Origin of the sequence: Gordonia heveisoli (assembly GCF_030315745.1) — a bacterium.
Classification (GTDB): domain Bacteria; phylum Actinomycetota; class Actinomycetes; order Mycobacteriales; family Mycobacteriaceae; genus Gordonia.
In genome coordinates this window covers 1-57671 of record NZ_JASXSH010000007.1, presented here as the reverse complement: position 1 = coordinate 57671, position 57671 = coordinate 1, and the positions used below count along the sequence as shown (strand labels likewise).

Below are 57671 nucleotides of genomic sequence, written 5' to 3'. Positions count from 1 at the left end.
CCGGTGAACTGGCGGCAGATGATGTCCGAAGGTCCGCATCTGGACAAGTTCGTCGGCGACGACCAGACCGTGGAGGCCGTGTTGGAAGCCTTCGAAGACGAGCGCAGCGCCACCTGACCCGGTGGCCGCAGCAATGATGCGGCCACCTCGACGAGGTCAACCGCCGCAGCACCCGCCGGTGGATTCCCGCACGTCCCTGGTGATCTCGTTACGCGCGGACAGTTCGGAGTAGGGCGGGTAGTCGACGCCGACCAGCGACAGGCCGCGTGCCTGTGCGACCGGCACCTTCGCGCTTCGTTCCGATTCACCCAGCAGCGCCGCACACCACTCGACGTCGCGTCGGCCGTCGCCGACGGTTGCCACCGCACCGACGAGTGAACGCACCATCGACCAGCAGAAGGCGTCGGCGGTGACCTGACCGACGAGCACACCGTCGTCGGGGTCGCGGGTCCAGGAGAAGCGCTGGAGGTCGCGAATCGTCGTCGCACCCTCACGTCGACGGCAGAAGGCGGCGAAGTCGTGCAGGCCGATCAGCACCGCCGACGCCGCGTTCATGGCGTCGACGTCCAGCGGTCGACGCCAGTCGGCCGTGGTGCGCGCCTGCGTCGGTTCGGCACCGAACCGGGCATCGGTCAGCCGGTAGCGATAGTGACGGCGCAGCGCCGAGAACCGCGCGTCGAAGTCGTCCGGGACGATCTCGACGGACTTCACCCGAACATCGTCGGGGCACATCTTCGACAGCCGGCCGACCAGCGTGGACGGATCGCCGCCGATCGACCGGGTCGCCAGTGCCATTCTCGGGACGACCGCGTGCGCGACCTGCCCGGTCGCGTGTACACCGGAGTCGGTGCGGCCGGCGACCGTCAACCGCACCGGCACCCGAAGGACCGTCGACAGCCTGGTCTCCAGTTCTTCGCACACCGTCCGCTGCCCGACCTGGCGGGCCCACCCCGCGAAGTCGGTGCCGTCGTAGCCGATGTCGAAGCGCAGACGACAGAACCCGCCGACACCGTCATCGGTGTCGGCGGGTTCGGTCATGAATCCGGGAATCAGTCGTCCGACTTCTTCTCGTCGGCCTCGGCGGCCGGGGCCTCGGTGGCTTCGGCGTCGGTGGCCTCGGCGTCGGTGGCCTCGGCGTCGGTGACCTCAGCCTCGACGACCTCGGTCTCCTCGGCGGCCGGAGCCTCGGCAGCGGCCTTCTGCGAGGCGGCAACGCGGGTGGCGCGGGTGGCCTCCGACGATGCGGTGCTCTCGCGCACCAGCTCGATCACTGCCATGGGGGCGTTGTCACCCTTGCGCGGCAGCGTCTTGATGATGCGGGTGTAGCCGCCGTTGCGATCGGCGAACGACGGGCCGATCTCCTCGAACAGGTCGTGCACGACGTCCTTGTCGCGGATCACCTTGAGCACCTCACGACGGTTGGCCAGCTTGCCGGCCTTGGCGTGGGTGATCAGCTTCTCGGCGTAGGGGCGCAGCCGCTTCGCCTTGGCTTCGGTGGTGGTGATGCGGCCATGCTCGAAGAGCGAGGTGGCGAGGTTCGCCAGCATCGCCTTCTGGTGGCTGGCCGACCCGCCGAGGCGGGCACCCTTGGTGGGCTTGGGCATTGTCTTCTCCTAGAAGAAACTCCCGATCACTCGATACGGAAGTCAGGGTTGGGCGACAGCCTTACAGCTGTTCGGTCTCTGCGAAATCCTCACCGGAATCGGCGTCGAAGGCAGCTTCTTCGGACCAGGTGCCGGTGGCCGGGTCGTAACCGGCGACCTGCGACGGGTCGAAGCTGGCCGGGCTGTCCTTGAGCGACAGTCCGAGCGCGTGCAGCTTGACCTTGACCTCGTCGATCGACTTCTGGCCGAAGTTGCGGATGTCGAGCAGATCCGACTCGGTCCGGGCAACCAACTCGCCGACGGTGTGCACACCCTCGCGCTTGAGGCAGTTGTAGGAACGAACGGTCAGCTCCAGATCCTCGATCGGCAGGCTGAACGACGCGATGTGGTCGGCCTCGGCCGGCGACGGTCCGATCTCGATGCCCTCGGCCTCGACGTTGAGCTCCCGGGCGAGCCCGAACAGCTCGACCAGGGTCTTGCCCGCCGACGCCAGTGCGTCACGCGCGCTGATCGAGTTCTTGGTCTCGACGTCGAGCACGAGCCGATCGAAGTCGGTGCGCTGCTCGACACGGGTGGCCTCGACCTTGTAGGTCACCTTGAGCACCGGCGAGTAGATCGAGTCGACCGGAATCCGGCCGATCTCGGCACCCGACGCCTTGTTCTGCACGGCCGGCACGTAGCCGCGGCCCCGCTCGACGACGAGCTCGATCTCGAGCTTGCCCTTGTCGTTGAGGGTCGCGATGTGCAGGTCGGGGTTGTGCACGGTGACACCGGCCGGGGGCACGATGTCGGCGCCGGTGACGGTGCCCGGACCCTGCTTGCGCACGTACATGGTGACCGGCTCGTCCTCTTCGGAGCTGACCACGAGGCCCTTGAGGTTCAGGATGATGTCGGTGACATCTTCCTTCACGCCGGGGACGGTGGTGAACTCGTGCAGGACACCGTCGATCCGGATGCTGGTGATGGCAGCGCCCGGGATCGAGCTGAGCAGGGTACGACGCAGCGAGTTGCCCAGGGTGTAGCCGAAGCCGGGTTCGAGCGGTTCGATGACGAACTTCGACCGGTTCTCGGCGATGATCTCCTCGGCAAGAGTGGGTCGCTGTGAGATGAGCATTTCGTGTTTCTCCTTGTGAAGCCCGCTATTTGACTTCGTGGAAGGTGACCGAACAGCTGGTTGCTGTCAGGCGTTTCTGCAGTGATCGCCTCACCCGGCCGAATCGGCCGGCACAGGGACCGGCCGATTCGGCGGGCAAGCGATACGGACTACTTCGAGTAGAACTCGACGATGAGCTGCTCGGTGAGCGGAACCTCGATCTGGGCACGCTCGGGCACCTGGTGCACGAGGATGCGCAGCGTCGACGGAACCACCTGCAGCCAACCCGGAACCGGACGATCGCCGACGAGCTCCTTGGCGATCTGGAACGGGACGGTCTGCAGCGACTTCGGCCGGACGTCGATGATGTCGTACTGGCTGACGCGGTAGCTGGGGACGTCCACGCGAACACCGTTGACGGTGAAGTGGCCGTGGGTGACCAGCTGACGGGCCTGACGACGGGTGCGGGCGATGCCCGACCGGTACACGACGTTGTCGAGACGGGTCTCGAGCAGCTTCAGCAGCTCGTCGCCGGTCTTGCCGCTGCGACGGTTCGCCTCTTCGTAGTAACGACGGAACTGCTTCTCCAGCACGCCGTAGGTGAAGCGAGCCTTCTGCTTCTCCTGCAGCTGCAGCAGGTATTCGCTCTCCTTGATCCGCGAACGGCCGTGCTGGCCGGGCGGGTAGGGGCGACGCTCGAACGCCTGGTCTCCGCCGATGAGATCGACGCGCAGACGACGGGACTTCTTGGTTGCGGGGCCGGTATAACGAGCCATTGTTCTAGTTCCTTACCTTCCCGCTAGACCCGGCGCCGCTTGGGCGGACGGCAGCCGTTGTGCGGCTGAGGGGTGACGTCGGAGATGGTGCCGACCTCCAGGCCGGCTGCCTGCAGGGAGCGGATCGCGGTCTCACGACCCGAACCCGGTCCCTTGACGAACACGTCGACCTTCTTGACGCCGTGCTCCTGGGCCTTGCGTGCAGCGTTCTCGGCCGCGAGCTGAGCCGCGAACGGGGTGCTCTTACGCGAGCCCTTGAAACCGACGTGGCCCGAGGACGCCCAGCTGATGATGTTTCCGCTGGGGTCGCTGATGGACACGATGGTGTTGTTGAACGTCGACTTGATGTGTGCGTGGCCGTGCGGGACGTTCTTCTTATCGCGACGGCGTGCGCCCTTCTTCGGGCCTGCGCTACGTGACTTCGGAGGCATTACTTCTTCTTCCCGGCGATGGTCTTCTTCGGGCCCTTACGAGTACGGGCATTGGTCTTGGTGCGCTGTCCGCGAACGGGCAGGCCACGACGATGGCGCAGACCCTGGTAGCAGCCGATCTCGATCTTGCGACGAATATCGGCCTGCACCTCGCGGCGGAGGTCACCCTCAACCTTCACCGAGGCCTCGATGTATTCACGCAGCTTTGCGACGTCTGCGTCGGTCAGATCCTTCGCGCGCAGGTCTGCGGACAGACCGGTACCCGCCAGGATTTCCTTGGAGGTGGTACGCCCAACTCCGTAGATGTAGGTCAGTGCGATCTCCAGCCGCTTCTCGCGGGGGAGATCCACACCAGCAACACGTGCCATGTGGCATTTCCTTCACTTTTCAGAGGTCTGCTCCCTGTCCGTCCCGGTCGCCACGCCATGCTGCGTGGGTCTTCGGGCTCCGGCCTCTGAACCGGAGGTGGGCGGCGACTCGTCTGTCTCCGCTGGTGCTGGGAGGGCTTCACAAATGTTCAGCTCTGTTTTCTATTCAGTTGTTCAATCACCAAGCGACCTGAGTCGGTGGATGATCAGCCCTGGCGCTGCTTGTGGCGCAGGTTCTCGCAGATCACCATGACCCGTCCGTTGCGGCGGATCACCTTGCACTTCTCGCAGATCGGCTTGACGCTCGGCTGAACCTTCACGTCAAATCTCTCCTGTTGTCGCCCACGCGCACGACGGCACGCCGCACCCGTGGGAGGCGGTTTGTTCCCCGGACGGATGCCCGGGGAAGCCCCGAACCTGCAGGTCCGGGAAGTTCACTCACTTGTAGCGGTACACGATCCGCCCACGACCGAGGTCGTAGGGCGAGAGTTCCACGACGACCCGGTCCTCGGGCAGGATGCGGATGTAGTGCTGCCGCATCTTGCCACTGATGTGGGCGAGAACCTTGTGTCCGTTCTCCAGCTCAATGCGAAACATCGCATTGGGCAGAGGTTCGACCACTCGACCCTCGACCTCGATGGCCCCGTCCTTCTTCGCCATGTCCTCCGCGATCCTGGCTGTCGGTCCGCGATCGGTTGATCGCGCCCGGCGGCCCGGTTGAATACGTGTTGCCCGGTACGAACCGGGCGCTGCCGTTACTGTGATGGTCACCGGTGTCGAACCGGGCCACCGGTGCCCGTCGGCCGACACCCACGTGAAGACACGCCGACGCCGACACGCAACGCGCACCGACGATCAATGTTACGCGAACTGGGAGAACAGTGCCAATCGCCTGCTGATGGGTCGACGCGGGCATTTCACCGCACCACTGTCGGGGCCACCGGCTGGCACACTGATCGCATGCGCGCCTTCCTGATCCGCACCGCATGCACCGGCTTCTCACTATGGATTGCGGCACTCATCGTGCCCGGCATCGACTTCGTCGGTGGCGACAACAACTGGGAGAAGCTGGGCATCGTGATCGTCGTCGCGGTGATCTTCGGACTGGTCAACGCGATCATCAAACCGATCGTGCAGCTGATCTCGATCCCGTTCTACATCCTCACCCTGGGCCTGATCCACATCGTCATCAACGCCTTCATGTTGGAGATCACCGCCTGGATCACCCGCAACACCACACACTGGGGGTTGGAGGTCGACGAATTCTGGTGGTCGGCGATCTTCGGCGCCATCGTGGTGTCCGTGGTCGGCTGGGGTCTCGCTCTGCTGATGAAGGAACCCATCGACTGAGTATCCGGTCAGGCACCGCAGCCAGTCAGACAAGCCGCCGAAGGAGACAGACCGGATGACCCGCGAGAACCTCACCACCCATCGTTCCCGACGTCACCGCCCGGCGGCGGTGCTCGTCGGACTGCTGGGGGCCGCGCTGCTCCTCGCGGGTTGTGGCGATGACGACGACCACGAGTCACCGGCCACGCCACGCACCGTCACCGTCGTCGGTTCCGGTCAGGTCAGCGGCACCCCCGACACCCTGCGCGCGACCATCGGTGTCGAGGCCTCCGGCCCCGATGTCAGCACCGCGCTCAACGAGGCGAGCACCAAGGTCCGCGCGGTCACCGACGCCGTCGTCGCGGCCGGGGTCGCACGGGCCGACATACAGACCCAGCAGGTGACCCTGTCGCCGCAATACACCTCCCCCGCGCCCGGCTCGTCGTCGGCGATCAGTGGCTATCAGGCCTCCAACACGATTCGTATCGTCATCCGCGACCTCAGCAAGGCGTCGAACATCCTGCGTGTGGCCGTCGACGCCGGCGGCGACAACACCCGGCTGAGCGGCGTGAGTTTCGCCATCGACGACAACTCGAAGCTGTTGGCCCAGGCCCGTACCGCCGCCTTCGGGGACGCCCGGTCACGCGCCGAGCAGTACGCCGAACTGGCCGACGACTCCCTCGGCAACGTGCTGTCGATCTCCGAATCCACCAGCGGCGACGAACAGCCCGCGCCGGCCTTCGACCGGGTCGCCGCCGCTCCGGTCCCCGTCGAGCCCGGTCAGCAGGAGGTGACCTTCACCGTGAAGGTCACCTACGCCCTGAACTGACCGCCCTGAACTGACCGCCCCGACCGAAAGTAGGGGACGAACGTTCCTCCCCTAGGTTTGCAAACCTCCCCGGGTTGCAACGCGGGGACGAACTGAAACCCGGGGACGAACCCGGCCCCGGCCCGTTTCGGTGGGGCGGATCAGGCTCCGATGACGGCGGCGAACTGCTCGACCGGCGTTGTCGAGCCGAGGACCTGGACGGCGACATGGTCGGCGCCGGCGGCCAGGTGGGCGTCGAGCGCGGCCCGGACGGTCGTCGCGTCACCATGGGCGACAAGCGCGTCGATGAGCGCGTCGCTGCCGCCGTTCTCGATGTCGGCGTCGGTGTAGCCCAGACGCTTGAGGTTGTTGGTGTAGTTGCGCAGGTGCAGATACGGCTGGTCGACAGGGGGCCGGCCGACGGCTCGCGCCGCCTCCGGATCGGTGTCGAGGACGACCTTGTGTTCCGGGGCCAGCAACACCCCGTCGCCGAGTACCTGACGCGCCACCGCAGTGTGCGCGGGCGGCGTCAGGTACGGATGCGCGCCCAGAGCCCGCTCGGCCGACAACGCCAGCATCCGCGGTCCCAGAGCCGCGAGGATCCGACGCTGCGCGGGCACGCCCTTCTCGTCGAGGACGTCGAGGTAGCCCGACACCCCGTCGTACGGCCTGGTGTACTCGGCGGTCGCCTCCGGATGTCCGGCACCGATGCCGAGATAGAACCGCCCCGGGAAGTCGGCTTCGAGCGCGAGGAAGTCGTCGGCGATGGCAGCCGCGTCGGTGTTCCAGATGTTCACGATGCCGGTCGCGACGGTGATGTCCTTGGTCGCCGCCAGCACCTTGCGGATCGGGCCGAGGTGCTTCGGCGAGCCACCCAGCCAAATGGCCCCGTAGCCCAGTTCCTCGACCTGCGCGACCTCCTCCGGCGAGAACTGGCCCCACCATCCCCAGACACCATGTGAACCGAATCGCTCGATGTGTTCGGCACGGTCGGCGGTATCGCTGGCACCGGCGGTCATGATCGTCTCCTTCGGAAGGGCTTGTGCGGTCTATCAGGTCAGCAGTCAATCAGGTCAGCAGTCGATCAGGTCAGCAGTCAATCAGATCGGCGGTCGGTCAGGTCGGCACTAGCCGACGGTCGGACCCCGGCCACCCCGTCGACGGTACCGATGCCGGAAACAGGGCCATCGACCACGACGGGCACAACAGCGGAATGCGCCACCGAATTCCGCCCGGACCCACGGTGATCGCAACCATCGTGAGCCGAACGTGCACCACGGTCTGCCCCAACCCGCGAGGCGCACAACAATACTTCGCCCTGCGCCAAACCATTGGACCGGGTCAGCTTTGTTGACACCGTGAGCTGATTGCCCGCCGGTCCCCGATCGACTCGCGTCGCACCGGCGCCGACCGCGAATGTCCGTCTCCCGAATATCTTTGCCACCGAAAGGCTTTCCATGAGTGTGCAACGCCAGCTCCATCTCAACGCCTTCATCTATCCGGCCGGCCACCATGAGGCAGCCTGGCGCCATCCGCGCACCCAACCGCACCGCATCTTCGACGCCGACTACTTCCAACAGATCGGGCGGGCCGCTGAAGCCGCGAAGTTCGACGCGGTGTTCTTCGCCGACGGTCCGGCACTGCGCACCGAAGCCGCCTACAACGCCGCGGGCCGGCTCGAGCCGATCACCCTGTTGACCGCCATCGCCCAGACCACCGAACGGATCGGTCTCATCGCGACCGCCTCCACCACCTATTACGAGCCGTACAACCTGGCCCGCCTGTTCTCCAGCCTCGACTTCCTGTCCAACGGGCGCGCGGGCTGGAACATCGTCACCACCGCCACCGACGCCGCCGCCGAGAACTTCGGGCTGAGTGCACATCCCGACCCGGCGGTGCGGTATCAGCGGGCGACCGAATTCGTCGAAGCCGCCACCCGCCTGTGGGATTCGTGGGAACACGACGCGATCCGTCTCGACCGCGAGGCGGGCATCTACGCCGACACCGATCGGATCCACCGGGCCGACTTCGTCGGCGAACACCTGTCGGTGCGCGGGGCCTTCACCGCGCCACGCTCGCCGCAGGGCCACCCGGTACTGGTCCAGGCCGGCGCCTCCGACGACGGGCGCGCCTTCGCATCCCGCTATGCCGAGGCCATCTTCACCGCACATCAGTCGATCGAGAACGCCCAAACCTTCTACGCCGACATCAAGTCCCGTGCACAAGCCCTGGGCCGCAACCCCGACCACGTCGTCATCCTCCCCGGCCTGAGCCCATTCATCGGCGGCACGGAGGCCGAGGCAAAGAACCTCGAACGCGAATTCAACGAACTGACGGTGCCCGACTACGGCATCCAACAGCTGTCCTCGCTGGCCGGGATCGACCTCTCCGCCGCTGAGCTCGACGCCCCGATCGACCCGGCGACCTTCGGTGACGCCGGCGACGTGGTCAACAACAAGCGCAGTCGCCGCCAGGTCGTCGCCGGAATCGTCGCACGCGACCGCCCGACCCTGCGTCAATTGCTGCACAGCCTGGCCGGGGCGCGCGGCCATCGTGTGTTCGCAGGCACGCCCGAGCAGATCGCCGACACCATCACCGAATGGTTCAGCCACGGCGCCGCCGACGGTTTCAACGTGATGCCGCCCTACTACCCGGGCGGACTCACCGACTTCACCGAGACCGTCGTCCCGATCCTGCAGCGGCGCGGCCTGTTCCGCACCGAGTACACCGGCACCACCCTGCGCGACCACTTCGGGCTGCCGCAGCCGGCCAACCAGTTCGCCACCCGCCGCGCATCCGCCCAGTACGCGAGTTGATCACCGTGGGCGGCGTCGCGTAACCGCCCCACCCCAGCGCTCCTCAACCCCACTGCTCCTCGACCCCCGACCGGCTGGCATCGTGGAGGAATGCGTGCCGTCGTCCAGCGAGTCACTGCCGGTCACGTCGTCGTCGACGACGAGGTCATCGCCCGACTCGACGTGTCCCACAGCCGGTTCGGACTCGTCGTCCTCGTCGGGGTGACCCACACCGACACCCCCGACGACGCGGCCAAGCTGGCCGACAAGATCTGGCGACTGCGGATCTTCGACGGCACCGACAGCGCGGATAACGGCAGCGCGGATAAAGGCAGCACGGATAACGGCAGCCGGGCCGAGCGCGCGGCCGCCGACATCGACGCGCCGATCCTGGTGATCAGCCAGTTCACGCTGTACGCCAACACCGCGAAAGGTCGTCGGCCGTCCTGGAACGCCGCGGCTCCCGGATCGATCGCCGAACCGCTGGTCGACGCCGTCGTCGGCGCCCTGCGCTCGGCCGGGGCGACGGTCGAGACCGGCCGCTTCGGTGCGGACATGAAAGTCCACCTGGTCAACGACGGACCGGTGACCATCCTGCTGGAGAGCTGACCGGGCCGAGTAACGCCGGTTAGTGGCCGCTACAGTTGGGCTGTGGGCCGCATCACCACACGACGACGCGTCGTCCGCATCCAGCGCGGTGCGGACCGTCATCGGCGCGCCGACGTCCTCGCCGTCGAGGAACCACTGGAGATCAGGGTCGGCGGGCAACGCCTGGCGGTCACCATGCGCACCCCCGGCAACGACTTCGAGCTCGTCGCCGGATTCCTTGTCGCCGAAGGCATCATCTCCGCCCGCGACCAGTTACTCGCCTCCCGCTACTGTGCGGGTGCAACCACCACCAGCGACACCCTCATCGCCGGGGCCAACACCTACAACGTCGTCGACACCACCCTCGCCGCCGGGGTGCCGGCGCCCGAGCCCAGGCGCAACTACACCATGACCAGCGCCTGCGGCGTGTGCGGCAAGGCCAGCATCGACGACGTCGTGGTCGCCTCGGACTTCGACATCGCCGACGATTCGGTACAGATCGATTCGGCGACGCTGCTGAGGCTGCCGGACGCGTTGCGGACCGGACAGGCCGTCTTCGACAAGACCGGCGGGTTGCATGCCGCGGCCCTCTTCGACGCCGACGGCGACATGCTGGTCCTGCGTGAGGATGTCGGCCGACACAATGCTGTCGACAAGGTCATCGGATGGGCACTGCTCAACGGCCGACTACCGCTTCGCGGACATATTCTGCAGGTGTCCGGGCGGGCCAGTTTCGAACTGGTGCAGAAGGCCACGATGGCAGGCGTTCCGCTGCTGTCCGCGGTCTCGGCACCGTCGTCACTCGCCGTCGAACTGGCCGAGGACCGTGGGATGACCCTCGCCGGCTTCGTTCGCGGGGATTCGATGGTGGTCTACACCCGCGATGACCGGATCGCCGACGACGATCCCGCCTGAATCAGGCCGGGCGAGCGGTCAGAATGCGCGGACCGTCGGCGGTGACCGCCACGGTGTGTTCCCAGTGCGCCGATCGCGAACCGTCGTCGGTGACGACGGTCCAGCCGTCGTCGAGTTCGGTCGTCTGGGTGGTGCCGAGGGTGAGCATCGGTTCGATCGCCAGCGTCGAACCGACCACGAGCAGCGGGCCGTGCCCAGGAGCGCCCTCATTCGAGAGGAACGGTTCCATATGCATCTCCCGACCGATGCCGTGGCCGCCGTAGCCGTCCACGATCCCGAACGGACGGCCGAACTCCTTCTCCGCGGCCCGTGTCCCGAGTTCGATCGCGTGCGAGATGTCGGTCAGTCGCGCACCGTCGATCATCGCGGCGATCCCCGCCTCCATGGACAACCGGGTCGCCTCGGACAACTCGGTGTCGGCCTGACTCAACGTCCCGACACCGAAGGTCCACGCCGAATCGCCGTGCCATCCGTCCAGGATCGCGCCGCAGTCGATGGATACCAGGTCACCTTCGGTGAGGACCACATCGGCGGACGGGATGCCATGCACCACAACGTCGTTGACCGAGCTACAGATCGACCCCGGAAACCCGTGATAGCCCTTGAACGACGGCACCGCACCGGCGGCGCGGATCACCGACTCGGCGACCTCGTCGAGGTCGGCGGTGCTGGCACCCACCACCGCCGCCTCGCGACAGGCGATGAGTGCCGCGCCGACCACCGCTCCCGCCGCGGCCATGGCATCGAGCTCTCCGGCGCTACGGAACGGAACCTTCTTACGACGACGGAACCCCATACCGGACAACAGCTTTGATCTCTGTGATCAGGCCACGCCGGCGCCGAGGGCGCTCAGCACGCGCTGATGTACGTCCTGGATGTCGCCGACCGCGCCGATCGTCTTGACCTGATCGCCGTAGTACTCCAGCAGCGGGGCGGTCTCGTTGGCGTACACCGACATCCGGTTGCGGATGACCTCTTCGGTGTCGTCGGCGCGACCACGGGCGAGCATCCGCTCGACCACGACGTCGGCGTCGACCTCGAAGGACAGCACGGCGTCGAGCGAACCGCCCAGCGCGGCCAGGATCTCGGCGAGAGCGTCGGCCTGCTCGGTCGACCGCGGGAAGCCGTCGAGGATGAATCCCTTCGCGGCATCCGGCTCGCCGACGCGGGCACGGACCATGTCGACGGTGATCTCGGACGGCACCAGGTTGCCGGCATCGAGATACTTCTTGGCCTCGATGCCGATTGCGGTTCCCTGAGAGATGTTCGCACGGAACAGGTCACCGGTGGAGATGTGGGGGATGCCGAGCGCTTCGCTCAGCAGTTCCGCCTGCGTACCCTTGCCTGCGCCGGGAGGACCGAGAATCACGAGTCTCACTTCAGGAACCCTTCGTACTTACGCTGCATCAGCTGACTGTTGACTTGCTTCATCGTGTCCAGACCCACGCCGACCATGATCAGCACGGCCGTACCCCCGAATGGCAGGTTCTGGGCTCCCCCACTGTTCCCGATGTCCAGGAACAAGTTCGGTAGTACGGCGATGATACCGAGATAGATCGAGCCGGGAAGCGTGATGCGGCTCAGTACATAACCGAGGTAGTCGGCGGTCGGTGCGCCCGGGCGGATGCCCGGGATGAACCCGCCGTACTTCTTCATGTCGTCGGCGCGCTCCTCCGGGTTGAAGGTCACCGCGACGTAGAAGTAGGTGAAGAAGATGATCATCAGGAAGTAGACCGCGATATACACCGGATTACTCGGGTCGGTCAGATACTTCGTGGCATAGGTCTGCCAGGTCGCCAGCTCTTCGCCCGGACCGGGTTTGGTGAGTTCGACGATCAGCTGCGGCAGATACAGCAGCGACGACGCGAAGATCACCGGGATGACGCCGGCCTGGTTGACCTTGAGCGGCAGATAGGTCGACGATCCGCCGTACATCTTGCGCCCGACCATGCGCTTGGCATACTGCACCGGGATTCGGCGCTGGCCCTGCTCGATGAACACGACACCGGCGATGATGATCAGTGCGGCGATGAGGACCAGGACGAACACCAGGGTGCCGCGACTGGTCAGGATGGTGCGGCCCTCGGCCGGGATACGCGCGGCGATACCGGCGAAGATGAGCAGCGACATGCCGTTACCGATGCCGCGTTCGGTGATCAACTCACCGAACCACATCACCAGGCAGGCACCCGCGGTCATGACGAGCACGATGATGATCTGACCCAGGATGTTGTCACTGGAGATGACGTCGCCGCTGGTCGAACATGTGCTCGGAAGTAGTTTGCCCCCGCTGGCGAGTGCCACGATGCCGGTCGACTGCAGCAACGCGAGCGCCACGGTCAGGTAGCGCGTGTACTGCGTCATCTTGGCCTGCCCGGACTGGCCTTCCTTGCGCAACTGCTCGAAGCGCGGGATGACCACGGTCAACAGCTGCACGATGATGCTCGCCGTGATGTAGGGCATGATGCCGATCGCGAACACCGACAGCTGCAGCAGTGCGCCGCCGGAGAACAGGTTGATCAGCGAATAGACGGTGTTGCTGTCGCCGCGCGAGATCTCGTCAAGACACGTCCGCACGGCCTTGTAGTCGACGCCGGGAGACGGGACCGTGGCACCAAGGCGGTAGAGGACGATGATGCCGATGACGAAGAGGATCTTCTTCCTCAGATCGGGCGTCCGGAAGGCCGCGATGAGGGGGGAAAGCACTAACTCCTCCTAGGAACGACCACGCGAGGTGCCGTCCGAGTTGTTTCGAACCCGGTCCCCCGTGTGTCGGCAATCGACGTTGATCGGATGCGACAGGACAACGCTTGAAACTCTAACAGTGCCCGACTAACCCACCACTCGGGTGGCAGCTCGACCGGCTGCCACCCGAGGGTGGGAAAGGTATGTCAGAGCTCGGTGACGCTGCCACCGGCAGCGGCGATCTTCTCCTTGGCCGACGCGGTGAACTTGTTGGCGGTGACGTTGACCGCCACCGACAGCTCACCGTCGCCGAGCACCTTGACCAGCTCGTTCTTGCGAACGGCGCCGGCGGCGACGAGCTCGTCGACGCCGATGGTGCCGCCCTGCGGGAACAGCTTGGCGATGTCACCGACGTTGACGACCTGGTACTCGACCCGGTTGCGGTTGGTGAAGCCCTTGAGCTTCGGCAGCCGCATGTGGATCGGCATCTGGCCGCCCTCGAAGCGTGCGGGGACGTTCTTGCGCGCCTTGGTGCCCTTGGTGCCGCGGCCTGCGGTCTTACCCTTGGAGCCCTCACCGCGACCCACGCGGGTCTTCTCGGTCTTCGCGCCCGGAGCGGGGCGAAGGTGATGGAGCTTGATGGTCATTACTTAACCTCTTCGACTGTCACGAGGTGCCGCACCACATTGATGAGGCCGCGGTTGACCGCGTTGTCCTCGCGGGTGACCGACTTGCGAATACCCTTCAGGCCGAGGGTCCGCAGGCTGTCACGCTGGTTCTGCTTGGTACCGACGGTGCCCTTGACCTGGGTGATCTTCAGTTCTGCCATGGTCGTTACGCTCCTTGACCCGCGCGCGCCCGCAGCATACCGGCGGGAGCGACATCCTCGATCGGCAGACCACGACGTGCGGCGACCTCTTCGGGACGCTGCAGCATCTTCAGCGCGGCCACCGTGGCGTGCACCACGTTGATCGCGTTGTCGCTGCCGAGGCTCTTGGCGAGGACGTCGTGGACGCCCGCGCATTCCAGCACGGCACGCACCGCGCCACCGGCGATGACACCGGTACCGGGGCTGGCCGGACGCAGCATCACGACGCCTGCCGCAGCCTCACCCTGAACCGGGTGGGTCACGGTGCCGCCGATCAGCGGGACGCGGAAGAAGTTCTTGCGAGCCTCTTCGACACCCTTCTGAATGGCCGCCGGAACTTCCTTGGCCTTGCCGTATCCGACGCCGACCATGCCCTGGCCGTCACCGACGACCACGAGGGCGGTGAAGGAGAACCGACGTCCACCCTTGACCACCTTCGACACGCGGTTGATGGTGACCACGCGCTCGAGCTGGTTGCGATCCTGGTCGCGGTCGCGGCCGCCACGATCGCGACGGTCGCCGCGTCCTCCGCGACGGTCGCCGCTGTTGTTGGCGTTGCTGTTGTCGTTACCGGCGGGTCCGTTTCCGCCGTCACGCTGACGTCCGGGCATCAGAGGTTCCCTCCGGTCATATGGGTGTAAATCGTGTTGGTGCTCATCAGAAGGCCAGGCCTCCCTCGCGGGCGGCATCGGCCAGCGCGGCGATACGGCCGTGGTAGTCCTTGCCACCACGGTCGAACACGACGGCCTCGACACCGGCTGCCTTGGCGCGGGCGGCGATCAGCTCGCCGACCTTGCGCGCCTGCGCGGACTTGTCGCCACCTGCGGCGCGCACGTCGGCCTCGATCGTCGACGCGGCGGCCAGCGTCTTGCCGGCCAGGTCGTCGATCAGCTGCACGTGGATGTGCCGGCTGCTGCGCTTGACGGCCAGACGGGGACGCTCGGGCGTGCCGCTGACCTTCTTGCGCAGACGGAAGTGACGGTTACCGGTCGCGGTGCGGCGACGCGTGGAGACGTCCTTGCCGACCGGCTTGCGCACGTTCTTGGTTGCTGTATCACTCATGGCTTACTTACCCGTCTTTCCGACCTTGCGACGGATCTGCTCACCCTCGTAGCGAATGCCCTTGCCCTTGTAGGGGTCCGGACGACGCAGGCGGCGGATGTTCGCCGAGATCTGGCCGACTTGCTGCTTGTCGATACCCGAGACCGAGAACTTGGTCGGGGACTCCACGGCGAAGGTGATGCCTTCGGGAGCCTCGATCGGCACGGGATGGCTGTAGCCGAGGGCGAACTCGAGGTCCTTACCCTTGGCCTGCACGCGGTAGCCGACACCGTAGATTTCCATCTTGGTGGTGTAGCCCTGCGTGACACCGATGACCAGGTTGTTGATAAGCGAGCGGCTCAGGCCGTGCAGTGCACGGCTACGACGCTCGTCGTTGGGCCGGGTCACGACCAAGGAGTTGTCCTCCGTGGCAACCGTGATCGGCTCCGACACGGTGAGCGAGAGCTCACCCTTGGGGCCCTTGACCCGCACGTCCTGGCCATCGACGGAGACGTCGACACCAGCGGGGATCTCGATGGGGTTCTTACCGATACGCGACATTGTCTACCCCTTCCTCACCAGACGTAGGCGAGGACTTCGCCGCCCACGCCCTGGTTGGCTGCCTGACGATCGGTGAGCAGACCGGACGACGTGGAGATGATGGCCACGCCGAGGCCGCCCAGGACCTTGGGCAGGTTGGTGGACTTCGCGTACACCCGCAGACCCGGCTTGGAGACGCGTCGCAGACCAGCGATGCTGCGCTCCCGGCTCGGGCCGTACTTCAGGGAGACGACGAGATTCTTGCCGACCTCGGCGTCTTCGACGCGGAAGTCGGTGATGTAACCCTCGCGCTTGAGGATCTCGGCGATGTTCACCTTGATCTTCGACGACGGCAGGGTCACCTCGTCGTGGTACGCCGAGTTGGCGTTACGCAGACGTGTCAAGAAGTCTGCGATCGGATCAGTCATGGTCATGGTTGACCGTCAACCTTTCTCGTAGCGGTTCCCATACAGCGCAAACGTGAGGAAAATTCACCTCTGACCTGCGGTGGGCCTTCCACGAAGTGGATGGTTTTCATAAGGTTCTCGCCGCCGATGCCCTTGGTTTTTCACCGGCACCGACGACTATTCAGTTATGGATGCGACGGCTCCGGCCATGGCCAAGGAGCACAGGCAACCGCTCTAGTGTAGAGAATTCGCTGGCCAGACCCAAATCCGTGCGGTCGGCGGGCAACCGCGCCCGGCGGCCAGGCCTGAGCTTCTCTTCCGTCGCGATCGCGCTGGAGTCAGGTCAGCTTCACATCGAAGCGCGAGGTCGGCACCACGTCGAGGTCGCGGTCGGCACCGAATCGCGCGACGCTGGCCAGCATCCGACTGATCCGAGACTCCAATTCGAGCGGATCACCGCCGCTGCCGTAGAAGGCGTGCACATCGCCGATGGCGGCCATCGGGAACAGTTCCTCGACGATCGCGTCCACTGTCGGGGTGTCGGGGGTGAGCGCACGCTCGACGATGTTCTGGTGGTAGCCGAAGGTCGCCTGGGTCTCGATGGCCACCCGCGTGTGATCCTCTAACCAGATGCGTAGCCATTCGGTGCGCGGGAGATCGGCCGGCCTGCGCAAGAAGGCCAGGTTGGCGAGTGCGTCGACCCGGGTCCCGTCGGCGGGAAGCGCCGGGTCGAGCGGCGCGCGGGTCGTGACCTCCCAGGCGGCCACGCGTTCGGCGCGGGCGGCCAGCACTGCCACCGCGGCGTCGGGCCGGGACGTCCAGACGCTGACCACCGCTTCGATCGGTGGATCGAGTTCGCTGATCCGCAGCCCGCCCGCGACGGTGGCGTCGGAGATGTTGAGCTGCACGCGGCGCGCACCCGCGTCACGCAGCGCGACGACGACGGCCGGATCGGACAATGATGCGGTGGCGCCCCAGGTGGCGACCATGATCTTCGAGTCCATGATCCACCGAACCTAATCCACGTGTCTCGCGCGCGTCGCTCATCGTGCGATGAGGGTGAAACGTTGGCGACGGCGGAACCGCGCCCGCCCGTCGGTCGTTGGTGTGACGAGGTTGATGCGCCGGTCGTCGGGCCCGCATACGCTCACCATGCAGAGGCAGTGACCGAATCGAGGACAGGACCGCGCAACCATGGGTGTGATCTCCAAACTCAAGGGCGAACTCGTCGACATCATCGAATGGTTCGATGATTCCCGCACAACCCTGGCCTGGCGGTTCCCGCGCTATCAGAACGAGATCAAGAACGGCGCCCAGCTCATCGTCCGCGAGGGTCAGCGTGCGGTCTTCGTCTATCGCGGGCAGATCGCCGATCAGTTCGGCCCCGGCAACTATCAGCTGACCACCGAGGCGCTGCCGATCATGTCGACGCTGCAGGGCTGGAAGCACGGCTTCAACAGCCCGTTCCGCAGCGAGGTCTACTTCATCAACACCCGACCGGTCACCGAACTGCGCTGGGGCACACCCAATCCGATCACGATCCGCGACCCTGATTTCAAACTCGTGCACGTGCGCGCCAACGGCATGTGCGTGGTCCGTGTCGCCGATCCGGAGATCTTCCTGCGTCAGATCATCGGCACCGACAGCACCGTGCAGGTCGACGAGATCGCCGAACTGTTGCGCCGCATCATCTCCCAGGCCTTCGCCGACATGGTCATCGAGACCAAGGTCGGTGTGCTGGATCTGCAGGGACGGGTCGGCGAACTGTCGGCCCGGCTGCGCGACTTCGTCGCCGACCGGGTCGACGACGAGTACGGCCTGGCCATCGACGACATCCTGCTCAACGTGTCGCTACCCGACGAGATCACCGCCGCCATCACCCGCGGCGTCGCGCGCGGTGTCGAGGAGCAGGGGTTCCTCAACCAGGTCGACGATATGCAGCGCTACCAACAGGGCAAGCTCGGCGAGGCGATGGTCGCCGGCGCCGCCAACCCCGGCGGCAGCAGCGTCGGGGACTTCCTCGGTGCGGGTATGGGGATGGCATTCGGCCAGCAGATGGGCGGCATGGTCGCGGGCGCACCGCAATCGGCGCAACCGCAGCAGCAGGCCCCGGCGCCGGCCGCGGCTCCCCCGCCGCTGCCGGGCGCGGTGACCTACCACGTCGACCAGAACGGTCAGGCGGGCGGACCGTTCACCGTCGCGCAGTTGCAGTCCTTCGTCGCCGCGGGCACCCTGACCCCGGCGACATTGGTCTGGTCCGCGGGTATGGCCGAATGGTCTGCCGCCGGGCAGGTGCCCGCCCTGACCGGCCTGTTCAGCTCGCCGCCGCCGCTGCCGCCCCGGCCCGGCGCCTGACCGACGTGAGCCGGCCGTCGCGATGAACACACCACACCTCCCGCCGCCCCTTCCAGATCCGGCACGGCCGGGTCCGGCACAGCCTGGTCCGCCGCCGCCTGGTCCGCCACCGCTGGGGCCGCAATCCCAGGATCAGTCGCCCCCGGGTTCGGCCCGCCCGCCGCATGTGGTGCCGCCCCGTGCCGCGGTGCCGTCACCACCGGATCCAGCCGATCCCGACCAGCGCCCCGGGCAGTATCACGTCACCGAGAAGACCCGCACCTTTCCGTGCGCGAACTGCGGAGACGGCCTGGAGTTCGACCCGGTGTCGGGAGCCCTGCGGTGCCCCAGCTGCAACAGTTCCCGGCCCATCGAACGCGATCCCCGCCGACAGGTCGGCGAGCACGACCTGCGCGATCCCCGCGTCGCCGCACTCGCCACCCCGCGCGGACTGCTGTCCCGCGACGATCCCGCGGCAGCCGACGAACACGAGGTCATCTGTCAGAATTGCGGCGGGCGCACGGTGTTCACCGGCACGCTCACCGCGACCCGCTGCCCGTACTGCGCGAGTTCCATCCAGCGCGACGATGTCCACCAGGCACCCGAGACCATCCCGGTGGACGGGGTGGTGCCCTTCGGGGTGGGCGACGATCAGGCCCGGGCCAATATCGAGGCCTGGATCAACTCGCGCTGGTTCGCGCCGTCGGAGTTCAAGAAGTATCGCCAGTTCGGCTCCTTCTCCAGCGTGTACTTCTCCTTCTTCGCCTACAGCGCGACCGCATACACCGACTATCACGGGCAGCGTGGCGACAACTACACCGTCACCGTCGGTTCCGGCGACAACCAGCACACCGAAACCCGCATTCGCTGGCGTTCGGCCAGCGGGCGCGTCGTCGACGACTTCCGCGATGTCCCCGCATTGGTGAACACCGGCGTCGACCCCGAACGCGTCGAACAGCTCAAGCCGTGGCCGATCGACCGGGCGCAGCCGTTCACCGGTGAATATCTCGCCGGACACCTCGCGCGCACCTACGACGTCGGACCCGAGGACGGTTTCGGCATCGCGCGTCGCGAGGAGATCGACCCGACGATCGAACACACGATCCGGCGTGACATCGGCGGCGATCACCAGCGGATCGCGTCCTCGACGTCGAGCTTCGACCCGCTGCGGTTCCGCTACCTGTTGATGCCCATCTGGTTGTTGACTGTCGTCTACGGCGGCAAGCCGTTCCAGGTGTACATCAACGGGGTCACCGGTGAGGTGCAGGGCGACCGCCCCTACAGCGCGGTCAAGATCGCCGCGGCCGTCATCACCGTCCTCACTCTCATCGCCCTCGTCGTCGTCGCGTATCGGATGTCGCAATGAAGATCCTGATCCTGCCCCTGCTCGTCGTCCTCCTGGCGCTGGTGATCGCTGTCGTCGTGTTCGGGGTGAAGCTGTTGCGGTCCTCACGTCAGCAGGCCCGGCAGGCGCGCGAGTTCGCTCCCGGGCAGGCGGCCGACGCCCCGTACGGATGGGGCCTCGGCCACACCCCCGAGGAACGGTTGTTCCGCCGTATCCGGGACACGACGGCCGCGCTGTCCGCAGCACCCGCCGCCGACGCCTATTTCATCGACGCGCGCGTACGCATCGAACTCGCCGCGCATGAGGTCTGCGGCCGGCTGCCGGGATTGTCGGCGCTGGGTCCGAATCGGCCCGCTGATCTGCTGACCCCGGTGCAAGCCTGGGCCGGGGAGCTGGACGCCGTTGTCGGGCAATTGCTGACCGGCACACCGGTTTCCGCGATCGACGTCGGCGGCCTGATCGCGCGTACACCCCTACGCACCCCGACTCCCCTGGTCTCACCACCCCTGCGCACACCGCCGAACACAGCTCTCGACCACGGCCCGGCGACGCCCGCCCCGGCAGCGCCCCGCACCGACCTCGAGGCCGAAACCGAGTAACCCGGGGCCGAGGCCGACGCTCCGCACCCGAGCCGCCGGTGGCGAGTGCGTCTGCCGGGCACCGAAATCCCCGGCGCACCCCGGCCCGCGGTGCGAAGCTGTAGGCATGGACACCACCCGCCTGCCCGACCTGGTCGACGCCCTGATCAACGACGCCCGTACCGCACACAGTGGACGAGCCGCACGCACGCTGCACGGCAGTTCCGCCCGGCATCTGCGCCAGACGGTGATCGCGCTGACCGACGGCACATCCCTGTCCGAGCACGACAGCCCACCCGAGGCGACGCTGCAGGTGCTCCGCGGTCACGTCACGATCACCGCAGGCTCCGATACCTGGGAGGGGGTCGCCGGCGATCTGGTCACCATCCCCGACGCCCGGCACGGGCTCACCGCGTTGTCGGATTCGGCCGTCCTGCTCACCGTTCTCGCCCACTGACGCGAACCCACCCGGCCCGATCCCTCCCCGCACGAAATCGCCGACGCGCGTCCGCACACCACCGCACCCACCAGCCCAGCATCCCGACGAACACCAGCATCCAGACCGCGAACGCGGCCCACGACTCCCACATGCCAACCGTTTCCAGCCACCGCGTGCCGCGGATGTGTCCCAGCTGACGACTGGCTTCGCCGTACATGCCGATCGGGAAGACCATCGACCACAGCGGCGTCCGGAATCGCCGGTTGTCCGCGTCGGCCGCATGCCAGATCATCAGGGCGACGAGCAGCGGCAGCAACCAGGTGGCGAACGACCACATCGCCATGCACACGCTGCCCACCACGTCGGGGTCGAGTAACCGCTGCTGGTCGCCGAGGCCGAGTACTTCCGCACCGGCCAGCACCGAGATCGCGCTCGAGCCCATGAAGACCCAGTAGGGCGCCACCTCGTCGGTGCGACGCAGCGGCACGGTCAGCAGCCGCGCCGCCACCAGCGCGCCGACGATGACCAGCTGCAACAGGCCGACGCACCAGCACAGTGCGGCCAGGACCGCCGCCGCATGCAGCTCCGCGGATTGCGCGACCGCCGCCGAGGACACCGCCACCGACTGGGTGGCGACCACCCAGAGGAACCAGGTGCCGTCGACGCGCGCCAGTCCCGACACTCGCGACGCCGACTCGGTCCCGTCGCCGACAGCCATCATCGCGATGACGATGACCCCATAGCCGAGCACCACCCACGACACCACCGCGATGACCGCGAAAATTGTCGCCGCCCACTCCACTTCCAGTGCCGCGCAGTGCGCCCCGAGCACTCCGGCGGCCGCGGTGAGAGCGAGGGCGGTGAACCCGGCGGCCCGCAGCTCGGTCAGCACGGCGCGACGTCCGATCATCCACCACAGGTTCCCGATCGCCAGCACGGCGAAGCCGAAGAGCGCCAGCCAAAACAGGATCAGCGATAGCCGGCTCGCACCGGTGTCGTCGAGCGCCGTCGAGACGATCCCGGTCGCCATCACGAAGGTGAACTGGACCGGGCGGGCATGAGGTATCCACCGGACGGAGCGATTCTCGACGACCACCGCCATCGCGTCATCGTAGGCCGCTGCGGCCGATCTCGAGCGAGGTACGCCTCGCCGGATCACCGCGCCGCACCCCGGGTCACCATGAGTCGTTGGGCCCGCGTTGGCCGATTGGCCACACGAATGCGCATACGTACTCGTATGGTGATCCCATGGCCCGCTCCGCTGAGGTTCAGGGTAGTGCTGCCACCGCCCTGCTGAATATCGGCCGGTTCTTCTCCCGATGGGATGAGAGCGAGGACGGCCGTGCGGTTTTCCGCGCCGGAGGCCGCGCCGGCGATGTGTTCTATCGCGACCGTTGGAGCCACGACAAGATCGTCCGCTCCACGCATGGCGTGAACTGCACCGGATCCTGTTCGTGGAAGGTCTATGTCAAAGACGGGATTATCACCTGGGAGACCCAGGAGACCGACTATCCCTCGGTCGGTCCGGACCGTCCCGAATATGAGCCGCGCGGATGCCCACGCGGCGCGGCGTTTTCGTGGTACACCTACTCCCCGACCCGGGTCCGCCACCCCTACGCCCGCGGAGTCCTGGTCGAGATGTACCGGGAAGCCAAAGCACGCCTGGGTGATCCGGTTCTCGCCTGGGCCGACGTCGTAGACGACCCGATCCGTCGCCGCGCCTATCAGCAGGCGCGCGGCAAGGGCGGCTTGATCCGGGTGAGCTGGGACGAGGCGATCGAGATGGCCGCCGCCGCCCACGTACACACGATCAAGACCCACGGCCCCGATCGTTGTGCAGGGTTCTCCCCGATCCCGGCGATGTCGATGGTGTCCCATTGTGTAGGTACACGCTTCATCCAGCTCATCGGCGGCGTCATGACGTCGTTCTACGACTGGTACGCCGACCTCCCGGTGGCCAGTCCGCAGATCTTCGGCGACCAGACCGATGTCCCGGAATCCGGCGACTGGTGGGATGCCGGCTACCTGATGATGTGGGGATCCAATGTCCCGGTGACCCGCACGCCGGACGCACACTGGATGGCCGAGGTGCGCTACCGCGGAACCAAGGTCGTCACGGTCAGCCCCGACTACGCCGACAACACCAAATTCGCCGACGAGTGGATGCCCGCGCAGGCGGGCACCGATGCCGCTCTCGCCATGGCGATGGGTCACGTGATCCTGTCCGAGTTCCACGTGCACCGCCGCACACCGTTTTTCGACGACTATGTGCGCACCTACTCCGACCTGCCCTTCCTCATCCGGCTCGACGAGCACACTGTGGACGGCGAAACCGGCTTCGTACCGGGCAAATTCCTGACCGCCGAAGATCTGGGCGCAGACCAGGCCGATCCCGCCGATCCCGACGCCGATCAGGCCGCGTGGAAGACGGTCCTCCTCGACGAATCGACCGGGGAGCCGGTGATCCCGAACGGCTCCATCGGATTTCGCTATGCGGACTCCGGTGAGGGCCGCTGGAATCTCGATCTCCACGGCGTCCGGCCGGCACTGACCCTGCTCGATGAGACGATCCCGGGCCGCCCCGATCCGCAGCTGCTGTTCCTGCCCAACTTCGACGCCCCGGACGGTAGCGGCACGGTCCTTCGACGCGGAGTACCGACCCGTCGCATCGGCGGGCATCTGGTGACCACGGTATTCGACCTGATGTCAGCGCAATACGGCGTCGCCCGCGACGGACTGCCCGGCGACTGGCCGACCGGATATGACGATCCCACCGCGCCGGGCACCCCAGCCTGGCAGGCCGAGATCACCGGGGTGCCCGCCGAGCAGGCCATCCGCATCGCCCGCGAATTCGCCACCAACGCCGAGGAGTCCGGCGGCCGCTCGATGATCATCATGGGTGCCGGTATCTGCCAGTGGTTCCACGGTGACACCACCTACCGGGCCATCCTGTCGCTGCTGCTGCTCACCGGGTCGATGGGCCGCAACGGCGGCGGGTGGGCCCACTATGTGGGACAGGAGAAATGCCGTCCGATCACCGGTTGGATATCGCTGGCCAACGCCCTCGACTGGTCGCGGCCGCCACGCACCACCCCGGGTACGTCCTACTGGTACATGCATACCGACCAGTGGCGTAACGACGGCTACTCGACGAGTTCGCTGTCGTCACCGCTGTCGCGCGGCAACCTCGACCATCGGCACACCGCCGACGCCATCGCCCAGTCCGCGCGGCTGGGATGGATGCCGTTCTATCCGCAGTTCTCGGCCAACCCGCTCGACGTCGCCGACGCGGCCGCCTCCGCCGTCGACGACGGCCGGGCCGCCGACGTCGCCGGCTACATCGCCGATCAACTCACCTCCGGGGGCTTGACCCCGGCCATCTCCGATATCGACGCACCGGAGAACTGGCCGCGCACGCTGGTGTTGTGGCGTTCGAATCTGCTCGGGTCCTCCGCCAAGGGCAACGAGTACTTTCTGCGCCACCTGCTGGGCACCCATCACAATGTGCTCGGCAGCGAGAATCCGCAGACGCCCCATCCCCGGGATGTGGTGTGGCACGACGAAGCTCCCGAGGGAAAGCTGGACCTGCTGCTGTCCGCCGATTTCCGGATGACGTCGACGACGCTGTTGTCCGACATCGTGCTGCCCGCCGCGACCTGGTACGAGAAACACGATCTGTCCTCCACGGATATGCACCCCTTCGTCCATGCGTTCTCCCCCGCCATCGATCCACCGTGGGAGGCCAAAACCGATTTCGCACTGTTTCATCTACTCGCACAGGAGTTCTCCCGCCAGGCGAAGACCCATCTGGGAACGCGGAAGGATCTTGTCAGCGTCCCGATGCAGCACGACACCCCGGGTGAGACCGCACAGCCGCATGGCCGGGTGAACGACTGGGCCGACGGCCATCCGGGAGTTCCCGGACAGAACATGCCGACCTTCACCCTGGTCGAACGCGACTACACCGCCATCGCCGACAAATTGGCCTCGGTCGGACCGCTGGCCGACCGACTCGGCTTCACCGTGAAGAATGTCACCTACGATCTGACCGACCAGATCACCAAGCTGGCCGAGAGCAACGGCGTGATGATGAGTGCCCCGGATCGGGGGGCCGGTGTGGTCGACGGCCGGCCTGCGATCGACACCGATGCCAAACTGGCCGAGGCGATCCTGACGTTCTCCGGCACCACCAACGGTGAGCTCGCGGTGCAGGGTTTCCAGAAGCTGCAGCAGCGGGTCGGATTCGAACTCGAAGACCTGGCTGCGGGTTCGGAGGAGAAGCGGATCCGGTTCGCCGATACGCAGAAGCAGCCGGTCCCGGTGATCACCTCTCCGGAATGGTCGGGATCGGAGACCGGGGGGCGCCGCTACGCCCCATTCACGGTGAATATCGAGCGGCTCAAACCATTTCACACCCTGACCGGCCGGATGCATTTCTATCTCGATCACGACTGGATGATCGACATCGGCGAATCCCTGCCGATCTACCGCCCGCCACTGGACATGAATCGTCTCTTCGGTGAACCGCGGCTCGGCCCCGACGGCGCCCAGCAGATCACCCTCAGATACCTGACGCCGCATTCGAAGTGGTCGATCCACTCGGAGTATCAGGACAACCTGTTCATGCTGTCGCTGTCACGGGGCGGTCCGACCGCCTGGCTCAGTCCGGAGGACGCGTCCGCCATCGATGTCGCCGACAACGACTGGATCGAATGCGTCAACGCCAATGGCGTGGTGGTGTGCCGGGCCATCGTCAGTCACCGCATGCCGGCCGGGGTGGTCTATGTCCATCACGCTTCCGAACGCACCATCGACGTTCCCAAGTCGGAGGCGACCGGGCGCCGCGGCGGCATTCACAATTCAGCTACCCGACTCTTGGTCAAACCGTCACATCTGATCGGCGGCTACGCCCAATTGTCCTACGCCTTCAACTATCTCGGCCCCACCGGCAATCAGCGCGACAACGTCGCGACGATCCGCAAGCGCAGCCAGGAGGTGACCTACTGATGCGGGTGATGGCACAGGTCGGCATGGTGATGAACCTCGACAAATGCATCGGTTGCCACACCTGTTCGGTGACCTGTAAGCAGGCCTGGACCAACCGGGCGGGCACCGAATACGTGTGGTTCAACAATGTGGAGACCCGACCGGGACAGGGCTATCCCCGTCGCTACGAGGATCAGGAACGGTGGCGCGGCGGCTGGCATCTCAACAAACGCGGCAAGCTCCGGCTGCGTACCGGTGGTCGGCTGCAGAAGCTGTTGACGATCTTCCACAGCCCGGTGCAACCCACCATCGACGACTACTACGAACCGTGGACCTACGACTATCAGACCCTCGTCGACGCCCCACTCGGCGACGACTTCCCCGTCGCCCGGCCCAAGTCGCTGCTCACCGGTGAGGACACCAAGGTCAGCTGGTCGGCCAACTGGGACGACAATCTGGGTGGCGCACCACAATACGGCGATCTCGACCCGATCGTGGCGAAGGTGCGGGCGGAGGCGGCCGAGAAGATCAAGTTCAGCTTCGAACAGACCTTCATGTTCTATCTGCCCCGGATCTGCGAACACTGCCTGAATCCATCCTGTATGGCCTCCTGTCCATCTGGTGCGATCTACAAGCGCAGCGAGGACGGCATCGTCCTCGTCGACCAAGACCGCTGCCGGGGCTGGCGTCAGTGCATCACCGGATGTCCGTACAAGAAGATCTATTTCAACCACAAGTCGGGTAAGGCCGAGAAGTGCACCCTCTGTTATCCGCGCATCGAGGTCGGACAGCCCACAGTCTGTTCGGAGACCTGCGTGGGCCGGCTGCGGTACCTCGGCATCTTCCTCTACGACGCCGATGCGGTCACCGACGCGGCGTCGACCCCCGACGAGAAGCAGCTGTACCAAGCACAATTGGACCTCCTGCTCGACCCGAACGATCCGCAGGTGATCGCCGCCGCTCGCGCCGACGGCATCCCCGACGACTGGCTGGATGCGGCGCGCCGGTCACCGATCTACGCACTGGCCAAGCAGTTCCGGGTAGCTCTCCCGCTACATCCCGAATATCGGACGATGCCGATGGTCTGGTACGTCCCGCCGCTGTCGCCGATCGTCGACCTGCTCAGCGAACAGGGTCACGACGCGGAGAATCACAGAAACCTGTTCGGAGCCATCGAGGCGCTGCGCATCCCGATCGAGTATCTGGCCGAACTGTTCACCGCCGGTGACACCGAGATCGTCGACGGGGTGCTGCGCAAGCTGGCCGCCATGCGTTCCTACATGCGCGACATCACGCTGGGGCGTGAACCGGATCCCGCAATCCCGGCATCGGTCGGGATGAGCGAGGAACAGATCTATCAGATGTACCGACTCATGGCGATCGCGAAATATGAAGAGCGCTACGTTATCCCGACCGCCCATCTGGAGCAGGCACACAACCTCGAGGAGACGGCCTGCTCCCTTGACTTCGACGGCGGGCCGGGCATGTTCGACTCGGCCGGTTTCGGCGAGGCGAGCGGCCGCCCGGCGCCGGTGTCGGTGGAGACCTTCCACGCGTTGCGGCAGCGGCAGACCTCGGATATCGCGGCCGGACCGGACAGCCTGGCCGGCCGCACCAATCTGCTCAACTGGGACGGCAACGGCGTACCCGCCGGCATGTTCCCCGACCGCGACGGACGACGATGAGGATGCGGAGCGGATTCGGGCGAAAGACCGGAACCCGCAACGATTTCCGGGTGACCTCGATGGCCGCGTCGTGGTGTCTGAGCTACCCCGCCGACGAGGTACTCGCTCGTCTACCGCTGATCCGAGACGCATTGGCCGAGCAATCCGGCCACCGAGCGGCACAACTGCTCGCGCCAGTGGTCGACGGCCTCCTCGGCACCGACCCGGAGCGACTGCGTCACGAATACGTCGACGTCTTCGACCTGTCCCGCAAACACACGCTGTACCTGACCTACTGGTCAGACGGCGACACCCGCCGGCGCGGCGCCGCCCTCGGCGAGTTCAAGACGCTCTACCGCGACAGCGGCTTCCTGGTCGACCTGCACGGCGAACTACCCGACCATCTACCCATCGTGCTGGAGTACTGCGCGGCCGTCCCCGATCAGGGTCGCGCACTGCTGGAAAAGCACCGTCCGGCACTCGAACTGATCCGGCTTTCCCTTCTCGAACGAGGAAGTCGATACGCCGGTGTGCTTGCCGCCGTCTGTGCGATGCTCCCCGGCGAGTCACCCGCCGACGCCGCATCGGCGATGGCGATGCGGACCACCATCCCCACCGAAGCCGTCGGACTCGAACCCTTCGATCCGCGACTACTGCCCTTACATCCGACCGGTGAGCGGAGGTGAGCTGACATGGACGTCTTCGCCTGGGGTGTGCTGCCGTATGTGACGTTGGGCCTGCTGATCGGCGGCACCGTCTGGCGCTACCGATACGACAAATTCGGCTGGACCACCCGATCCTCGGAACTCTACGAATCACGGTTGCTGCGGATAGCGTCGCCGCTGTTCCACTACGGCATCCTGGTCGTCGTCGTCGGTCATGCGATCGGCCTGGTGATCCCCCAGTCGTGGACCGACGCGGTCGGCGTCTCCGAGACCCTGTATCACTGGGGCGCAGGCGTATTCGGCATGATCGCAGCCATCGCCACCATCATCGGGGTCGCGCTGCTCATCTACCGGCGGCGCACCACCGGCCCGGTTTTCATGGCCACCACGGCAAACGACAAGATGATGTATCTGGTACTGGTCTGCGCACTGATCGCGGGCACCTTCATCACCTTGGTCGGGATGGCCGATCCGCACGGACCCGGCGTCAACTACCGAGAGACCGTCGGACCATGGTTCCGCTCGATCTTCCTGCTGCGCCCGGATATCGACGCGATGAACGACGCCCCGCTGCGCTTCCACGTCCACGTTCTGATCGGCATGCTGCTGTTCTGCCTGGTGCCCTTCACCCGGCTCGTCCACATCTTCACCGCGCCCGTGCACTATCTGTTCCGGCCCTACATCGTCTACCGCAGCCGCGACGCGCAACCCGCGCCGGGCAACCGGTCGACGCGTCGTGGATGGGCTCCCGTCGGAGTGAAGGATCGCGATCGATGACCACCACCGCGCCCACCGCCACGGTCCGCCCCGGGCAGGCACTCAACCTCTTCCTGGCCACGCTGGCCTTCTGCATCAGCTTCTGGGCGTGGAACATCATCGCGCCGTTGGGTGTGCGCTACACCGATCTCCTCGACCTCTCCTCGACGCAGAAGTCGGTACTCGTCGCCGTCCCGATCATCGTCGGATCGCTGGGCCGCATCATCACCGGCGCCCTCACCGACAGGTTCGGCGGCCGCCTGATGTTCCCGATCCTGCTGGTGCTCTCCGCCCCCTTCGTCGTGCTGGTCGCCGTCGCGGGCAACCTCGGGTCGTATCCGATGATGATCGTCGTCGGATTCTTCCTGGGTATCGCAGGCACCACCTTCGCCGTCGGCATTCCCTTCGTCAACGCCTGGTACGACAAATCCCGCCGCGGTTTCGCGACCGGCGTCTTCGGCGCCGGGATGGGCGGCACCGCCCTGTCGGCGTTCTTCACCCCGCGCTTCGTCAACTGGTTCGGCTACACCGCGACGCATGTCATCATCGCGGTCGCACTGATCGTCGTCGCGGTCGTGGTCTGGCTGTTCATGCGCGACGCGCCGGGCTGGGAGCCCAATCACGACCCGGTGGTCCCGAAACTGGTCGGTGCGGCCAAACTGCCCATCACCTGGCAGATGGGTTTCCTCTACGCGGCGACGTTCGGCGGTTTCGTGGCCTTCTCCACCTACCTACCGACCTATCTGAAGGACGTCTACGACTTCGGGCTGCAGGATGCCGGTACCCGCACGGCGGGATTCGCACTGGCCGCAGTCGTCGCCCGCCCGGTCGGCGGGATGTTGTCGGACCGATTCGGCGCCCGCATCATCACCGCGATCTCCTGTGCAGGCGCGGCCGTACTCGCGGTGTGGATGATCACCCAGCCCGGCCTGGAAATCCCCGCAGGCGTCGATTTCGTACTGATGGCAGTGTGCATGGGCCTCGGTGCCGGCGCCGTGTTCAGCTGGGTGGCCCAAGAGGCACCGGCCGAACGGGTGGGTTCGGTGACCGGCATCGTCGGCGCCGCGGGCGGCCTCGGCGGATTCTTCCCACCCCTGGTCATGGGCGCCACCTACGACGCCGACGCACACAGCTACACGATCGGCCTGGTGCTGCTGACCATCACCGCGGTCTGCGCGTTTCTGTTCACCCTGTTCGGCATCAAACGGCGCAAACCGGTACCGACCCCCTGAGCCGACACAGCGCCGCGGGTCCCGCATTTTTACCGGGATCAGTTTTGTCGGGGGTCCGTGGTCTCATGGACGCACCTTCGAACAAAGGAGCGAACCATGTCGGATCACGCAGCTGCGATGCTCGGCCTGCCCCGCTGGCACCCGAACCCGTACGTGCGCGCCTCCATCGAGGCCATCCGCCGTCATGGCCGGCAGATCACCGCGGTCGAGGTCACCTGTGACTGCCCGAACCCACCCTCCTGCGACCACCCGGACTGCTCCTTCTCCTATACCTCCGGCCTCACCCTGCACGACCTACCCGAACTGTCGGTGTATGGACTCGACGCCGTAACCGGCACCACGATGCTCGACGAGGTCGGCGCGCTGCTGCATCGCCAGGACTGGCGCACGCTGGTGACGGCCCAGGTCGAGATTCGTCTCCGTGGCATCGACGCCCCGGTCCGTCTGATCGAGCAGGTGGACAAGGATGAGCTACTCATGGCCAACCTCCTCTTTCCCGACGCCCCCGCCCTGCAGGTCGTCTGGACCGACGAGGACGGCCACTACCCGTGGGAGGACGCCTACACCTTGCTGCCGATGCATCAGCCCTTGCGAGGCGTCGCCGACCTCGACGCCCATGTCGTGCCGACACCCCGCGTCATCAGCGGTATATCGCCCAAACGACGTATCAGCAGCCACTGAGCTGCGCCTCAGATGAACCTAAGTCAGGTCCGATAGCCTCGCCCCAGTTGCGCTCACCCGTGGTGACCGGCTGCCGTGTATACCTACCCGTATACGCACCACATTCGTGCACTGCGTGCATCAGGAGGTTGTTGTGAGCTCATCCGACGGTCCGGTTCAGGTCAATCGCCGGTCGTTCCTCCTCGCGTTGGGGGCCGTCCCGCTCGCCGTCGCGCTGACCTCCTGCGACACCGCCGAGACACAACCGAAGCTGCTGGCCGGCCCGGACCTGTCCGGAGTCGATGCCGCCGTGCGCCCCCAGGACGACCTGTACCGGCACATCAACGGCACCTGGCTGCGCGACTACCGGCTGCCGCGTGACAAGACCTACTACGGCACCTTCTCCGAGGTGTCCGACCGTGTCCAGGAACAGCTGCGTGCGGTGATCGACGGCATCCGCACACCGGCGCCCGGTTCAGAGGGGCAACAGATCCGCGACCTTTACGACGCCCGCGTCGACGAGGCCACCCTCGACAAGCTGGGCATCGAACCGTTGCAGCCGATGTTCGACCGGATCGACGCCGCCACCACCAAAGCCGAACTGGCCAAGGTGATGGCGGGTCTGCCGATCGGCGGGATCATCGGTCTGGGCGTCGGGGTCGATCGCCACGACTCGAACGCGCACGTCCCGGTCATCGGCCAATCCGGCCTCGGCATGGGTGACCCCCAGTACTACCTCGAACCCGAATTTGCCTCCTATCTGTCGGCCTACGAGACCTTCCTCCGCAAGCTGGCGGCCGGGGCGTCGCTGGCCGATCCGAACGGCGCCGCCGACCGCACACTGCGGCTGGAGAAGCGTCTCGCACCTGCGTTCTGGGACAACGTCACCTCCCGTGACTCCGACGCCACCTACAACCCGATGACCTGGGCACAACTCAAGGCACTGGCCCCGACCTTCGACTGGGAGCCGTGGCTGGCCGGCAGCACCGACCGACCACGCGAACTGTTCGCCGACGTCGTGGTCGGCGAGCCGTCGTACATCACCGCGGCAGGCAAGGTGTGGACGACCACCGACATGCGCACGCTGCGCGACTGGCTCAAGCTCAGCGTCCTCGGCGAGTACGCCCGCTATCTGCACAAACCCCTGCGCGACACCAACTTCGCCTTCGTCCAGGCCACCAGCGGCCTGCAACAGCGCCCCGAGGTGTGGAAATCCGCGGTCGGCCTGGTGGACAACCAACTCGGCGAACAACTGGGCAAACTGTATGTGGCCCAATACTTCCCACCGGAGGCCAAAGAACAGGTCAAGCAGATGGTGGACAATCTGTTGTCCGCGTACCGGGTGAATTTCGAACGGTCATCATGGATGTCGGCCCCGACCCGGAGCGCCGCCGTCGCGAAACTGGACAAGATCACCGCCAACATCGGCTACCCGGACCACTGGGTCGACTACTCCGACCTCAAGATCACCCGCGGCCGACTCGTCGAATCCCTGTTGGCGATCAACGATTTCGAGGTCAAGCGAGCCTTCGGCAGACTCGGCCGACCGGTGGACAAGACCGAGTGGGGGATGTCTCCGCAGACGGTCAACGCCTACTACGACCGCACCTCGAACTCGATCAACTTCCCGGCCGCCTTCATGCAGCCCCCGTTCTTCGATGTCAACGCCACCGCCGCGGTGAACTACGGCGCGATCGGCGCGGTCATCGGACATGAGATCGGGCACGGCTTCGACGATCAGGGGTCGAAGTTCGATGGCGACGGCAACCGCACCGACTGGTGGACGAAAGACGACCAGGCCGCCTTCGAGGAGAAGACCCAACAACTCGTCGACCAGTACAACGTGCTCATCCCGCAGGGACTGCCCGCGTCCAGCCACGTCGACGGCCAACTCACCGTCGGCGAGAATCTGGCCGACCTGCGTGGCCTGCTGATCGCGCTGGCCGCCTACCGCACCGCCGAGGCCCACGCCGGCCGCCGTGAACCCGACTACACCCCGGTGTTCCAGTCCTGGGCGCGCAACTGGCGAGAGAAGCAGACCCCGCAGACCCTCGAACAGCAGATCGCCGGCGACTCCCACTCCCCCGGCGAGTTCCGCGCCAACCAAGTTGTCCGCAACGTGCCCGAGTACTACCTCGCCTTCGGGGTCCGGCCGTCGGACAAGATGTTCCTCGCCGAAGATCAGCGCGTCAGCCTATAGCAAACGGCCCCACCCTCGAATCGAGGATGGGGCCGTCGAAAGCTGGTGATTTCGTAGTACGAACCTGCGTTTTCCGCGGGTCCGTACTACAAAATCGCGCTTGTGGAAGTCAGCTCACCAGCTGGACTTCTGCACGCCCGGCAGCTCGCCGGCGTGTGCCATCTCGCGCAGGCACACACGGCACAGGCCGAACTTGCGGAACACCGAATGCGGACGACCGCACTTGTTGCACCGGGTGTAGGCCCGCACGGCGAACTTGGGCTTCTTGTTGGCCTTGTTGACCAGAGCCTTCTTTGCCATGTCAGTTGTCCTTCACGGAGTTGTCTTTGAACGGGAAGCCCAGGTGGCGCAGCAGCGCGCGGCCTTCTTCGTCCGTGGTGGCCGAGGTGACGACAGTGATGTCCATACCGCGCGGCCGGTCGATGTTGTCGATGTTGATCTCGTGGAACATCGACTGCTCGTTCAGACCGAAGGTGTAGTTGCCGTTGCCGTCGAACTGACGATCCGACAGACCGCGGAAGTCACGGATACGCGGCAGGGCGATCGACACCAGGCGGTCCAGGAACTCCCACATGCGGTCGCCGCGCAGCGTGGCGCGCGCACCGATCGGCATGCCCTCACGCAGCTTGAACTGCGCGATGGACTTGCGGGCCCGACGGATCTCGGGACGCTGACCGGTGATCAGCGCGAGGTCCTCGACGGCACCGTTGATCAGCTTGGCGTCGCGAGCGGCGTCGCCGACGCCCATGTTCACGACAACCTTGACGACGCCCGGGATCTGCATCACGTTGGCGTAATCGAACTCGGTGTTCAGGGCGTCCTTGATCTCCTCGCGGTAGCGAGTCTTCAGGCGCGGAACGACCTTGGTTTCGGTAGAGGTCATGTCAGATGTCCTTCCCGCTCTTACGCGAGACGCGGACCTTCTTGCCGGTCTCTTCGTCGACGCGGTAGCCGACGCGGGTCGGGTTGCCGTCGGAATCCACAACCATCACGTTCGAGACGTGGATGGGGGCTTCCTGGGTCACGATGCCGCCGGAGGAGGCACCGCGCTCGTTGGCCGACGCGGCGGTGTGCTTCTTGATTCGGTTGACGCCCTCGACGAGGACTCGCTGCTCCTGCGGGAAGGCCTGGATGACCTTGCCCTTGGCGCCCTTGTCCTTGCCCGAGATGACGATCACGGTGTCACCCTTGTGGATCTTCATGTCAGATCACCTCCGGTGCCAGCGACACGATCTTCATGAACTTCTTCTCGCGCAGCTCACGGCCGACCGGGCCGAAGATGCGGGTACCGCGGGGGTCGCTCTCACCCTTGAGGATGACGGCGGCGTTCTCGTCGAAACGGATGTAGCTGCCATCGGGGCGGCGGCGCTCCTTGGTGGTGCGCACGATGACGGCCTTGACGACCTCACCCTTCTTGACGTTGCCACCGGGGATGGCGTCCTTGACAGTGGCGACGATGACGTCACCAATGCCGGCGTAGCGCCGCGAGGAACCGCCGAGCACGCGGATGCACAAGATCTCCTTGGCACCGGTGTTGTCGGCGACTCGCAGGCGAGATTCCTGCTGAATCACTCGTTAGTCTCCTTGACCTGGCTCTGCAATGTACGGCGGATTTCCGACCCGACGCACACGGTCTGTCACCATCGAACACGCGCCTGCCTGGTCTTTTCCGTCGAAACGGGTCATCCCAGTGGGTTCGCGAGCCGATTCGCGACGCACTCGGCGCCGCAGGCAACCCCACAAGTGTAGGGGAATCCGCAGGTCGGAACCAAATCCATGCTGCGAGCCCACCCACTGCGACGACACCTACACTCGAACATCCATGGGTGGCGGCGCCACTGCATCCACGAGTGGCGGCGCCACTGCATCCACGAGTGGCGGCGCCACTGCATCCACGAGTGGCGGCGCCACTGCATCCACGAGTGGCGGCGCCACTGCATCCATGGGTGGCGGCGCCACTGCATCCATGGGTGGCGGCGCCACTTCGCCCTCGGCGAGGCGGTACCGTCACGCACACCGGCGCAATGACAACATGCCGGCGACGAGAGCGCCGCAGAGGCCAAGGGGTGGGTAGACGATGATCAGTCGACGATTCGGGCAGCGCCGCCCGACCGGGTCCGCACTGTCGGCGATCGCAACCATCGTCGCGACACTGATCGGCTCCGCACTCGTCGGCGCGGCGGTTGCCGCGCCTGCCACCGCATCCCCGTCCCCAGCATCCGAGATCACCGCGACCTATCACAAGGGTCCGCAGGAACTGACGCTGATCGTCTACTCGGCATCGATGGGGCGCTCCATCCCGATCACCGTCCTCACGCCGCGCGAACAACGTCGTCCCAGCCCGGTTCTCTACCTACTGAACGGCGCCGGCGGTGGCGAGGATTCGGCGACGTGGGATGCCCGCACCAACTATCGCAGCTATTTCGCGAATCAGAATGTGTACGTCGTGACCCCGATCGGGGGCGCGTTCTCCTATTACACCGACTGGCAACGCGACGATCCGGTCCTCGGCCGGAACAAATGGCAGACCTTCCTGACCCGCGAGTTGCCGCCCCTGATCGATGCGAAGTTCCCGACGACACGGGTCAACGCCATCGCCGGGATCTCGATGGCGGGCACCTCGGTGCTGAACCTGGCGATCGCCGCACCGCACCTCTATCGTTCGGTGGCCGCGTTCAGCGGCTGCGCACGCAGCAGTGACCCACTCGGCCAGCGCTACATCCAGCTCGTCGTCGGCGAGCGGGGTGGCGGCGACGTCGTCAACATGTGGGGACCGCTCGACGGCCCCGGCTGGCGCACCAACGACCCCTACCTGCACGCCGCCCGCTTGCGCGGCACGAAGGTCTACATGACCAGCGGGAACGGCCTTCCCGGCACTCACGAGCAACTCGACGACCGCAACGTCGAAGGCGATCCGCTCACCCTCGCCAATCAGGCAGTGGTGGGTGGCGGGATCGAGGCCGCCGTCGACGTGTGCACCCGCCAGATGGTCACGCGTATGCGTGAACTGGGCGTCGCGGTGCAGGTGAATTTCCGGCCCAGCGGCACACACTCGTGGGGCTACTGGCAGGACGATCTACACAACACCTGGCCACGGGTCGCCCGTGACCTTCGCTGACCCGACGAGCATCACCCGAGTGTCGGGGCTACCAGCGGTCGAGGCTGGTGTACCCGTCCTGCAGCGCTCGCGCGAACAGGTGCGTCTTGGTCGGGGCACCGCGGCCGACCGCGGAGTACTTCACGCGAATGCGGGCCAGGTGGGTACTGACCGTCGACGCCGAGATGAACAGTGCGGCAGCAGCTTCTTCCTTGGATTCCGCGGCCAGCCAGGCGAGTAACACCTCGATCTCGCGCGAGGACAGCTCCGGTCGTTGCGGCGCAGGCACATCCGGTTCCGCGAGACGGTAGTCCGCGATACGGGTGACGACGCCCTCGTGCGCATCGACTTCCTCCGCGAGACCAGTCGAGGTCCCGGTCCGGTGCATTCCCGCTGCTCGCGTCAGCGGAATGGATCCTGGTCGTCGGCTCACCTTCACAAGCATTCCTTTGCTCGCAGCGCGTCGCGGCGGCCGGCGGCCACCACGGTAGAACGTTGGTCGCACGTCCCCCGACGATCCCGCTTCCAGGCATTGAAGGCTAGGCAACCTCCGCCGGGAGCAGTAGACCCAGAACTGGGGACACATCCGTCCGCGTACGGATACTCGCTGTCGCGAGAATGCCCTCGACCAGCACAAATCCGCCACACCAGCCAGTTCTCACACTGATGAAAGCGCGGGTGTGAGACATATCTCGTGACCCGGTCGGTGCCGTACGACGCGTGTCGATCAACCATGACCACCCCGTCCGCCGCGATTGCCCGCACCACGGCCCGGCACCGGCAACCAGCCGTCCTCCACCGCCCGTTTGAACAGGTCGAGTTTTGTCCGGGTGGGCCGGCCCGCCGCCGCATACTTCTGCCGGATTCGTTTGAGGTACTCGTTGACCGTCTCCGCCGACACCCCGAGCGCCTCCCCGACACGGGCCGACGTCTCGCCGGACGCATAGAGGGCGAGGACCTTCTGCAACTGCGGAGACAGATCCACCGTGTAGAGGTCCGGATCGCCGTCGATCGCGGCGGCCCATTCGGTGGTCAGGACGGCACGCCCCTGCGATGCCGCCCGGATCGAGTCGATGATGACGGCCTCGTCGGCGGATTTGAGCACGATGCCGAGTACTCCGGCACGCGCAGCCGAGCGCAGTAGTGAGGGATCCTCACCCGAGGTGTACACCACCGTCGCGATGCCGTGCTCCGTCAACGTGGTGACGTTCTCGCGCGGCGTGGTGCCGTCGTCGAGGCGCAGATCGAGCAGGACAACATCGAGCCGACCACCGGCCAGCACCTCGGCCACCGTCGGCGCCGCACACACGAGGTCGATGTCGGCGACCGGCTCGAGCACCCGCTCGATACCCCAGATCGGTGAGCGATGGTCGTCGACCATCCCGACCCGCACCGAAACGCCCTCATTGCCGCCCATGGTGCACGAACCCCCTTGTCGTACTCATGCTTGTCGTACTCACGCGTGTCGTACTCATGCCTCGTCGTAACTCATGCCATTTCGCACTCAGCTTCTTCACAGCCGACGCTTTCCAGACTCTCAGTTACGGTAACCGACCCACCCGACAACTCTTGCCCCGCGAACGGTCGTTCGCGCAGCATCGGCGCACATTTGGCCACGGGTGTCCCCCGAACCGACGACACCGATCGATCCACACGCCGGCGACGACCGTGCCGACGCCCCCTTCCGGCCCACTACATTCCGTGCAAAACTGAAACAGGTTCTATTCCGGCGGTCGCTCGCCCGCATCCGCACCCGGCCCACCGCCCTACCCAAGAGGAGATCCCGTGAGCAATCCGTCGGCGCATCAGATTCTCGGCACCGAGGTCACGATGCCGGTGGAAATCCGCACGGCCCGCTGCTTCGTGGCAGGCTTCACGGCGGACCTGACCGCGGTCACCCGGGCCATCGATGCCGAGGCGGCCACCCCGGGCACCCTTCGCCCGTTGCGAATCCGCCCCGGCCGGACGATGTGCATGCTCGTCTTCGTCGATTACGTCGACGGCGATCTCGGACCGTACAACGAGTTCGGCATCTGTTTCCTGGTAGAGGATCCGACGCAGCCCCCGGCCTCGGCGCTGTCCGCATTCGGCAAACTCGCGCGCGGCGACGCCCGCGCACTAGTGCACCGGCTACCCGTCGACGGCGATTTCACGCTGGCCGCCGGACGTGGGATCTGGGGTTTCCCGAAGACACTGGCCGACTTCGACGTCGACCATGACGCCACCACCAAACACGGCCGCCTCAGCGTCGACGGTGCACTCGCGGTCGACCTGCGTGTGCGGCGCGGCCTCCCGGTTCCGAGTTCGGCGTCGGAAACCGTCCTCAACGCCTACTCGCAACTCGACGGCGTGCTGCGGATGACGCCGTGGCGATTGACGTCGACCACCGGTACCCGCACCCGCATCGGAGGTGCCGATCTGACGCTCGGCGACGGCGCCATCGCCGACGAGCTGCGCGCCCTGAAGCTCGGACGTCACGCGATGATGAGCAGTTCCGTCGATCACCTCACCATGTGCTTCGACGACGCCGTGGTCATCGACTGAACGCGACGCATCGACGAACGGGCACATCGCCGGTGCCGGCCGGACACGAGCGTCCGTCGAACGTGTGAACACCGACCGATCGGTAACGTCTCGCCGCCCCACGGAGAAATACTGGGAAAGCGCTCGGCCGAGGTCGGCGTACCCGGGGCACGACGACACCGATCTGCGCGACGTGCGGCGCAGACCATCTTCGGAGGCGGAATGCGGGCAAGGCTGGCCAGTGCAATCATCGTCGGATTGACAGCACTGGTGACGCTGGTGATCGCGGCCGGTCCGGCCACCGCCGTCCCCACCGACGAGACTCCCGTCGCCTCCCGCATCGTCTCCTCCACGACCCATGACCCGCAGTACGAAACCCTGTCGGTGTACTCGGCGTCGATGCGGAAGATCGTCAAGGTCGATGTCCTCCGGCCGCGTGATCCGTCGGCTACCGCACCCGTGCTGTATCTGCTCAACGGCGCGGGCGGCGGTTTCGGAACCGGCAACTGGGCCTCGCAGACCGACTATCGCCAGTTGTTCGCCGACCAGAACGTCTATGTGGTGACCCCGATCGGAGGCGCCTACTCGTACTACGCCGACTGGCTGCGTCCCGACCCCGTCCTGGGCGTAAACAAGTGGCAGACCTTCATGACACGCGAGCTGCCCCCGCTGATCGACGCGCATTACCCGGTCACCGGCGTCAACGGTCTGGCGGGCATCTCGATGGCCGGGACGTCGGTGTTCAATCTGGCCATCGCGGCTCCGCGGCTCTACCGGTCGGTGGCCGCGTTCAGCGGTTGTGCCCGCACCAGCGATCCGATCGGGCAGCTCTATATCCGCGCAGTTGTCGAGGGCCGCGGCGGCGGCGACACCACCAACATGTGGGGGCCGCCCACCGATCCTCGGTGGCGGGCCAACGACCCGTACCTGAACGCCGCCAGACTGCGGGGTATCAAGCTGTACATGACGTCGGGCAGTGGGCTGCCCGGGGCGCGCGACCGGATCGACGACCCCCGCATCGACGGCAAACCGCTGGTGCTGCTCGATCAGCTGGTCGTCGGCGGGGTCATCGAGGCTGGGGTCGACCAGTGCACCCGCCAGATGATCGATCGCCTGCATCAGCTGCACATCCCGGTAACCGCGACCATGCGGCCGGAGGGCACACACTCGTGGGTCTACTGGCAGGAGGACCTGCACCGGACATGGCCGTCGATGGCGCGTGATCTGGCCGGCTGATCCAGCCTGCCGATGGCTCCGGGGCAAGTCATCTTTCGCCGCAACCGGGGCGCCCTAGACTGGTCGGCAGAGGCGAGAACGGATGGTGGCCAGTGAGCAATCTCGATCCGGCACCGGATGAGATCGAATGTCGGTCGAGCACCGACCGGGTGATGGTCGACCGGCTGACACCGCGGGCGGTACCCCTCGGCGGACCGCGCGCGATGACGGTCCAGCGCACATTGCCCCAGCGTCGCCGGTCCCTGATCGGCGCCTGGTGTTTCGCCGACCATTACGGGCCCGACGATGTGTCGGCGACCGGCGGAATGGATGTGCCCCCGCACCCACACACCGGACTGGCGACGGTGAGCTGGCTGTTCGCCGGGGAGATCGAACATCGCGACACGATGGGCACCCACGCGCTGGTCCGGCCGGGTGAGCTGAACCTGATGACCGCCGGTCACGGTGTCGCGCACACCGAGGTGTCCACCGCGGACACCACCGTCCTGCACGGAGTGCAGCTGTGGGTCGCCCTACCGGCCGCAGCCGCGGATGTCGCGCCGGCCTTCGACCATTACCGGCCCGAGCCGGTACGGGTCGGACCGGTCACCGCACGGGTGTTTCTCGGCGAGCTGTTCGACTCGCGGTCGCCGGTACGCACCCACACACCACTGCTGGGGGCCGAACTACTCATCGAGGCCGGCGCCACGGCCGAGCTGACCGTTGATCCCACCTACGAACACGGTGTTCTCGTCGACGCCGGCACCATCGCCGTGACCGGCTCGGACACCGTGCTCGATCCCGCCGACCTGGGCTACCTCGGTACCGGCACCGACCGCATCACGCTGGTCAACACCGCGCCGACGCAGGCCCGGGTGGTGCTCCTCGGCGGTGAACCGTTGGGCGAGGAGATCATCATGTGGTGGAACTTCCTCGGACGCAGCCATGACGAAATCGCACAGTCACGCGCGGACTGGATGGCCCACAGCGACCGTTTCGGCCAGGTGCACGGCTATCAGGGTCCGGTCCAACATCTACCGGCTCCGGCGTTGCCCACAGTCCACCTACGGCCGCGGCGCAACGATCCCAGCTGATCCGCCTGCCTCCCGTTCGGTTACCTGCCGTTCGACAGCTCAGTGCGGCGCGCCCACCTCCGCGGACTGCCGGGACAGCAGCCGCGCGAAGGTGGCGATACCGGCTGATTCCGACGCCGTTCGCTGGTCGTCGGGCACGGCGCGAACGTTCGGGGAGGTGGCGGCGACAGGACCGGCCGGCGACGTCATCGGGACAAGCGCGACGAGTTCGGCCGCGGCCCGATCGATTCGATCGAGCAGGCCGCCCTCGACGGCCCGTGCGCCGTCCCCGTGCGCCCCATCCCCTTGCGCCCAATCCTCTTGAGCCGCATACACACCGGTCGGGACGACGACCGCGCGCAGGAACGCGAAGAGCGGACGCAGCGCATGGTCGAGGACCATCGAATGTCGCGGGCTTCCTCCGGTCGCCGCGATGATCACGGGTGTGCCGTCCATGGCCGCGCGGTCGAGCAGGTCGACGAAGGATTTGAACAGTCCGCTGTAGGAGCCGTTGAAGACCGGCGTCGCGACGATCAGCATGTCGGCCGCCTCGACATCGGCGACGGCCGGTGCCGCCGACCCGGTCGCGAATCCGGCGTTCATCGACCTCGCGATGTCCACCGCATGTTCGCGTAGGTCCACGACACTCAGCTCGACGTCCACCCGCCGCCTGCCGAGTTCGGCGACCACCGCGTCGACGGTCCGGTCCACCAGCATCCGCGTCGAGGACGGCTGGCCGAGTCCGGCGTTGACCGCCACGACCCGGAGTGCCCGCCCGGTCATGCGCCGACCGCCGCATCGGCATCGGCGTTGCGTGCGACCAGCGACTCGTGGGTCGGGGCATCGGGCACCGATGCGCCGCGACCGTCGGCGAACCCGGCGCGCAGATCGGGGAGTACCTCGCCCAGCAGGTCGAGCTGTTCGAGGACCGTCTTCAACGGCAGCCCGGCGTGGTCGACGAGGAACAGCTGACGCTGGTAGTCGCCGAAGCTGTCCCGGAAGCTGAGCGTCTTGTCGACGAACTCGGCCGGGCTCCCGACCGTGAGCGGGGTTTGGCTGCTGAATTCCTCCAGGGAGGGGCCGTGGCCGTACACCGGGGCGTTGTCGAAATACGGACGGAACTCCGATACCGCGTCCTGCGAGTTCTTCCGGATGAAGAACTGTCCGCCGAGTCCGACGATCGCCTGATCGGCGCTGCCGTGGCCGTAGTGTTCGAAGCGCTCACGGTAGAAGGCGATCAGCCGCTGGAAGTGTTCGGTCGGCCAGAAGATGTGGTTGGCGAAGAAGCCGTCGCCGTAGTACGCGGCTTGTTCGGCGATCTCCGGGCTACGGATCGACCCGTGCCATACGAAGGGGGCCACGCCGTCGAGTGGGCGCGGGGTGGAGGTGAAGGAGTTCAGCGGAGTGCGGAACTTGCCCTCCCAGTCGACGACCTCCTCGGTCCACAGCCGGTGCAGCAGGTGATAGTTCTCGATGGCCAGCGGGATCCCGTCGCGGATGTCCTTGCCGAACCACGGATACACCGGGCCGGTGTTGCCGCGGCCGAGCATGAGGTCGACGCGACCGTCGGCGAGGTGCTGCAGCATGGCGAAGTCCTCGGCGATCTTGACCGGATCGTTGGTGGTGATGAGGGTTGTCGCGGTGCTCAGCTGTAGTCGCTCGGTCTGCGCCGCGATGTAGGCCAGCGTGGTGGTCGGCGACGACGAGAAGAACGGCGGATTGTGGTGCTCACCGAGCGCGAAGACGTCCAATCCGATGTCCTCGGCCTTCTTCGCGATCTCGACGATCGCCTTGATGCGTTCCCCTTCAGTCGGAGTGATTCCGGTCGTAGGGTCGGTGGTGAGGTCGCTGACGCTGAAGATTCCGAACTGCATGTGAGCCGCCTCCTCGGGAGCTGAGTTCTGATACACCATGCATAACCGGACCACAGTCCGTTTCATTCCCGTGGTGGATCAACCCGAGATCCACTGAGTTAGTGTTGGCTTACCCAACTAGAGGAGTTCGCATGATGCTTCGCAAGCTCGCAGCCGTCGCCGTGGCAGGCGCCGCCGTGTTCGTGGTCGCAGGCTGCTCGGATACCGAGGAAGCCACCGACCGCGCGACCAGCGTCGCCAAATCCGTCGCGAGCGAGGTCTCGGCCGCCGCCACATCCGTCACCAGCAAGGTCGCCGGTGCGATCGACCGCCTGGACGTCCCGCAGGCACAGACGATTCTCACCACCGCCACCAATCCGTCGACCCCGGTGTCCGACCTCGACGCCGTCGTGGACGCCGACGCTGCCACCAAGGCGAAGCTCGCCGGTTTCAACAAGAGCGCCGCCGAGCACGGCTACACCTTCACCGTCACCGACGTGAAGGCGACGGGCGTGAACACGGCGAACGTCGACATCTCGGTGAAGAGTCCGCACATCCCCATGCCCGACGGCGCACCGATGACGCTGACCTACACGAAGGTCGACGGCACCTGGAAGCTGACCACGGAGTCCGCGAACAGTCTGATCGCCCAGGGCCGCTGACCCACGATCCCGACCCGCGACGGTCGTCGGCACCCGCCGACGACCGTCGTTCTCGCCACAACGACTTCGGCGGCCCGACCGTGAAGGTCGGACCGCCGAAGGTGATGTATCAGTCGTCGAACAGTGTCAGCTGACCGCCCGCAGACCGCCGCGCACCGCACCCTGTGCCGGCAGATCACGACCAAGCCACGAGACGATCTCCCCCAGCACGTTGCTGCGGTCGGCGTCGGACTCGATCGCGACGAGCGCGGGCACTGAGCACATGAGCGCGCCGTACAGCGCGGCGACACCGGACAAGCCGTTGGTACGCATGACATCGTCGTATGCATCGATGGTCGTCGACAGCGTGCCATAGGTGACCACGTCGTCGCCGAGCCGGACCGCCGTCAGCCGCGGCGTGACCGCCGCCTTGCGGTGAATGTCGTCAATGAGCTGAGCGTGCATACCGAACCCCCGGTCCTTGCCTTCATCTGCGTACGTCATAGCCGCCTCCCAGTCCGCATGACCTCGGCTAATGGCTCCAGTCTGCACCAAATCGGCGCTGCAGGAAACCATCGACATTAACTCCGTGAGAAAAACCACAGAAATCAAGCGGTATTGCGCCTTGACTACAGGCTATCCCGCGTGACTATTGGGATCAATGTGACCAGAGTTGTTGATGTGGAAGCGTTATCTCGGCGACGCCGTAACTCCACTCACGCAAGTGTCCATCGTGGAGCACTCACCCGGGTGACCGTTATTCGGCCTCGGGCGCGGGCTGCCCCGACGCACGCGCCGCCTGATCCGCCTCCATGGCGTCGATCAGACTCTTGGGCCGCAGGTCGGTCCAATTCGCCTCCACATACTCCAGACAGGCCGCCCGGCTGTCCTCACCGAAGACCTTCGTCCACCCCGCCGGGATGTCGGCGAAGGTCGGCCACAGCGAATGCTGATTCTCATCATTGACCAGCACAAAAAAGCGGCCGTCCTCATCATCAAACGGATTCGTCATTCGATGTCCTCATCTCTCACGGATAGCGTTGCCACTATGTTAGGGCACCCTCAATTGTGCCGGTAATCCGCCCATCACAGTCGCACCCTTCGGGGTGCGACGGACCGGTCACGGGCGGCTGTCGGCCTCCATCGCCTCGATCAGACTCGTCGGCCGCAGGTCGGTCCAATTCGCCTCCACATACTCCAGACAGGCCGCCCGGCTGTCCTCACCGAAGACCTTCGTCCACCCCGCCGGGATGTCGGCGAAGGTCGGCCACAGCGAATGCTGATTCTCATCATTGACCAGCACAAAAAAGCGGCCGTCCTCATCATCAAACGGATTCGTCATTCGATGTCCTCATTCTGTCGTGTTCGTCGTCGTCTTCGCTGTCGTTTGCGTCGTCATCCGTATTCGCGCTCGACCCTCTCCCGGTCACCGCTCATGAACCTCCCGCGGAAGAATCCTCGTCGAGCAACCCGTCGAGGACTGGGCCGATCACCGCGAGCGCATCCGCATCGGCCATCCCGAGGTGATGGGTGTCGACGTCGGTGTTGGTGATCGCACCGCCGACGAACGGCGTCCAGCGAGCCGCGATGACGCGCGGGTCGTCCTTGTCCGCGGTCGCGGTGAACACATGCAGGTCACCGCCGAAGGGTTCCGGTCGGTAACCGAGGACGACGTGAGCCGACGCATCGAAGCTCTCCATGATGCGTTCGACCTGCTCCTCCGCGAGCAGTCCCATCCCGGCGATCTGTTCCCGGATGATCGTGGTCAGCTCGGCAGCGGTGGCGGCATGGACGTCGTCGCCGAGATCGAACAGTTCGCGCCACCCACCGAGCAGGTCGGCCACCACCGAGCCGTCCGAGGCCTCGTCGGTGGTCTGCTCGTCGGCGGTCTGACCGACGGCGGTCTGCTCAACGGCGGTGGGGACCGCCGTGTCGGCGGCCGCCAGCTGTGCCAGTGCCCGATCGCGGGTCTCGTCCTCCTCTGGCGCGGCATCCATGATCGCGAGCAGCGCGACCTCCTCCCCCGCCGCCTCCAACTGCACGGCCATCGCGTGTGCGATGACGCCGCCGACCGACCATCCGAGCAGGTGGTAGGGGCCGGTCGGTTGCACCCTCCTGATCTCCTCGACGTACCGGCGGGCGAGGAGATGCGCGTCGGTGACCACCGGCTCCCCGGTGACCACATGCGGATCCTGCAGCCCGTAGATCGGCCGGTCGGCGAGGTAGGGCGCCAGCCCGCCGTAGAACCAGGCCAGGCCACCGGCCGGGTGGACGCAGAACAGCGGCGCCCGCCGGCCCTCGCTGCGCAGGGCGATCAGCACGTCGTCACCCAGTGCGTTGCCCTGCGCCACCCGATGAGCGATACCCGCGACGGTGGGATCGCTGAACAGCCACGCCAACTCGATGTCCACCGCATGACGTTCGCGCAGCCGCGCCACCACCCGGGTGGCCGCCAACGAGTTGCCGCCCAACCCGAAGAAGGACGCGGTGACGCCGACCTCGTCGACCCCGAGGACGTCGGCGAAGACCTCGGCGACGATGCGCTCGATCTCGGTGCGCGGTGCGACATAGGTGTCGGCGACCACCTCGGGGACGGGCAGTTCCCGCCGGTTCACCTTGCCCGCCGGGTTGAGCGGCATCTGGGGCAGCGTCATCCACACGTCGGGACGCATGTAGGCGGGCAGCGCGGCCGCGGCCACCGCGCCCGCGGTATCCACATCGACGTCGGCCGGGGCGAGATAGGCGACCAACCGCTGGCCTGCGGGCGTGGACGCCACCGCGACCGCGGCATGCACCACACCCGGCGCACCGCCCAGGACGGCCTCGATCTCGCCGAGCTCGATCCGCTGGCCGCGCAGCTTCACCTGGAAGTCGGTGCGGCCGAAGTACTCCAGCTCGCCGTCACGGTTCCAGCGCACCCGGTCGCCCGTGCGGTACAACCGTCCACCACCGCCGCGCGGATCGGCGACAAACCGTTCGGCGGTCAGATCCGGCCGGTTCGCATAGCCGCGGGCGATCTGCACACCACCGAGATACAACTCGCCGAGCACACCCGGTGGCACCGGCCGCAACCGGTCATCGAGCACATAGGTGGTGGTGCCGGCGACCGGTCGACCGATCGGGACGCCGCGCTCACCGGCCCGCACCTGATGTCGGGTCACGTCGACCGCCGCCTCGGTCGGACCATACAGATTGTGCAACCCGACGGCCGGTAACGCCGCGACGACGCTCTGTGCGGTGGTCGCGGTCAGTGCCTCGCCGGAGGTGAACATCAGGCGCAGTGATTCGAGCGTGGCCAGTCGTTCCGGACCGACCACGTCGACGAAGGCCGACAGCATCGACGGCACGAAATGCAGGACCGACACCTCCCGCTCGACGATGATCGCCGCGAGATAGTCGGGATCGCCGTGCCCGCCCGGTGCCGCGATGGCCAGTTCGGCGCCGACCATGAACGGCCACAACAACTCCCACACCGAAACGTCGAAGGTGACCGGGGTCTTCTGGAGGACGACGTCATGATCGTCGAGCCGGTAGTCGTCCTGCATCCAGGCCAACCGGTTGGCGATCGCCGCATGCGAGACGGTCACCCCCTTGGGCACGCCCGTCGATCCGGAGGTGAACAGCGTGTAGGCCGCATGGTCGCCCCGCAGCGGCGCGATCCGGTCGGCGTCGGTGATCGGCCCGGCCGATTCCGCAGGCCGATCCGCGTCGACCGTGAATACCGGCAGTTCGGCGTCGCCTGCGACATCCACCAGTGCCGTCGGACCGTCGCCGACGACCAGGATCGCCGCGACGTCGGCTGCCTCGATCATCGCCGCGATCCGGTTGGCCGGGGCATCGACGTCGATGGGTACGTAGGAGCCGCCGGCGGCGAGCACGGCGTGGATGGACACCAGCAGTTCCACCGAGCGCGGCTGGCACACGGCCACCGCGACATCCGGGCCGACGCCGGTGGCGATGAGTGCGCGGGCCAGTGTGAAGACCCTGGCCGAGAATTCGCGGTAGGACACCTGCCGGTCGCCGAAACTCAGGGCGGTCGCACGACCGCGTCCGGCGATCCGGGAACCGATGAGATCGGGCAGGAGCTGGGGTGCACCGGCGACCGCAGGTCCTTGTGTCCAGTCCCCGATCGTCGCCAGTTCGGCCGGCGAGGCCACCTCGATGTTTCCGACGGCGACGGCGGGAGTGGTGGTCACCGTGTCGAGTACCCGGATCAGCCGTTGTGCGAACAGCTCCATGGTGGATTCGTCGAACAGATCGGTGGCGTACACCACCGAACCCGCCCACGCCGCACCGGCTTCGGTGGCGTTGACGGTCACGGTCAGGTCCAGCTGGGCAGGCACCTCGGGTGGCGACAGTGGAGTCACCGACAGTCCGCCTGCCTCGATGGCAGGCAGATCGTTACCCGCTCGCCCCGCGACGGCGGCCTGATCGAAGGTCAGCATCACCTGGGCGAGCGGCGAGAATGCCTCCGACCGAGTCGGATTGAGATGCTCGACGAGGGTTTCGAAGGGGACGTCGGCGTTGACGAAGGCGTCCAGGTCGGTGTGCCGCACCTGATCGAGCAACTGCGCGAAGGTCATCGAGGGGTCCACCGACGTTCGCAGGACCAGCGTGTTGACGAACATGCCGATCAACTGGTCGAGGACCGGCTGCCCGCGCCCGGCAACCGGACTGGCGACGGCGATGTCGTCGGACGCCGACAATCGAGCCAGCAGCACGGTCAGGGCGGCGTGCACGACCATGAACGGCGTGGCGGAGGCCGCCGCGGCGATCTGCGCGACGCGGGCGGTGAGATCGTCGGGGATCTCGAAGGCGACCTGCGCCCCGCGATGGGTGGCCACCGGCGGACGCGGACGGTCGGTCGGCAGGTCCAGCACGTCCGGCAACCCCGACAACTGGCCGGTCCAGTAGGAGAGTTGCTGTCCCACCGGCGAATCCGGGTCATCACCGGTCCCCAGCACCCGATGCTGCCAGATCGCGAAGTCGGCGAACTGCACCGCAGGCGGCTCGAGCTGCGGTGCGGCACCGGCCGCCCGGGCGGTGTAGGCGGTGGACAGGTCGGCGATCAACGGCCCGAGCGACTGCCCGTCGGCGGCGATGTGGTGCAGCACGATGGCGAGCAGGTACTCGCCGTCGGCGATCGGGCACAGCCGAATCCGCAGCGGCCAAGTAGCGATCAGATCGAATCCGCTGGTCACCGCGGACTCGACGTCCGCCGCCGATTCGACCACCGCCCAATCGATCCCGTCGGCCACCTCGTCGACCGACCCGATCTGCTGGTTGGGCACCCCGCCGATGTCGCCGAACCTCGTGCGCAGGACTTCGTGGCGGATCACCACGTCGACCATGGCCGCGCGCAGGGCGTCGACGTCGAGTTGACCGGTCAGGCGCAGCACCGCGGGCAGGTTGTAGGTCGGGGCCTGCGGCTGCAGTCGGTTGATGAACCACATGCGCTGCTGCGCGAAGGACAGCGGGATCGGCTCGGGCCGTGGCGTATACGCCACGATCGGCGCACGTAGGTCGGTACCGGCACGTCCCCCGACGACGGCGAGCAGGTCGCGCACCGTCGGCGCGGCGAAGATGTCGCGCACGGAGACGTCGGTACCCAGTTGCTCACGCAGCCGGGCCGCCAGGCGCATCGCCGACAACGAACTGCCGCCGAAGTCGAAGAAGTCGGCGGTCACCGAGAACCGGTCGACGCCGATCACCTCGGCGAAGGCCGCGGCCGCTTCGGCCTCCGCGGCCGAGGCGGGTTCGACGAAGTCGTCGGTCCCCTCGAAGTCGGGTGCGGGCAGGGCACGCCGATCGAGTTTGCCCGCGGAGCTGAGAACGACGTCGTCGAGCAGTACCCAGACCGTCGGCCGCATATAGGCAGGCAAGGCGTGGGCCACCGACGTCTTGACCGCATCGACGTCGATGCCGGCGGGGGCCAGATACGCCACCAGATGGTCGGCGCCCGCGGTGGTCGACGCCACTGTCGCCGCCGCGTGGACGACGCCGGGGGCGGCGGCGAGGACGGCCTCGATCTCGCCGAGTTCGATCCGCTGGCCGCGCAGTTTGACCTGGAAGTCGGTGCGGCCCAGGTATTCGATGACCCCATCGGTCGTCCAGCGCACCAGGTCGCCGGTCCGGTACAGGCGCGTCCCCGCGGGCCCCTGCGGATCGGCGACGAACCGTTCCGCGCTGAGCCCGGGCGCCGCGGCATAACCGCGTGCCACCTGGACCCCGCCAAGATAGAGCTCGCCCGGGAATCCTGGTGGGACCGGCCGCAGCCGGCTGTCGAGGATACGGGTGACGGTGTTCCACACCGGCGCACCGATCGTCACCTGTTCGGCGTCGGTCACCTCCGCCCAGGACACCTCGACCGCCGCTTCGGTCGGCCCGAAGAGGTTATGGATCTCGACGCCGGGCAGGTTGGCGCGGGTCTTGGCCACCAGCGGGGCGGGCAGCGCCTCACCGGAGGCGAACAGCCGGCGCAGCGACGTCAGCCGGGCCAGGCGGTCCGGGGCGACGACGTCGAGGAACGCCGCGAGCATCGAGGGCACGAAGTGGACCGAGGTCGCCGCCGACGTCTCGATCAGGTCGGCGATGTAGTCGGGGTCGGCGTGTCCGCCCGGCTCGGCGACGACGATCGTCGCACCGCTCATCAACGGCGCGAACAGTTCCGGTACCGAGACGTCGAAGGTGTAGGGCGTCTTCTGGATGATGCGATCCCCCGGGCCCCATGGGAAGGCATCCAAACCCCACCACAGCCGGTTGGCGACCGCGGCATGCGAGACGGTGACACCCTTCGGCCGACCGGTCGAACCCGAGGTGAACAGTGTGTAGAGTGCCGAATCCGCTCGGGACGTGGGCAGTTCGACGTTCACCGATTCCCGGCCGTCATCGGTGTCGCCGCTCTCGTCGACGCACAGGACCGACAGCTGAGGGTCGAGCCCGGCCACCGCGTCGGGCACGCCTCCTGCACCGACTAGCACCAGACCGACACCGGCCGTGGCGACCATGTGTTGCACTCGCTCCGTCGGCGCGGCGGTGTCGATGGGTACGTACTGACCACCGGCGGCCGCCACGGCATGGACGGCGACGACCATCTCGACCGAACGGTCGAGGCAGATCGCGACCGCGTCCTCCGGGCGGACACCGTGGGAGACGAGGAGTCGTGCGAGGCGATCGACCTTCTGGCCGAACTCCCGGTAGGTGATCCGACGGTCGCCGTCGATTACCGCCACGGTGTCGCCTGCTGCAGCGATGCGATCCCGCACGGCCGGTACGACCAGCGCGCCGGTCGCGGCGACAGCCGGTCCGGCGGATAGTTCGTCGATGGCCGCGGCCTGCGCCGCCGACAGCACCGACACCTCCGCAGTCGCCTGGTCCGCCTGCGCGGCCAGCTGCCGCAGGATCTCTACCAGCGCATCGGCGAAGATCTCGATCTGCTTGTCGCCGAAGGCACTCGGCAGATACTTCAGCTTCACCGAGAGTCGTCCGTCGGCGACGCTGGTGAGCAGATTCAACGGGTAGTGAGTGGAGTCGAGCGACTGCACGCCGCGGATACCGAGACCGGTCCCGGCGGCGGCACCCGCACCGGTCAACGATTCGGTGTTCACCGGATAGGACTCGTGGACGAACAGCGTGTCGAAGCCGACCCGGCCCGCACCGATGGCGAGGATCTCGGAGAGCTCGAGGTGCTGATGGTCGAGCACCGCCACCTTGTCGGCCTGGACGCCGACGAGGAGTTGCGCGACGGTGGCCCGGGGATCGACGTCGACGACTGCGGGCAGTGTGTTGATGAACAAACCGACCATGGCGTCCACACCGTCGAGGTCGGCCGGTCGGCCGGACACGGTTTCCCCGAAGGTGACCACGCGATTCCCGCTGAGGCGCGACAGCAGGATCGCCCAACCCACCTGAAGCACGGTGGCCAGGGTCGCGCCGTGTGTCGACGCCAGGTCCTCGAGTGCGGCGGTCGCGGCCTGATCCAGCTGTACCGAATGATCCCGCGGCAACATCGCCGCACTGGCCTCGGCCCCTGGGGCGAGGAGTGTCGGTCCTTCCACCGGTTCGAGTACCCGTGTCCACGCACGATCGCCCTCGCTGGTGTCCAACCGCGACAGATAGCGCAGATAGTCGGCGAAATCTCCGGTGCCCGAACCGGTCTGGGCGGTGTAGGTGGCACCGGTCGCATACAGGGCGAGCAGGTCGGCGAGCACCAGCGGCCCCGACCAGCCGTCGAACAGGATGTGGTGGTTGGAGATCACCACCGACACCCCACCACCATGCCGAACCGCGACGACCCGCAACAGCGGTGGCGCATCGAGGTCGAAGTGGGTGATGCGCTCGGTGGCCTTGACCTCTTCCACGGTCGCGACACCGTCAGTATCGGCGGCATCGGCGTCGACGACCCGCCATGGCACCTGCACCCGGTCGGGTACCACGGCGACCACCGCACCCGACGGTACCCGGAGGAAGCCGCTACGCAGCGCACGATGGTGCCCGAGCAATTCGTCGGTGGCCCGCCGAAGCCGGTCGAGGTCGACCGAAGCATCGAGGTCGAGCACCGCCTGGGTCACATAGACGTCGACGGCCTCGTCGCCGGCGAGTTCGGCCTGGAAGAACAGTCCGCGCTGCAGCGGCGACAGCGGCCACACGTCGGCACCCGGGAAACGCCGCGCGAGTTCGTCGAGGTCGTCCTGGGTCACCGGGCTACCGGGCACATCCGACGGGGAAAGGCCCACCGTCGCACCGGTTGCCACCAGATCGGCCACCGAGCGGAGCTCGTCGGCGAACTGGTCGGCGATGGCCTGCGCGTCGGAGGAGGCCAGGCGTGCGGGCACGAACCGGAGGTCGGCGCTCAGCACCGGACCGTCAGGGCCTGCCCCGATCACCGCGTTGATGGTCAACTCCGACATCGCGGCCAGGTTCCCGTCGATCACCGCGGGCAGGAAGGGGGCGTCCGGGTCGGGCAACCAACCCCCCGGCTGCGTCGCCGGATCACCCTCGGCGACAGTCGCTTCGGGGCCGGCACCATCGGCGGCGGGCACATCTCCGGCCGGTGCCCGGTTGCCGAGGTAGTTGAACGCCACCGCGGGTAGCGGCCGATCTCCCAACGACGACGGCCCATCTCCGTACCGCAGCAGCCCGAAACCGATGCCGTTGTCCGGCTGTGTGACCCGTTCCTCCTTGGCCGCCTTGATCGCGTGCACGATGTCGGCGCCCGGATCGACGGCGAGCGGCGCGATCGTGGTGAACCAGCCGACGGTACGCGAGAGGTCGACGCGACGACCGTCGCGCCCGCCCGCGACGACCTCGTCGTAGCGGCCGTGTCCTTCCGACAGGACCGTCACGGCGCCGGAGTCCGCCCGGCCGGTGTCGATGCGCCACCGCGCGACCGCGCGTGCGAGCGCCCCCAGCAGCACGTCGGGTACGGCGGCGCCGAACGCCTGCGCCACCGGACCGGCCACGGCTCGGGTGACCGCCGATTCCACCTGGAGCACCACCGATTCGGTCTCGCGATAGCGCGCGGGTACGGTTTCGGCTTCGGTCGCCGCCCCGAGCCGCGACGACCAACGCGCCACCTCGCCGAGTCGCGCCGGGCGCCGGCTGTCGAGGGCGTGCGCCCATGCGCGCATGCTGGTCTGTTCCGGACGTGCCGACAGCGGCTGTCCGCCGCGGTGTTGCGCCCACACGGTGAGCAGATCCTCGATCAGGATCGGCCAGGACACGGCGTCGACGGACAGGTGGTGAATCGCCAGCAGCACGCGCCCGTCCCCGTCGACATCGGTCACCAGCACCGCTTGCACCACCACACCGGCCGACGGGTCCAGCCGTCGCGCCGCGTCCGCATGGGCGGCGCGCAGATCCTCGGCGAAATCCGCCTCACCCACCCGATGCGCGCTGCGTAGCGCGCGGACCGCGGACGGCGCGTCGAAAGTCGTGGGCGCGTGCAACGACCAGCCGGCCGGACCGGCGCGGAGCGCGGCGCTGAGCATCGGATGCGCGGCGACGACCGCCGTGAGGATCTCGGCGAGATCCTCGGTGTCGAGTCCGGTCGGCGCGGTCAGCACCATCGACTGGTTGAAGTCGGCGAAATCGGCCGGGGTCGCCGACGCCTCGGTCGCCATCCACGACACGATCGGCGGCAGGGACAGGAGGTCGACGGGTCCGTCGGCGGGTTCGGTCAGCCACGGCAATTGGGCCGAGGACTCCGCAACAGCCCGTGCCATACCACGAATCGTCTTGTGTTCGAATATCTCTCGTGGCGACAGCGACAACCCGATCGCCTTGGCTGCCGAGGCCAGCTGGATCGAGGAGATCGAGTCGCCGCCGAGCGCGAAGAAGGATTCGGTGACCCCGACCCGATCGCGGCCGAGGAGACCGGCCACGATCGTGGCCAGCGATTCCTCGACGGAAGTCGCCGGTTCGACCTCATCGGCGGTCGGTGCGGGTGCCGGGACGGGCAGGGCACGACGATCGAGTTTGCCGCCGGGGGTCAGCGGCAGTTCGTCGAGTACGACGATGTGATGGGGCACCATATGCCCGGCCAACCGTTGGGCGGCGGCCTGCGCCACGGTGTGGCCGTCGACCGCACCTACGACGTAGGCGACCAGTCGCGACCGGCCGGAGCCGTCGGTGATCCCGGTGACCACGGCGGCCTCGACACCCGGCTGCTGGACCAGCGCCGTTTCGATCTCACCGAGTTCCACACGCTGACCGTTGATCTTCACCTGATGGTCGGCACGTCCGGCGAACTCCAGTTCACCGGCCGAGTTGACCCGCACCAGGTCACCGGTGGCATACATCCGTGCACCGCCGCCCGCGAAGGGATCCGCGACGAAAGACCCTGCGGTCAGCGCGGGACGGCGCAGGTAGCCGCGCGCAAGTGCATCCGGGCTGCCCAGATACAGTTCGCCGACAACCCCGCTGGGAACCGGGTGCAGGCGCGAATCCAGCACGTAGGCGGCGAAGCCCCGCACCGGATGCCCGATGGTGATCGGGGCGCCAACCACGGACCGTCCCGTCGACGACCACACCGTCGCTTCCGACGGTCCGTAGAAGTTGAACATCCTTCGGCCAGGCGCGGTTTCGGCCGCGTCCCGCTGCGCCTCCGACCACCGCGCGACCAACTCCGGCGGGCACGCCTCACCACCGGTCACCAGATTGCGCAGCGACGTGCCGCGGTGGGGATCGACGGTGGCCAGCACCGTCGGGGTGATGAGCGTGTCGGTGACACGGTCACGTTCGAGGATCCGGCCCAGCGCGTCACCGGCATACTCCTGCGCGGGTGCGACGACCAGGGTGTGTCCCAGACCGATCGACCACAGCATCTCCAGGACCGAGGCGTCGAAACTCGGTGAGGCCACATGCAAGACCCGGGTATCAGGGGACTCCGCGGGGCGCCCGCTGATCTCGGCCAGGGCATCGACGAAACCGGCGATACCCCGGTTGGTCACCCCGACGGCCTTCGGCCTGCCGGTCGAACCGGACGTGTAGATCAGGTAGGCGAGCGAGTCGAGGCGGATCACACCGTGGCGATCGGCCGCGGCGATCGGTGACGCGTCCACCTCCCGGTCGGATGCCGAGGCAACGTCGATCCACTCACATCCCGAGTCCCCCAGCCGCGACCGGGTACCGGCGACCGTAACCCCGTGGCGCACGCCGGAGTCCGCGACCATGAAGTCGATGCGTTCCTGCGGATAGGACGGATCGATGGGAAGCCAGGCGGCACCGGCCTTCACCACACCGAAGACCGCCACGACCGAGTCGATGGAACGTTCCACACCCACCGCGACGATGTCGTCGGTGCGCACCCCGGCAGCCAGCAGCACCCGCGCGAGACGGTTGGTGCGAGCGCCGAACTCGCCGTAGGACACCGTCTCGCCGTCGCAGATCAGCGCCGGGTGCGCCGGTTCACGCGCAGCGGCGGCGAGCAGATCCACCAGCACCCGGGGGGTGCTGACGCCGCCGTCCGCCGCGGGGAGCGCGAGACCCGTCGAATTGCGACTCGGCGCCATCGCCATCAGCGCCGCATCGTCGACGACGTCGATGTCCCCGATCACCGTCGCCGGGTCGGCGACCATGGCGGTTAGCACCCGATGCCAGACGTCGGCGAACCGGTGCATCGTGTGTTCGTCGAACAGTGCGGTGGCGTACAGGAATTCAGCGCGCATCGCGGAATCGTCGGTACGGTCGAAGACACCGACGGTCAGGTCGAATTTCGCCACCGTGTGCAACGAGCCCAGCGATTGCGCTCCCAGCCCGCGCTCCTGCGCGTCACCGATCGGTCCGTGTGCCGTCGGCGCCGACTCGTGGGTGAAGGCGATCTGCACCAACGGCTGGTAGGACGTCGACCGCTCCGGGGCCAATTCGTCTACGAGGTCATCGAATTGGGTGTCGGCGTGCGCGAACGCATCGACGTCGACGTCGCGTACCGCGGCGACGAAATCGGCCACCGAGCGGCCCGGATCTGCGTCGGTGCGCAGCACGAGGGTATTGACGAACATCCCGACCATGTCCGCGAGCGCGGCGTCGGTGCGGCCGGCGATCGGCGCCCCGATCACCACGTCGGCCGTCGCGGCCAATCTCGACACGGTGATCGCGAGGACGGCGTGGGCCAGCATGAAGACGGTGACGTCGAGTTCCCGGGCGAGCTTCTCGAAGCCGATCGCGGTGGCGTCGTCGACGCGGACGCTGACGACCTCGCCGTGCTGGTCGATGACCGCGGGTCGCGGCCGGTCCATCGGCAGATCCGTCACCGGCGGCAGGTCGACGAGTTGCGCACGCCAGTAGGACATCTGGCGGCCGGCAGGCGTCGCCGGATCGTCGGTCTCGCCGAGGACCTCACGTCGCCACACGGCATAGTCGGCGTACTGTGCCGTCAGCGGTGTCGGGGTGGGCACGTCGACACCGGTCCGACGCAGGTAGGCGCCGAGCAGGTCTCGTTCGAACACCGGACCGGACTCACCGTCGAAGGCGATGTGGTGGACGGTGACGATGAGGTCGCAGTGGTGCGGAGATTCCGAGACCGCCACCCGGATGGGCAACTCCGAGCTGACATCGAAGCCGCGCAGCGCCCCGGCCCGCAGTTCGCGATCGTCGTCGACGACGACGAAGTCCAGCCGGTCACGGACCGAATCGAGATCCAGCACAAGCTGATACGGACCGGCGTCGTCGGAGGGATAGATCGTGCGCAAGACCTCGTGACGTTCGAGTACGTCGATGATCGCGGCCCGCAGTGCCCCGACGTCGAGACCACCGGTGATCCGCAAACCGAGCGGAATGTTGTACGCGGCCGATGCGGTGTCGAACTGGTTGATGAACCACATCCGCGACTGTGCGGTCGACAGCGGCAGCCGATCCGGCCGGGGCATCGGACGGAGCCGGGTGATGGTGCGATCCCGCCCAGACACGGCGCCTGCGAGGCCACGCACGGTCGGTGTGTCGAAGAGGTCGCGGACGCTCACGTCGACGTCGAGGACATCGGCCACCCGTGCCGCTACCCGCGTCGCCGACAACGAGTTGCCGCCGAGGTCGAAGAAGGACGCGGTCACCGAAATCTGCTCGGCCCCAAGGATCTCGGCGACGATGCCGGCAATCGCCACCTCGGCATCCGATTCTGCCGCGACGTGGTCGACGACCTCGATCTGCGGGGCGGGCAACTGCCGTCGGGCGACCTTGCCCGCACTGTTGAGAGGCATCTCGGCGAGCACGACCCATTGGGTGGGCCGCATGTACTCGGGCAGTGCGGTGGCCACTGTGGCCCGCACCTGATCGAGGTCCACATCCGCGGGCGAGACGTAGGCGACCAGTTGGGCGCCGCCCGCCAGTTCGGCGACGCCCGCGGCCGCATGGACAACGCCCGGCGCGGAGCCGACGACCGCCTCGATCTCACCGAGTTCGAGGCGTTGTCCGCGCAGCTTCACCTGAAAGTCGGTGCGCCCCAGGTATTCGATCTCGCCCTGCGGGTTCCAGCGCACCAGATCGCCGGTGCGGTAGAGCCGACCGCCGTCGTCGTCGAAGGGATCGGCGACGAAGCGTTCCGCGGTGAGTCCGCTGCGCGAGGCGTATCCCCGCGCCACCTGGACGCCACCGAGATAGAGTTCGCCGGGCACACCGACGGGGACCAGTTGCAGGCGTGAATCGAGGATGTATGTGGTGGTGCTCGG

At 66.8% G+C, this 57671-nt stretch carries 54 protein-coding genes (1 of these 54 running past the window's edge); 22 read left to right on the top strand and 32 right to left on the bottom strand.

The features are described 5' to 3' along the window. Positions 1-117: the end of an alpha/beta fold hydrolase gene (locus tag QSJ18_RS08145; RefSeq protein WP_286325997.1), read on the top strand. The gene continues 915 nt to the left of window position 1, outside the view; the window shows 117 of its 1032 coding nt (coding positions 916-1032); its start codon lies beyond the left edge, outside the window; it ends in the stop codon at positions 115-117. Between the two features lie 39 nt (positions 118-156). Here QSJ18_RS08145 and truA read toward each other — a convergent pair whose 3' ends face one another. From truA to infA, 8 genes are all read right to left on the bottom strand, one after another. Beyond that, positions 157-1038 (bottom strand): tRNA pseudouridine(38-40) synthase TruA, encoded by an 882-nt coding sequence (gene truA, locus QSJ18_RS08140; protein ID WP_286325853.1) that lies wholly within the window; start codon positions 1036-1038, stop codon positions 157-159. A gap of 11 nt (positions 1039-1049) precedes the next feature. Then, positions 1050-1604, bottom strand: coding sequence for a 50S ribosomal protein L17 (gene rplQ / locus QSJ18_RS08135; protein WP_286325852.1), 555 nt, complete (start codon positions 1602-1604; stop codon positions 1050-1052). Between the two features lie 61 nt (positions 1605-1665). Beyond that, positions 1666-2718: a DNA-directed RNA polymerase subunit alpha gene (locus tag QSJ18_RS08130; protein WP_286325851.1), complete on the bottom strand. Its 1053-nt coding sequence runs from the start codon at positions 2716-2718 to the stop codon at positions 1666-1668. Positions 2719-2867: 149 nt separating this feature from the next. Beyond that, positions 2868-3473, bottom strand: a complete 606-nt coding sequence (gene rpsD, locus QSJ18_RS08125) for a 30S ribosomal protein S4 (protein ID WP_286325850.1) — start codon at positions 3471-3473, stop codon at positions 2868-2870. A 23-nt stretch (positions 3474-3496) separates the two neighbouring features. Continuing rightward, on the bottom strand, positions 3497-3904 hold the full coding sequence (gene rpsK / locus QSJ18_RS08120) for a 30S ribosomal protein S11 (RefSeq protein WP_286325849.1): 408 nt from the start codon (positions 3902-3904) through the stop codon (positions 3497-3499). After that, positions 3904-4272 carry a 30S ribosomal protein S13 gene (gene rpsM / locus QSJ18_RS08115; RefSeq protein ID WP_286325848.1) on the bottom strand — a complete coding sequence of 123 codons (369 nt, stop codon included), beginning with the start codon at positions 4270-4272 and terminating at the stop codon, positions 3904-3906. The genes rpsK and rpsM overlap by 1 nt, the downstream gene beginning before the upstream one ends. Before the next feature lie 206 nt (positions 4273-4478). Next, positions 4479-4592: a 50S ribosomal protein L36 gene (gene rpmJ, locus QSJ18_RS08110; RefSeq protein WP_005207978.1), complete on the bottom strand. Its 114-nt coding sequence runs from the start codon at positions 4590-4592 to the stop codon at positions 4479-4481. A gap of 118 nt (positions 4593-4710) precedes the next feature. Further along, positions 4711-4932 carry a translation initiation factor IF-1 gene (infA, locus tag QSJ18_RS08105; protein ID WP_005187701.1) on the bottom strand — a complete coding sequence of 74 codons (222 nt, stop codon included), beginning with the start codon at positions 4930-4932 and terminating at the stop codon, positions 4711-4713. 300 nt (positions 4933-5232) lie between these two features. Between infA and QSJ18_RS08100 the strand changes: the two genes are divergently transcribed. Then, a complete protein-coding gene (locus QSJ18_RS08100) occupies positions 5233-5622 on the top strand; it encodes a phage holin family protein (protein ID WP_286325847.1) in 390 nt (129 codons plus the stop codon). 55 nt (positions 5623-5677) lie between these two features. Beyond that, positions 5678-6430 (top strand): SIMPL domain-containing protein, encoded by a 753-nt coding sequence (locus tag QSJ18_RS08095; protein ID WP_286325846.1) that lies wholly within the window; start codon positions 5678-5680, stop codon positions 6428-6430. A gap of 140 nt (positions 6431-6570) precedes the next feature. Here the strand turns inward: QSJ18_RS08095 and QSJ18_RS08090 are convergent, their stop codons facing one another. Then, a complete protein-coding gene (locus tag QSJ18_RS08090) occupies positions 6571-7428 on the bottom strand; it encodes an LLM class F420-dependent oxidoreductase (protein ID WP_286325845.1) in 858 nt (285 codons plus the stop codon). Positions 7429-7866: 438 nt separating this feature from the next. On the opposite strand from QSJ18_RS08090, the gene QSJ18_RS08085 reads away from it, so the two are divergent. The 3 genes from QSJ18_RS08085 (at position 7867) to fdhD (ending at position 10707) form a co-directional block, all read left to right on the top strand. Beyond that, positions 7867-9225: an LLM class flavin-dependent oxidoreductase gene (locus QSJ18_RS08085; protein WP_286325844.1), complete on the top strand. Its 1359-nt coding sequence runs from the start codon at positions 7867-7869 to the stop codon at positions 9223-9225. Positions 9226-9315: 90 nt separating this feature from the next. Further along, a complete protein-coding gene (gene dtd, locus QSJ18_RS08080) occupies positions 9316-9813 on the top strand; it encodes a D-aminoacyl-tRNA deacylase (RefSeq protein WP_286325843.1) in 498 nt (165 codons plus the stop codon). 42 nt (positions 9814-9855) lie between these two features. Then, entirely contained in the window at positions 9856-10707 is an 852-nt protein-coding gene (fdhD, locus tag QSJ18_RS08075; RefSeq protein ID WP_286325842.1) for a formate dehydrogenase accessory sulfurtransferase FdhD, read from the top strand. Between the two features lies 1 nt (position 10708). Here fdhD and map read toward each other — a convergent pair whose 3' ends face one another. From map to QSJ18_RS08025, 10 genes are all read right to left on the bottom strand, one after another. After that, positions 10709-11503: a type I methionyl aminopeptidase gene (map, locus tag QSJ18_RS08070; RefSeq protein ID WP_286325841.1), complete on the bottom strand. Its 795-nt coding sequence runs from the start codon at positions 11501-11503 to the stop codon at positions 10709-10711. A gap of 27 nt (positions 11504-11530) precedes the next feature. Continuing rightward, positions 11531-12085: an adenylate kinase gene (locus QSJ18_RS08065; protein ID WP_286325840.1), complete on the bottom strand. Its 555-nt coding sequence runs from the start codon at positions 12083-12085 to the stop codon at positions 11531-11533. After that, a complete protein-coding gene (gene secY / locus QSJ18_RS08060) occupies positions 12082-13413 on the bottom strand; it encodes a preprotein translocase subunit SecY (RefSeq protein ID WP_286325839.1) in 1332 nt (443 codons plus the stop codon). The genes QSJ18_RS08065 and secY overlap by 4 nt, the downstream gene beginning before the upstream one ends. A gap of 185 nt (positions 13414-13598) precedes the next feature. Continuing rightward, entirely contained in the window at positions 13599-14039 is a 441-nt protein-coding gene (rplO, locus tag QSJ18_RS08055; RefSeq protein ID WP_286325838.1) for a 50S ribosomal protein L15, read from the bottom strand. Next, positions 14039-14221 carry a 50S ribosomal protein L30 gene (rpmD, locus tag QSJ18_RS08050; protein WP_286325837.1) on the bottom strand — a complete coding sequence of 61 codons (183 nt, stop codon included), beginning with the start codon at positions 14219-14221 and terminating at the stop codon, positions 14039-14041. Before rpmD ends, rplO begins: the two co-directional genes overlap by 1 nt. A 5-nt stretch (positions 14222-14226) precedes the next feature. Beyond that, positions 14227-14871 (bottom strand): 30S ribosomal protein S5, encoded by a 645-nt coding sequence (gene rpsE / locus QSJ18_RS08045; RefSeq protein WP_286325836.1) that lies wholly within the window; start codon positions 14869-14871, stop codon positions 14227-14229. Positions 14872-14917: 46 nt separating this feature from the next. Further along, entirely contained in the window at positions 14918-15322 is a 405-nt protein-coding gene (gene rplR / locus QSJ18_RS08040; protein WP_286325835.1) for a 50S ribosomal protein L18, read from the bottom strand. A gap of 3 nt (positions 15323-15325) precedes the next feature. Continuing rightward, positions 15326-15862, bottom strand: a complete 537-nt coding sequence (gene rplF, locus QSJ18_RS08035) for a 50S ribosomal protein L6 (RefSeq protein ID WP_286325834.1) — start codon at positions 15860-15862, stop codon at positions 15326-15328. Positions 15863-15876: 14 nt separating this feature from the next. Then, on the bottom strand, positions 15877-16275 hold the full coding sequence (gene rpsH / locus QSJ18_RS08030) for a 30S ribosomal protein S8 (RefSeq protein ID WP_286325833.1): 399 nt from the start codon (positions 16273-16275) through the stop codon (positions 15877-15879). A gap of 311 nt (positions 16276-16586) precedes the next feature. Continuing rightward, positions 16587-17252, bottom strand: coding sequence for a hypothetical protein (locus QSJ18_RS08025; RefSeq protein ID WP_286325832.1), 666 nt, complete (start codon positions 17250-17252; stop codon positions 16587-16589). 190 nt (positions 17253-17442) lie between these two features. Between QSJ18_RS08025 and QSJ18_RS08020 the strand changes: the two genes are divergently transcribed. The 4 genes from QSJ18_RS08020 to QSJ18_RS08005 all read left to right on the top strand — a co-directional run bounded on the left by QSJ18_RS08020 (position 17443) and on the right by QSJ18_RS08005 (position 20962). After that, positions 17443-18603, top strand: a complete 1161-nt coding sequence (locus QSJ18_RS08020) for an SPFH domain-containing protein (protein ID WP_286325831.1) — start codon at positions 17443-17445, stop codon at positions 18601-18603. A gap of 187 nt (positions 18604-18790) precedes the next feature. After that, positions 18791-19948 (top strand): TFIIB-type zinc ribbon-containing protein, encoded by a 1158-nt coding sequence (locus QSJ18_RS08015; protein ID WP_286325830.1) that lies wholly within the window; start codon positions 18791-18793, stop codon positions 19946-19948. Further along, a complete protein-coding gene (locus tag QSJ18_RS08010; protein ID WP_286325828.1) occupies positions 19945-20526 on the top strand; it encodes a hypothetical protein in 582 nt (193 codons plus the stop codon). The genes QSJ18_RS08015 and QSJ18_RS08010 overlap by 4 nt, the downstream gene beginning before the upstream one ends. Before the next feature lie 106 nt (positions 20527-20632). Beyond that, positions 20633-20962, top strand: a complete 330-nt coding sequence (locus QSJ18_RS08005; RefSeq protein WP_286325826.1) for a cupin domain-containing protein — start codon at positions 20633-20635, stop codon at positions 20960-20962. On the opposite strand, the gene QSJ18_RS08000 is transcribed toward QSJ18_RS08005, so the two are convergent. Then, complete coding sequence (locus QSJ18_RS08000; protein ID WP_286325824.1) at positions 20943-22046, bottom strand: tellurite resistance/C4-dicarboxylate transporter family protein; 1104 nt, start codon at positions 22044-22046, stop codon at positions 20943-20945. The genes QSJ18_RS08005 and QSJ18_RS08000 overlap by 20 nt on opposite strands. A gap of 146 nt (positions 22047-22192) precedes the next feature. Between QSJ18_RS08000 and QSJ18_RS07995 the strand changes: the two genes are divergently transcribed. The 7 genes from QSJ18_RS07995 to QSJ18_RS07965 all read left to right on the top strand — a co-directional run bounded on the left by QSJ18_RS07995 (position 22193) and on the right by QSJ18_RS07965 (position 33107). Further along, positions 22193-25951: a nitrate reductase subunit alpha gene (locus QSJ18_RS07995; protein ID WP_286325823.1), complete on the top strand. Its 3759-nt coding sequence runs from the start codon at positions 22193-22195 to the stop codon at positions 25949-25951. Beyond that, a complete protein-coding gene (narH, locus tag QSJ18_RS07990) occupies positions 25951-27615 on the top strand; it encodes a nitrate reductase subunit beta (RefSeq protein WP_286325822.1) in 1665 nt (554 codons plus the stop codon). Before QSJ18_RS07995 ends, narH begins: the two co-directional genes overlap by 1 nt. After that, positions 27612-28280, top strand: coding sequence for a nitrate reductase molybdenum cofactor assembly chaperone (gene narJ, locus QSJ18_RS07985; RefSeq protein ID WP_462476023.1), 669 nt, complete (start codon positions 27612-27614; stop codon positions 28278-28280). Before narH ends, narJ begins: the two co-directional genes overlap by 4 nt. A 6-nt stretch (positions 28281-28286) precedes the next feature. Beyond that, on the top strand, positions 28287-29036 hold the full coding sequence (gene narI / locus QSJ18_RS07980) for a respiratory nitrate reductase subunit gamma (RefSeq protein WP_286325821.1): 750 nt from the start codon (positions 28287-28289) through the stop codon (positions 29034-29036). After that, entirely contained in the window at positions 29033-30247 is a 1215-nt protein-coding gene (locus QSJ18_RS07975; protein WP_286325820.1) for a nitrate/nitrite transporter, read from the top strand. The genes narI and QSJ18_RS07975 overlap by 4 nt, the downstream gene beginning before the upstream one ends. Before the next feature lie 96 nt (positions 30248-30343). Then, entirely contained in the window at positions 30344-30928 is a 585-nt protein-coding gene (locus QSJ18_RS07970; protein ID WP_286325819.1) for a DUF4262 domain-containing protein, read from the top strand. Between the two features lie 133 nt (positions 30929-31061). Continuing rightward, positions 31062-33107: a M13 family metallopeptidase gene (locus tag QSJ18_RS07965; RefSeq protein ID WP_286325818.1), complete on the top strand. Its 2046-nt coding sequence runs from the start codon at positions 31062-31064 to the stop codon at positions 33105-33107. A 114-nt stretch (positions 33108-33221) separates the two neighbouring features. Here QSJ18_RS07965 and QSJ18_RS07960 read toward each other — a convergent pair whose 3' ends face one another. The 4 genes from QSJ18_RS07960 to rplN are packed head-to-tail and all read right to left on the bottom strand — an operon-like array spanning position 33222 to position 34679. Then, entirely contained in the window at positions 33222-33407 is a 186-nt protein-coding gene (locus QSJ18_RS07960) for a type Z 30S ribosomal protein S14 (RefSeq protein WP_012835401.1), read from the bottom strand. Position 33408: 1 nt separating this feature from the next. Continuing rightward, positions 33409-33990 carry a 50S ribosomal protein L5 gene (gene rplE / locus QSJ18_RS07955; protein WP_286325817.1) on the bottom strand — a complete coding sequence of 194 codons (582 nt, stop codon included), beginning with the start codon at positions 33988-33990 and terminating at the stop codon, positions 33409-33411. A 1-nt stretch (position 33991) separates the two neighbouring features. Further along, positions 33992-34309, bottom strand: coding sequence for a 50S ribosomal protein L24 (gene rplX, locus QSJ18_RS07950; RefSeq protein ID WP_286325816.1), 318 nt, complete (start codon positions 34307-34309; stop codon positions 33992-33994). A gap of 1 nt (position 34310) precedes the next feature. Continuing rightward, on the bottom strand, positions 34311-34679 hold the full coding sequence (gene rplN / locus QSJ18_RS07945; protein ID WP_005197644.1) for a 50S ribosomal protein L14: 369 nt from the start codon (positions 34677-34679) through the stop codon (positions 34311-34313). 505 nt (positions 34680-35184) lie between these two features. Between rplN and QSJ18_RS07940 the strand changes: the two genes are divergently transcribed. Continuing rightward, complete coding sequence (locus QSJ18_RS07940) at positions 35185-36225, top strand: alpha/beta hydrolase (RefSeq protein ID WP_286325815.1); 1041 nt, start codon at positions 35185-35187, stop codon at positions 36223-36225. A 28-nt stretch (positions 36226-36253) separates the two neighbouring features. On the opposite strand, the gene QSJ18_RS07935 is transcribed toward QSJ18_RS07940, so the two are convergent. Both QSJ18_RS07935 and QSJ18_RS07930 read right to left on the bottom strand, forming a co-directional pair. Next, a complete protein-coding gene (locus QSJ18_RS07935) occupies positions 36254-36592 on the bottom strand; it encodes a LuxR C-terminal-related transcriptional regulator (RefSeq protein WP_286325994.1) in 339 nt (112 codons plus the stop codon). Positions 36593-36931: 339 nt separating this feature from the next. Continuing rightward, complete coding sequence (locus QSJ18_RS07930) at positions 36932-37621, bottom strand: helix-turn-helix transcriptional regulator (protein ID WP_286325814.1); 690 nt, start codon at positions 37619-37621, stop codon at positions 36932-36934. Positions 37622-37989: 368 nt separating this feature from the next. Between QSJ18_RS07930 and QSJ18_RS07925 the strand changes: the two genes are divergently transcribed. The 3 genes from QSJ18_RS07925 to QSJ18_RS07915 all read left to right on the top strand — a co-directional run bounded on the left by QSJ18_RS07925 (position 37990) and on the right by QSJ18_RS07915 (position 41036). After that, positions 37990-38748 carry an acetoacetate decarboxylase family protein gene (locus QSJ18_RS07925; protein ID WP_286325813.1) on the top strand — a complete coding sequence of 253 codons (759 nt, stop codon included), beginning with the start codon at positions 37990-37992 and terminating at the stop codon, positions 38746-38748. Positions 38749-38949: 201 nt separating this feature from the next. Further along, positions 38950-39963, top strand: coding sequence for an alpha/beta hydrolase (locus tag QSJ18_RS07920; RefSeq protein WP_286325812.1), 1014 nt, complete (start codon positions 38950-38952; stop codon positions 39961-39963). 92 nt (positions 39964-40055) lie between these two features. Then, positions 40056-41036 carry a pirin family protein gene (locus tag QSJ18_RS07915; RefSeq protein WP_286325811.1) on the top strand — a complete coding sequence of 327 codons (981 nt, stop codon included), beginning with the start codon at positions 40056-40058 and terminating at the stop codon, positions 41034-41036. 39 nt (positions 41037-41075) lie between these two features. Here QSJ18_RS07915 and QSJ18_RS07910 read toward each other — a convergent pair whose 3' ends face one another. Both QSJ18_RS07910 and QSJ18_RS07905 read right to left on the bottom strand, forming a co-directional pair. Then, on the bottom strand, positions 41076-41798 hold the full coding sequence (locus QSJ18_RS07910) for a CE1759 family FMN reductase (RefSeq protein ID WP_286325810.1): 723 nt from the start codon (positions 41796-41798) through the stop codon (positions 41076-41078). After that, positions 41795-42889 (bottom strand): LLM class flavin-dependent oxidoreductase, encoded by a 1095-nt coding sequence (locus QSJ18_RS07905; RefSeq protein WP_286325809.1) that lies wholly within the window; start codon positions 42887-42889, stop codon positions 41795-41797. Before QSJ18_RS07905 ends, QSJ18_RS07910 begins: the two co-directional genes overlap by 4 nt. A gap of 131 nt (positions 42890-43020) precedes the next feature. On the opposite strand from QSJ18_RS07905, the gene QSJ18_RS07900 reads away from it, so the two are divergent. Continuing rightward, positions 43021-43530 (top strand): DUF4878 domain-containing protein, encoded by a 510-nt coding sequence (locus QSJ18_RS07900; protein WP_286325808.1) that lies wholly within the window; start codon positions 43021-43023, stop codon positions 43528-43530. A 126-nt stretch (positions 43531-43656) separates the two neighbouring features. On the opposite strand, the gene QSJ18_RS07895 is transcribed toward QSJ18_RS07900, so the two are convergent. From QSJ18_RS07895 to QSJ18_RS07880, 4 genes are all read right to left on the bottom strand, one after another. Continuing rightward, complete coding sequence (locus QSJ18_RS07895; protein ID WP_286325807.1) at positions 43657-44013, bottom strand: hypothetical protein; 357 nt, start codon at positions 44011-44013, stop codon at positions 43657-43659. 253 nt (positions 44014-44266) lie between these two features. Further along, positions 44267-44521 carry an MbtH family protein gene (locus QSJ18_RS07890; RefSeq protein WP_286325806.1) on the bottom strand — a complete coding sequence of 85 codons (255 nt, stop codon included), beginning with the start codon at positions 44519-44521 and terminating at the stop codon, positions 44267-44269. Between the two features lie 108 nt (positions 44522-44629). Then, the gene (locus QSJ18_RS07885; protein ID WP_286325805.1) at positions 44630-44851 is read right to left on the bottom strand and encodes an MbtH family protein; all 222 of its coding nucleotides are present in this window, start codon (positions 44849-44851) and stop codon (positions 44630-44632) included. Positions 44852-44942: 91 nt separating this feature from the next. Continuing rightward, a partial coding sequence (locus QSJ18_RS07880) for an amino acid adenylation domain-containing protein (RefSeq protein ID WP_286325804.1) occupies positions 44943-57671 on the bottom strand: 12729 nt, incomplete at its 5' end.

Bases quoted from the DNA above. Each gene is read 5' to 3' on its own strand.
- truA (WP_286325853.1), bottom strand. From the start codon at position 1,038: ATGACCGAACCCGCCGACACCGATGACGGTGTCGGCGGGTTCTGTCGT.
- rplQ (WP_286325852.1), bottom strand. From the start codon at position 1,604: ATGCCCAAGCCCACCAAGGGTGCCCGCCTCGGCGGGTCGGCCAGCCAC.
- QSJ18_RS08130 (WP_286325851.1), bottom strand. From the start codon at position 2,718: ATGCTCATCTCACAGCGACCCACTCTTGCCGAGGAGATCATCGCCGAG.
- rpsD (WP_286325850.1), bottom strand. From the start codon at position 3,473: ATGGCTCGTTATACCGGCCCCGCAACCAAGAAGTCCCGTCGTCTGCGC.
- rpsK (WP_286325849.1), bottom strand. From the start codon at position 3,904: ATGCCTCCGAAGTCACGTAGCGCAGGCCCGAAGAAGGGCGCACGCCGT.
- rpsM (WP_286325848.1), bottom strand. From the start codon at position 4,272: ATGGCACGTGTTGCTGGTGTGGATCTCCCCCGCGAGAAGCGGCTGGAG.
- infA (WP_005187701.1), bottom strand. From the start codon at position 4,932: ATGGCGAAGAAGGACGGGGCCATCGAGGTCGAGGGTCGAGTGGTCGAA.
- QSJ18_RS08100 (WP_286325847.1), top strand. From the start codon at position 5,233: ATGCGCGCCTTCCTGATCCGCACCGCATGCACCGGCTTCTCACTATGG.
- QSJ18_RS08095 (WP_286325846.1), top strand. From the start codon at position 5,678: ATGACCCGCGAGAACCTCACCACCCATCGTTCCCGACGTCACCGCCCG.
- QSJ18_RS08090 (WP_286325845.1), bottom strand. From the start codon at position 7,428: ATGACCGCCGGTGCCAGCGATACCGCCGACCGTGCCGAACACATCGAG.
- QSJ18_RS08085 (WP_286325844.1), top strand. From the start codon at position 7,867: ATGAGTGTGCAACGCCAGCTCCATCTCAACGCCTTCATCTATCCGGCC.
- dtd (WP_286325843.1), top strand. From the start codon at position 9,316: ATGCGTGCCGTCGTCCAGCGAGTCACTGCCGGTCACGTCGTCGTCGAC.
- map (WP_286325841.1), bottom strand. From the start codon at position 11,503: ATGGGGTTCCGTCGTCGTAAGAAGGTTCCGTTCCGTAGCGCCGGAGAG.
- rplO (WP_286325838.1), bottom strand. From the start codon at position 14,039: ATGACCATCAAGCTCCATCACCTTCGCCCCGCTCCGGGCGCGAAGACC.
- rpmD (WP_286325837.1), bottom strand. From the start codon at position 14,221: ATGGCAGAACTGAAGATCACCCAGGTCAAGGGCACCGTCGGTACCAAG.
- rpsE (WP_286325836.1), bottom strand. From the start codon at position 14,871: ATGCCCGGACGTCAGCGTGACGGCGGAAACGGACCCGCCGGTAACGAC.
- rplR (WP_286325835.1), bottom strand. From the start codon at position 15,322: ATGAGTGATACAGCAACCAAGAACGTGCGCAAGCCGGTCGGCAAGGAC.
- rplF (WP_286325834.1), bottom strand. From the start codon at position 15,862: ATGTCGCGTATCGGTAAGAACCCCATCGAGATCCCCGCTGGTGTCGAC.
- rpsH (WP_286325833.1), bottom strand. From the start codon at position 16,275: ATGACCATGACTGATCCGATCGCAGACTTCTTGACACGTCTGCGTAAC.
- QSJ18_RS08025 (WP_286325832.1), bottom strand. From the start codon at position 17,252: ATGGACTCGAAGATCATGGTCGCCACCTGGGGCGCCACCGCATCATTG.
- QSJ18_RS08020 (WP_286325831.1), top strand. From the start codon at position 17,443: ATGGGTGTGATCTCCAAACTCAAGGGCGAACTCGTCGACATCATCGAA.
- QSJ18_RS08010 (WP_286325828.1), top strand. From the start codon at position 19,945: ATGAAGATCCTGATCCTGCCCCTGCTCGTCGTCCTCCTGGCGCTGGTG.
- QSJ18_RS08005 (WP_286325826.1), top strand. From the start codon at position 20,633: ATGGACACCACCCGCCTGCCCGACCTGGTCGACGCCCTGATCAACGAC.
- QSJ18_RS08000 (WP_286325824.1), bottom strand. From the start codon at position 22,046: ATGGCGGTGGTCGTCGAGAATCGCTCCGTCCGGTGGATACCTCATGCC.
- QSJ18_RS07995 (WP_286325823.1), top strand. From the start codon at position 22,193: ATGGCCCGCTCCGCTGAGGTTCAGGGTAGTGCTGCCACCGCCCTGCTG.
- narH (WP_286325822.1), top strand. From the start codon at position 25,951: ATGCGGGTGATGGCACAGGTCGGCATGGTGATGAACCTCGACAAATGC.
- narJ (WP_462476023.1), top strand. From the start codon at position 27,612: ATGAGGATGCGGAGCGGATTCGGGCGAAAGACCGGAACCCGCAACGAT.
- narI (WP_286325821.1), top strand. From the start codon at position 28,287: ATGGACGTCTTCGCCTGGGGTGTGCTGCCGTATGTGACGTTGGGCCTG.
- QSJ18_RS07975 (WP_286325820.1), top strand. From the start codon at position 29,033: ATGACCACCACCGCGCCCACCGCCACGGTCCGCCCCGGGCAGGCACTC.
- QSJ18_RS07970 (WP_286325819.1), top strand. From the start codon at position 30,344: ATGTCGGATCACGCAGCTGCGATGCTCGGCCTGCCCCGCTGGCACCCG.
- QSJ18_RS07960 (WP_012835401.1), bottom strand. From the start codon at position 33,407: ATGGCAAAGAAGGCTCTGGTCAACAAGGCCAACAAGAAGCCCAAGTTC.
- rplE (WP_286325817.1), bottom strand. From the start codon at position 33,990: ATGACCTCTACCGAAACCAAGGTCGTTCCGCGCCTGAAGACTCGCTAC.
- rplX (WP_286325816.1), bottom strand. From the start codon at position 34,309: ATGAAGATCCACAAGGGTGACACCGTGATCGTCATCTCGGGCAAGGAC.
- QSJ18_RS07940 (WP_286325815.1), top strand. From the start codon at position 35,185: ATGATCAGTCGACGATTCGGGCAGCGCCGCCCGACCGGGTCCGCACTG.
- QSJ18_RS07935 (WP_286325994.1), bottom strand. From the start codon at position 36,592: ATGCACCGGACCGGGACCTCGACTGGTCTCGCGGAGGAAGTCGATGCG.
- QSJ18_RS07930 (WP_286325814.1), bottom strand. From the start codon at position 37,621: ATGGGCGGCAATGAGGGCGTTTCGGTGCGGGTCGGGATGGTCGACGAC.
- QSJ18_RS07920 (WP_286325812.1), top strand. From the start codon at position 38,950: ATGCGGGCAAGGCTGGCCAGTGCAATCATCGTCGGATTGACAGCACTG.
- QSJ18_RS07910 (WP_286325810.1), bottom strand. From the start codon at position 41,798: ATGACCGGGCGGGCACTCCGGGTCGTGGCGGTCAACGCCGGACTCGGC.
- QSJ18_RS07905 (WP_286325809.1), bottom strand. From the start codon at position 42,889: ATGCAGTTCGGAATCTTCAGCGTCAGCGACCTCACCACCGACCCTACG.
- QSJ18_RS07900 (WP_286325808.1), top strand. From the start codon at position 43,021: ATGATGCTTCGCAAGCTCGCAGCCGTCGCCGTGGCAGGCGCCGCCGTG.
- QSJ18_RS07895 (WP_286325807.1), bottom strand. From the start codon at position 44,013: ATGACGTACGCAGATGAAGGCAAGGACCGGGGGTTCGGTATGCACGCT.
- QSJ18_RS07890 (WP_286325806.1), bottom strand. From the start codon at position 44,521: ATGACGAATCCGTTTGATGATGAGGACGGCCGCTTTTTTGTGCTGGTC.
- QSJ18_RS07885 (WP_286325805.1), bottom strand. From the start codon at position 44,851: ATGACGAATCCGTTTGATGATGAGGACGGCCGCTTTTTTGTGCTGGTC.